Raw genomic sequence first — 55,652 nt, forward strand, 5'->3', positions numbered from 1 at the left:
TCCCGCTCGCTCGCCGAGATCTGGTCCGCCCTGGGCGGCGAGCTGAAGCCGTCTCTGGACCTGGTGGTGACCGCGCCCTTCCCGGCCTTCCCGGAGTACGACGCCGGGCCCCCGGTCACCGAGGGTGCGACGGTCCGGCTGGGCGGTCTGGACGGCGACCCGCCGACGACGGAAGGGCGCTCCCACCGGCCCCACCAGGTGGCGGCGGCCCGGACCGCCCGCGAGGAAGCGGCGGACCGCCGTACGGACAAGCGGTGAACGCCCCCTCCGCGCAGACGCCGGCCGCCACCGGTGCCCCCGCACCCGACCCGCACGGTGCCCCCGCACCCGACCCGTACGGCGACCCCGCCCACGTACTGCTCGCCCGCCTCGCCGCACTGCGGGAGCAGGTGGCCGCGCTGGTCGGGCACCGCTCCGCCGCCGACCCGACGGCCGACGACCCGCTGCGCGGCCTGTACCTGTCCGACGAGGCCGTACACCACCTGCTGCGCGCCTGGCCGTCCGGCGACGCCCCCGAGACCCCCGAGGCCCCCGAGGCGCTCGGCCCCCTCGGCGTCGCCCCGGCGCACGGGCCCGCCGACGGGCCGGCCGGCCCGGGTGACCGGCTGGCGTGGCTGGCCGGGCGCACGGGGCTGACCGAGCTGGACACCGCGCTCCTGCTCATCGCCCTCGCCCCCGACATCGACCGCACCTTCGAGCCGCTCTACGGCTACCTCAACGACGACGTGAGCCGCCGTCGCGCCACCGTGGGCCTCGCCCTCGACCTGTGCGGGGTGCCCCCGCACCTGACGGCGGCCCGCGCCCGGTTCCACCCCTCGGCACCGCTGCGCGCCCTCGGGCTGCTGGACGTGGAGGAGCTCGACCGTCCCTTCCTCACCCGTTCGCTGCGGGTCCCGGACCGGCTGATCGGCCATCTGCTCGGCGACGACAGCCCCGACGCCGCCCTCCTCGACCTGCTGCGGCCGATGCCGGACCCGCTGCCCGCCCCCGGCGCCGACGACTTCGTACGCCGCCTCGCCGCCCGTCTGCACGACGGACCGCTCACCGCCTACCTGCGCGAACCGCGCGAGGGCGACGGTCTGGCCGTCCTCGCCTCCGTCCTGGACGCCGCGGGCGTCGACGCCCTGCGCTGCTCCGGGCCCGGGGACCACGTCCCCGAGCTGCTGCGCGAGGCACGCCTCACCGGCCGGGCCGTCGTGGTGTCGGGGCTGCCCGAGAAGCCGGGCCCGCTGGTGCGGGCGCTGACCGCGGCGACGGACGTGACCGTCCTGCTCACCGACCCCCGCCCGTACGACCCGCACTGGTCCCCGACCGACCCGCTGGTCCTGGACGCGCCGGGCCGCCTGGCGGGCGGCGCGGCCGCCTGGCAGGCCGCGCTGGGACCGGACGCCGACGGCTTCGACCTGGCCGGCGCCGTCGCCCCGTACCGGCTCGGCGGTGACCGCATCCAACGGGCCGCGCACGCCGCCCGCACCCTCGCCGCCTTCGACGGCACCCCGGTCACCGCCGACCACATCCGGCTCGCGGCACGCCGGCAGTCGGCCTCCGGCCTGGAAAGCCATGCCCGGCGGATCCGTCCCGCCGTGGACTGGGGGGACCTGGTCCTGCCCGACAAGCCCCTCGTCCAGCTGCACGAACTCGCCCTGCGCGCCCGCCACCGCGACCGCGTCCTCGGCGAGTGGCGGCTCAGCGCGGGCGGCGGCCGCGGCCGGGGCGTCCTCGGCCTGTTCGCCGGCGAGTCGGGCACCGGCAAGACCCTGTCGGCGGAGGTGGTCGCGGCCGACCTGGGCCTCGACCTCTACGTGGTCCAGCTGTCGTCGGTCGTGGACAAGTACGTCGGCGAGACCGAGAAGAACCTCGAACGGATCTTCACGGAGGCCGACCGCACCGACGCGGTGCTCCTCTTCGACGAGGCCGACGCCGTCTTCGGCAAGCGCTCCGAGGTCAAGGACGCGCACGACAAGTACGCCAACATGGAGAGCGCCTACCTGCTCCAGCGCCTGGAGTCCTTCGACGGCATCGCCCTGCTCACCACCAACCTGCGGGCCAACATCGACGAGGCGTTCACCCGGCGCCTGGACCTGGTGGTCGACTTCCCGTTCCCGGACGCCGGTCAGCGTCTGGCGCTGTGGCGGCACGGTCTGTCGCACGTGCCGTCCGCCGAGGGCATCGACCCGGCCCCGCTGGCCCAGGAGTTCGAGCTGGCCGGCGGTTCGATCCGCAGCGCGGTGGTCACCGCCGCCTACCTCGCCGCCGGACGCGGGGACCTGGTGACGGCGGAGGACCTCCTGGAGGGCGCCCGCCGCGAGTACCGCAAGGCCGGCCGGCTGGTGCCGGGCGAGGCGGTCTGGTAGCGGCCTCCGGGCCCTTCGACGGGATCGCCCTTCCGGCACGGCACGCTCCCTGGAGGAGCCCCGGGCCGACGTCGGGCAGGCGCCGGGCGGTCCTCGGGCGGCCTCGGGCTGCAGACGCCCCCGGTGTCCCTCCCGGCGATCGACGACGCCGTCATCTCCGTACGACGTACGACTTCGTACGGCAGGATCCGGCGTCCGCGGCGGCGGGAAGTCCACCAGATCACGCCACGGCGTGACCGACCGCCCGAAGCGCGCCGTCGCGGACTCTCCGGGGCACGGCTCGTGACCGGACAGGGCGACAGATCCGCCCCGCGACCGTCACCGGGAGGGAATACGCCGCCGCCCGGCCCTGCCCCGCGAGGCGGGGCAGGGCCGGGCGGCGGCCGGTGATCGCGGGGCTCAGTCCTGCTTCGACGGGATGATCTCCCAGTCGGCGTCGTCGGATCCGTCGCAATCGAAGATCACCAGCCTGGCGTCCCTGACACCGACGCTCGAGCCGGCGACGTCCAGGCACGCGTTGTTGCTGGCGAAGTTGCGGATCCAGTAGTTCCCGCTGTCCTGCTTGTCGACCCACCAGAGCTGGTTGTCGCCGGTGGTGCCGTTGCAGGTGAACTCGGAGACCGGCGTCGTGAGGTCGTTCGCCCCGTAACCGGGAAGGTCCATGCAGAGCTGGTCCTTGACGTTCCGGATCTGGAAGAGCGCCGCTCCGCCGGGGCCGCCGTTCGGGTCCTTCACCTCCAGGTCCCAGAGCTGGTTGTCGGCGTCGGTCGGATCGCAGTGGGACTGCCAGACGGGACCGTCGATCTTCCCCATCTCGTGTCCCGGGAGTTCGGCACACATCGTGGTGACGACGTTGCGCAGCAGGACCCTGCTGGCCGGCACCACGCCGGGCTCCTTGGCCGGCTCCTTGGCCGGCTCCTTCTCGCCGCCGCCACCGCCGCCGCCACCGTCGCCGTCATCGCCGCCACCGCCGTCGCCCTTCGGCTCCTCGGAGGAGGGCTGCTCCGGCGCGGGCTGCTGGAGGGGCGCCGACTCGCCCGCACTGGGCAGCGCCTGCGGGCCGGCACTGGCGTTGGGGCTGGGCGCGAGGGCGCTGCCGGCCTGCTCGAGCTGCTCGGTGGCACTGGTGCGGACCTGGGGTTTGTACGCGATCCAGATCATCACGAAGGCGATGGTCAGCGCGAGGGCGATACCGAGGAAGGTCGCCAGCCAGCGGGGCAGGAAACCGCGCTGGACATACGTGCCCTCGACCTCCGTGGGGTCCACCCCGGACCGGCGCACCGCCAGGGTGTACGGCCGTTCCTCCTTGGACCCGAACCAGATGATCTGCCGCGGCTTCAGCGTCGTCTCCACGAACGCCGCACGGCCCGGCTCGATCTGCACGTTCCCCGGGCGGATCTCGTACGACAGGTGGTCCCCGTTGTCGCTGCCGGCGACCGACGCCGTCACCTTCGTGTTGCCGAGGTTGTCCACCGCCAGCCGCGGACGCCCCCGGAACCGCCCCTTCACGGTCGGCGGCACCAGCTCCGCGCGCACCTCGGTGAACGGCGTGACCGTCAGATTGCCCTCCGGAACCGTCACCGCGTCCGGATGCTCCGTCGGGGTGATCCGCACCGCATAGGGATTCGGCCCGGCGACGGCGTCAGGGGTACGGGGCGGAGCGAACGTCAGCTCCACCGTCCCCGTCGTCCCGGGATACAGCCGCAGCGTCTGCGGCTCCACCGTCGTCCAGGGCGCCACGTCCCCCACGGGCTCGAACCGGTACTCATCCACCACATCACCGGTGTTGCGGACCCGCAGGCGCACACGCGTGCTGCTGCCGGGGTCGACCGTGGCGGACGCGGGCTCCAGGGAAGTCCAAAGGCTCACACGAAGACGCTACGGGTTCACCGATGTTTCGTCAGGAGCCGTTGGGGCAGACTGATTTGCCCGAACGCACCGTCCCACCCGGCTGCCGGAGTACTACTCCGCGTCGTCGACGTGGTCAGTGGCCGCCCGCTGGGCGAGGACGGACGGGGCCGTCTGCACCCCCGCGGCGAAGGCGGCGCCGTCGGCAGCCGCGGTCCGCTCGGAATCCTGGCCCGGGTCGGTCACGGTGACTCCGGCGCCGTTGTTGTTGCCGGTTTCGCGGTTGCCTCTGAGGTTCTTGTCGACGTGGCCCAGCTCGTGGCCGATGAGGTCCTTCCGGCCGGCCGCCTGCGGCCCGAGGAAGACGTGGGTGCCGACCGTCATGGCCTGGGCGCCCAGCGCCACGGTCGCGCGCTGGGCCGTCGGGTTGTCGTGGATGCGGGCGGCGGAGAGGTCGTTCTGGTAGAACGACCCCGCCTCGGAGAGCAGCGACCCGGACAGCGGACGGCTCGGAGTGGCCAGGGCCGCGTCCAGGAGCTGGCGCTGGCCCGCCGGGCTGCTGTCCTCGACGCCGCCGTGCCCGCAGCCGGCACCGTGCACGTGCTGGTCCTCGTCGACGAGGCGCGAGACGACCCGGTTGCCGACGGAGCGCTGGAGCGCCAGGGCCGTCGCGGGGGTCATCGGCCCGCCTCGCGCGCCGATGGGCGCGGTCACCGCGCGGCGCGGGGCCGCACCGGTCCTGGCGGCCTTCTCGCCGGCGGCTTCCTCGTACGCGCGCACCATGCTCCCCTCCACACCTGACGGTTGGCCACCCACCCTTACCCGAGCACCCCGTTCCCCGGCAGGTCCGCGCGGGCAACCACGGGGGCAGCACGGCCGGACCGGGCCGCTGCCGGTCCGGCGCGGACAGGCGCGGACCGGCGCCGGACCGGCGTGTCCTCGGCGGGGCGTCGCCGGCCGGTCGCGGCAGTGGCAGTGGCGGTGGCGGTCAGGCCGAGGAGAGCTGGTTGGTGATCTCCTTCTCCCAGGCGCTCTGCAGTTCGGGCTTGTTGAGCGACTCCTCCCACTCCTGCTGCGACAGCCTGTGCTGGACCGGGCCGGCCTTGAGGACCACGAGCAGCGCACGTGCCGGTGTACGGATCTCGGCGGGAACGCTCTTGCCCACGGGGACGTCCGGTCCGGCGGCGAGCGCGTAGAGCTGCTGCGCCATGAAGTGACGCTTGCCCTGCTTGACGGATTTCGTCACCTTGAAGAACTCCTTCAGCGCGTCGCCCCGTGGGGCGCCGTCGGCCGACGGGGTCTCGGGCATCCGCGTCTCGCCCTGGGCCAGGGTGGGCCGGGCCCACCGGTCGGGGTGGCGCGCCTCCTCGTACCGGTTGCTGCCCGCCCTGGATCCCTTGTAGACGGCGTTGCCGAGCAGGAACGCCGCTGCCACGCCGGCCACGGCGGGTGCGGCCGGACCGCTGACCGCCCCGGCTGCGGCCGCGATCGCCAGCCCGCCGCCGGCGGTACGCACCGAGTTGCCCCCCAGGTTGGCGATGCGCTTGCCCACCTTGGTGTGCTGCTTGTGCCGCGCGTACCGGCCCACTTCGGCGAGGTGGGCGTGGAGTTGGTTCGTGAAGCCGTTGACCTGCCGGGCGAACTTCGCCATGTCCTCCTCCCTCGCGGCGGCGAGATGGAGCAGCCGGCGGGGCGGCAGGGCCTTGACCCGGTCCAGTCCCTCCTGCGCCTGCCCCAGCCGGTCGAGCACCTCCTGGAGCCGCCCCGCGGCCTCCGGGGCCTCGCCGGGGGCTTCCTGGACCATTCCCTTGAGTGCGCGGTCCTTGTGGTAGGTCTTCCAGATGGCGGCGGCGTCACGGGTGGCGATCAGCACGGAGAAGACCACGGTGGCACCGCCGGTCATCTCCGCGAGGGCGGTCACCCCGCCCAGCTGGCCGGCGTTCCTCGCCGCGGCGTTGCCCACGCTCCCGACGTCTCCGACGACCATGGCGGTGTTCTGCGCCGCGCCGAGAGGCTTGCCGTTCACGTCCTTCCTGGGCTTGTGGGACTCCGGCCCCGTGCCATTGCGGCCTTTGAACCCGGCCGCCAGGGCGCGCAGGTCGTTGAAGAGCCCCAGGGAGTCGGTCACGAGGTTGATCCCGGAGCCGACCTGTCCCTGGATCGCGGTGTCCTGCACCTGACCGGCGTTCGACGTGGCCAGCCCGTGCGACCGGACACCGCCCTCCGTCGGCCCGTTGATGCGGGTGGCCATCGTGTCGGGCACGTCGAGGACCTTCTTGGACTTGTCGGCTTTGGAGGTGCCGAGGATCTGCGTGAGCTTCCCGGTGGCCTCCTTGAGCTTGTCCCGGGCACCGAACAGGCTCCGTGTCCCGCTGCTCTGCCGGGCCTCCGCCGCAACCTCCGCGCCCGCCGCTTCCGGCTCCCGGCGCTTCTCCGCCGCCGCGGCCGCCAACTCGGCCCGCCGGCGCCGCTCCGCCGCCGCGGCCGCCAGCTCCCGGGGTCCCGCCGCCGCAGCCTCCTGGGCCTGCGGCCGCTGCTGCGCCGCCGCGCCCGCCGCTCCCGGCTGCCGGCGCTTCTCCGCCGCCGCGGCCGCCAGCTCCGCCCGCCGACGCTGCTCCGCCGTCGCGGCCTCCGCCTCCCGGGTGGGAGCACTCGACGCGCGCTGGATCGCTGCGGTGACGGCTCTGTTTCCCGCGCTGGCCTGCAAGGAGGCCAGCGCGGGCTGCGGCCGCTGAGGGCGGCGCCGAGCCGGATCGGCGGCGCGGCGTGTCTGCGTTTCGTGCGAGCGGTCCAACACGGGTGACTCCTCCTAAGGGACCGGCTGAAGGACCGGACCGGCCTGCGGCCTCTCACCAGGCGGCCGGCAGCCGTGGTCCCGGCCGGGCGCCGGATGGCCGGCACCCCGTTGCGGCACCGAGGACGCCGTGGAACCGGCAGCCGCCCCGAGGGCTCCGTGCTCCGGCTGCCGCACGGCTGAGGCCGGCGGACGGCTCCGGCCGGCGCACGCCGCTCGCGCTGACCGCGGCGGCCTGCACCACTGCCCGTGACCGCCGCGCCCGCGCCGGCCCCGGCCCGTCCCGCGATCCGTCCCCGGCCCGTCCCGTGTCGCGCGCCCGCACCCCTGAACGGCGACCACGACCGCGGCCGGTTCCGTCACCGTTCCCTCCCCCGCGGTGCCGCGCCCCGGCGCGGCCGGACGGCTCACCCGGTCCGGTCATGGCCACGAGGTGTCATCCTGGCGAACTGATACCCAACACCCGCTGTTGAACCAGAAACGGCAGCCGTCCACCAGAGAAGGACGAGGAGTCTGCCCCAACGGGCACGACCAGGGGCAACGGACATGCCCCCACTCCGGCACCCGAGGACGTTTCGGCGGCGCGGACGCGCGCGCGAGGCTGAGGGGCGTCCTGTCTCGTACCCCGAGGAGAGCAGAGCATGCCGTCCTACCTGTCGCCCGGCGTCTACGTCGAGGAGGTGGCCAGCGGCTCGCGCCCGATCGAGGGAGTGGGCACCTCGGTGGCGGCCTTCGTCGGGCTCGCGCCCACCGGCCCGCTGAACGAGCCCACGCTGGTGACCAACTGGACGCAGTACGTCGCGGCCTTCGGTGACTTCACCGGCGGGTACTACCTCGCGCACTCCGTCTACGGGTTCTTCAACAACGGGGGCTCCGCCGCCTACGTCGTCCGGGTCGGCGGCTCGCCCGAGGACGCCTCCGGCGACGCCGTGGACACGGGCTCCGCCCCCGCCGCGGTGACGGGTTCCGCCGCCCCGGCCGCCCTCCCCGCCGCCGAGCCCAGGCAGCTCGGCACCTTCGCCGTGACGGCCACCGGCGCCGGCCAGAACGGCCCGCTGACCGTCGAGGTCGCCGACCCCGAGGGCGAGGGCCCCGCCGAGCGCTTCAAGCTGATCGTCAAGGACGGCGACAAGCCGGTCGAGACGTTCGACGTGAGCGCCAAGAAGGGCAACCGCTCCTACGTCGTCACCCAGGTCAAGGAGCGCTCCAAGCTCATCACCGTGACGGAGGCCGCGCCGTCCGCGCAGCTGGCCCGCCCGGAGAACCAGACCCTGACGCTGCCCGCGCCGCCGGCCGCCGCCCCCGCCGTACCGGCCGGGCAGGACCGGAGCGCCGCGCACCCCGGGCCGGCCCAGTACCTCGGCGACTCCGCGGACCGCACCGGTTTCGGCGGCCTGGAGGCCATCGACGAGATCTCCATGGTCGCGGTGCCCGACCTGATGGCCGCCTACCAGCGCGGCGCGATCGACCTGGAGGCCGTCAAGGCCGTCCAGCTCGGTCTCATCGCCCACTGCGAGCTGATGGGCGACCGCGTCGCCATCATCGACCCGCCGCCGAACCAGAACGCCCGTCAGATCCGCGTCTGGCGCCAGGAGACGGCCGGTTACGACTCCAAGTACGCGGCCCTGTACTACCCCTGGGTCAAGTCCTTCGACCCGGCCAGCGGCCAGTCCCGCCTGGTCCCGCCGAGCGGCCACGTCGCCGGCATCTGGGCCCGCAACGACTCCGAGCGCGGCGTGCACAAGGCCCCCGCGAACGAGGTCGTCCGCGGCGCCGTCGACCTCGAACTCCAGATCACCCGCGGCGAGCAGGACCTGCTCAACCCGATCGGCGTGAACTGCATCCGCTCCTTCCCGGGCCGCGGCATCCGCGTCTGGGGCGCCCGCACCCTGTCCTCCGACCCGGCCTGGCGCTACCTGAACATCCGCCGGTACTTCAACTACCTGGAGGAGTCGATCCTGCTCGGCACCCAGTGGGTGGTGTTCGAGCCGAACGACCACAACCTCTGGGCCCGCATCCGGCGCAACGTCTCCGCGTTCCTCGTCAACGAGTGGCGCAGCGGTGCCCTGTTCGGCGCCCGCCCCGAGGAGGCGTACTACGTCAAGTGCGACGAGGAGACCAACCCGCCGGAGTCGGTCGACCTCGGCCGGGTGATCTGCGAGATCGGCATCGCCCCGGTCAAGCCCGCCGAGTTCGTGATCTTCCGGCTGGCCCAGTTCTCCAGCGGCAGCGGGGAGCTGGAGGAGTAGGCCCCGCGCCTGCGCCCGTAGCGCCCGCACGCCTCTTCGTAGGCAACCTCGTACGCAACCGCCAAAACGCCTCAGAAGGACAGAGAACACATGAGTCTCAGCCCCGGTGACTCCCTTACTTCACATAATTTCGGCCTCCAGATCGACGGCGTGATGGTCGAGTACCTCGCGGAGGTCAACGGCCTCAGCATCGAGCAGGACGTCATCAAGAGCTACCAGAACACCCAGGCGGGCAAGCCGGAGGTCAGCCTCCTGCCGGGTACGCAGAAGGACGGGCAGTGCACCGTCGTGCGCGGCATGACCCAGTCCCCGGCGTTCACGTCGTGGATCAACGACTCGATCGCCGGTCAGATGAGCACGGCCCGTAAGAACGCCTCCATCATCATGATGGATTACCAGAACAACCCGGTGAAGCGTTACAACATGCGCAACGCCTGGTGCAGCAAGATCGACGCCAGCGCGCTCAAGGCCGGCGAGGCCTCCCAGCTCTCCGAGACCGTGACCATCGTCTTCGAAGAGCTGGTCATCGAGTAATGCGGCGTTCGGCTGCCGGGGCGTCAGCCCCGGCCCCCCAGACCGCGGCGGCGGGAGCGGACTTCCCCCGTTCGGCTCCCGCCGCCGCTCCGGCGGAGACACCGGCCGGTCCTCCGGCCGGCCCGCCCGTCGACGTGGCACCGCGGCAGCGGCTGCAGACCGAGTTCGCCTTCGAGCTGCCGCGCGGGTACGTCGACGACTCGGGCACGGTCCACCGGGACGGTGTGATGCGCCTGTCGACGGCACGGGACGAGCTGATCCCGCTGCGCGACGTGCGGGTCCAGGAGAACCCGGCGTACCTGTCGGTGGTGCTGCTCGGCCGGGTCATCACCCGGCTGGGCACGCTGGCGATGGTGCACGACGGGATCGTGGAGAACATGTTCGCCTCCGACCTGGCGTTCCTGCAGGACTTCTACCGCCAGATCAACGCGGAGGGCCACACCCGCGCGGCCGTGCAGTGCCCGCACTGCACGGAGCCTTTCGAGGTGGAACTCGGCGGGAGCCGCCTGGGGGAATCGTGACGTACGCGACCGACCGGCTGCACGAGGAGATCGCGTACGTCGCCTACCACTTCCACTGGAGCCTGGAGGCGATCCTGGACCTGGAACACCAGGACCGCCGCCGGTACACGGACCAGATCGCGTCGCTCGTGACGCGAGGCACGGCGGAGGGCTGATCGGTGGGATTCCTGGACCGGCTGCGGGGACGCCATGACGGCACCGGCGGGGGGCGGCAGACGCCCCCGGCCGAGGCCCCGGGCCCGGCGGGGGGCGGGGGCGAAGGTGCGGCACGTACCACGCCCGACCCCGCGCCGCCCGTGGCCGTCGCCGCCTGGGCGGGCCTGCCGCCGATCCAGCGGGCGACGGGCACCTCACCCGCCGGTGTCGCGGACGCCGGGTTCGGAGGACGGCTGCCGACGTGGCAGAACCCGTCGTTCACGGGGACGCCGTCCCCCGCGGTACTGAACCCGGCATCGGGCGACAGCATGCTGTCCGGCGCGCTCGGCACGCCGGCCCGCCCGGCGGGTCCCGAACGTCCCGCGCAGGCGCTGCCGTCGGCGTCCCCGCCCGGCGCCCCCGCGGTACAGCGGATGCCGGTCGCACCACTGCGGGCGATATCCGGGCCGACCCCGTCGCCCACGACCATGCCCACGCCCACGCCCGCGCCCACGGCTTCCGCGCCGGACACGCGGACGGGTCCGGCCGCCACGCCCGCACCGGCGTCCGCCCTCCCGGCGACGCCGGTGCAGCGGTCGTACTCCGCCGGGCCGGCGTCGTCCGCGGCTCCGGCGAGCACACCGGCGCCCCGGGCGTCCCGCGGCGTCCGCGTGACACCGGTGCCGCCCGCCCCGCCCCGCCCCCGGAACCCGCTGACCAAGGCCCCGTCCGGGCCGTCGGCCGTGCAGCGCCGGGCCCTGCCCGCGACCCGCCGGTCCTCGGACGCCGGGCCCGCCTCCTCCCACTCGAACGCCGGGCCCGCCTCCTCGGGTACGGCGCCGTCGTCGTCGGACGGTGACCGCGGGGACCCCGGCTCGGCGCACCCCCGGGGCACCTCCCCGAGCCGCCCGTCCGGTGACGGGGCGGCCGCACCCGCGGCATCCGCCGACGCCCCGGTGCAGCGGGCCGTACGCCCGCACCAGCACCGGCCGACGGCCACCGACGCCCCGGCAGGCCTCCCGGTGCAGCGAGCGGTGCCCGGCCCCGGTGCCACGCCTGCCGCCGGTGCCCGGGGCGGCTCCCCCGCACCGGCCGGCTCCGGCGACGGCGCGGCGACCGGTACGCCGGTCCAGCGCGCCGTGCCCCGGGCCGACGGCCGGACCTCACCCACGGTGAGCAGCGGTACGGCTTCCGGCACGCCGGCCCAGCGAGCGGTGCCGCGACCCGATACCCGGACGACGCCCGCGCCGGGCGGCGCCCCGGCACCCAGCACACCCGTACAGCGCGCCGTACCGCGGACCGGCGGGCGGACGGCTCCCGCGGCGAACGCCGACGCGGCCCCCGCTGCTCCGGCACAACGCGCCGTACCGCAGTCCGGCCCGGCTCCGAGCACCCGCACCGGTCCCGCCCACGGGGCCGCTCCCACCGGCGGACGCCGGGCCACCCCGCCGCAGGCCACGACGCCCGGCGCCCCCGTGCAGCGGGCGGTGCCGCAGCACCCCGGCCCGGATTCCGCCACCCGCGCCAACCCGGGGCCCGCCACCTCCCGGCCCGGCAGCCGGACGGCGTCCGCACCCGGCAGCGACACGACGACCGGCACGCCAGTGCGACGCGCCGTGCCGCAGCCCGGCCCCGCACCGGCCGGTGCGGCGGGCGACCCCCCGGTACAGCGGGCGGAGTCCCGGCCCTCCACCGGCTCCACCCCCGCCGCCCCCGGCACCACCCCCGCCCCGGCACCCACCCCCACGCCCAAGGCCGGCCCCGCCACCGGCCGGACGGCCGCCCCGGCCGCCCCGGCCGACAGCGGCACGACCGGCCTCCCGGTGCAGCGGGCGGCGTCCCGGCCCGCCGGCGGCACCCCGCGCACCGGCAGCACGGCGACACCCTCGGCGTCACCGTCACCGTCGCCGTCGTCAAAGGCCGTACCGCCCGCCGGACAGCCGGCTCCCCCGGTCGGCGACAGCACGGCCGGCGCGCCCGTCCAACGGGCCGTGCCCCCGCGCGACCAGCCCGCCGTTCCCGCCGTGCGAGCGGCGTCCGCACCTGACGGCGGCGCGACGACCGGCGCCCCGGTGCAGCGGGCGACCGCCCGCACCGACCGCGCCGCAGCGGCCTCCGGCGCACGCGACGACAGCCGCGGCAGCGCCTCCGGAACCGGTGCGACACCCGGCACCCCGCCGGTACGACGCGCCGTGGCACGGACCAGCCCCGGGCAGGGATCCGGCAGCGGCAGCGGCGAAGGACGGCCCACCGCGTCCCGGCCGGCCGGCACCGACCTGCCGTCGGGCGGCCCCGCGGGGCAGGGACAGCACGCGGGCGCCCGCGGAAACACTCCCTCCGGCGACGCCGGCGCGGCGACCGGCGTACAGGCGACCGGCGTACAGAGGTCCGCGACACCTCCCCCGTCGGCGAACCGTTCCCCCGCGGCCACCGGCCGTCCCGTCGCCCCACGCGGCGCGCAGTCCCCTGCCCCGAGCGGTACGCAGCCCTCCGCCCACAGCAGTGCGCAGCCCCCCGTCCAGCGGCAGGCGGCAGCCCCCGTCCGACCGAAGGCACCGCAGCCCGCGCATCCCGCGCCGGTCCGCCGCGCCCCCGACGCCGCCGGCCCGACGGCGCCCGGCACGGCACCGCGCTCACCCTCCAGCTCCGCCGGCCCCGTCGGCCCCGCCGCCGTCACCTCGCACACGACGCCGCCGCCGGTACAGCGCGCCACGGACCGGTCCGCCGCTGCGCCGAACACACCCGCGGCCGGGCCGACGCCTGCCGCTCACCACGCCACCCGCGACACCCGCGACACCCACGTCGCCCCCGCCCCCTCCGACCCGCCCGTCACGCCCGCGCCGCCCCTCGTCCAACGGTCCCTCCCGGCGCCCGCCGAACCGGCGGGACCGGCCGGCCCGGTCGGCCCGGCCGCCGTACCCCTCACCAAGAAGGCCGCCACCCCCGCCCCGGCACGTCCGGTGCAGCGCAGCGCCACGGCGCCCCGCGTCGGCCTCGGCGCCCCCGTCTCCAGGCCGGTCACCGCCGTACGCCCGAACACGGGCCCCGAGGCCACCCCGCAGGCATCCCCCGCCGCCGGCCCGGCACCGGCCACCCCGGCCCCTCGCCGTTCCCCGCTCGGCGCTCCCCTGGCCACGGCGCCGGCCGGCACCGCGCCGCTGACGGCCCGGACCCCGGCCCCCGACGCCCCCCGCACCGAGGGACGTACGCCCCCGCCGGTCCAACGGGCCACCGCCCCGGCCGCCGCCCCCTCGGCACCGCCCCTCGCCCCCACACCGCCCTCCCCCGCCGCGGCCTCGTCGCCCCCGGCGTTCCCCGGAGCGGCCGTTCTCGCGCCGTCCCTCGCGCAGGCCTCCCCCACCCCCGGCGGCCCCACTCCCGCGCCCCCTGCACTCCCCGCGCCCTCCGCGCCCTCCGCACCCCCCGTGCAGCGCGCCCACGCCACCCCGCCCGCGTCCACCAGGGCCGCCGTACCTCTGCGCCGGCCCGCGCCCCCCGGCGCCACCGCCACCCGGACCGCGCTCCCGGTGGCTCCCCTCACTCCGCCCCGGCCGGCGCCGCCCGCCCCGCTCCCGGCCGCCGGCGCACCGGCGGCGGCGCCCGCGCAGACGACGCCCGAGCTCCCCGTGCAGCGCGCGTTCGGCCGCGGCCGCACCACCGGTGCCCTCGCCGCGGCGGCGGCGTCCACGGTGGCTGCCGGCCTCAGCCGCTTCCGGCACTCGTCGTCCTCGCAGCACACCCCGCCGGCCGACCCGCCGTCCGGCCCCCCGGCCGACCCGCCGCCCGCGTACAGCGCGTCCCCGCCCGGCGGCCCGCCCCCGTACATGGCCGTGGCCGCCTCCTCGGGCGCGGCGCCTGCCGACCCGCCGCCCGCGTACACGGCGGTCCCGGACGGCGGGTTCGACCCGCGCGAACTGACCGACTTCCAGCTCGACGAGCTGGTGCACCGGATCATCGGCCGCGTCACCCGCCTCGTCCGCACCGACCTGCGGATGGACCGCGAACGGATCGGCAGACTCCGCGATCCCCGCTGACCGGTCCCCTCCCGGCCGGCCACACCCCGACCGGCCCACCGCCACCGCCGCCGACGCCGACGCCGACGCCGACGCAAGCCGAGCCGCCACGGCACACCCGACAGAAAGGCCCACCCCCGATGCCCCGCCAGGACCCGGGCTCCACGATCTGGTTCACCCTCACCATCGACGGCGAGAGCCTCGGCTACTGGAACGGGTGCGACGGCCTGTCGTCCCAGGTGGAGATCGAGCAGCGCCAGGAGGGCGGCAACAACGGGTTCGTGTGGCAGCTGCCCACCCGCGTCTCCTTCTCCAACATCCGGCTGACCCGCCCCCTCACCCCGGACACGGCGAAGGTCGCCAAGTGGATCTCCTCCATCCAGACCGGGATCAACCGGCCCACCGCGCAGATCTCGGCCCTGCGCGCGGACGGGTCGCTGGTCGCCCGCTGGGGACTGATCGACGTACTGCCCGTCAGCTGGCAAGGGCCCAGCCTCGACCCCAACAGCCCGGCCGTGGCCACGGAGGTCCTGGAGATCACCCACCACGGATTCACGGACTGACGGCGCCACAGAGCAGAGAGGAACACCCATGGCCAAAGGCAGCAAGGGCGCCGGCAAGAGCCTCGTACGCGCCAACCTCGCGATCCACGAGCCCCCCACCGGCACGACCACCACACCCGGTGCGCTACTGCGTACGTTCGACTTCGAGTTCAACCCGGCCCAGCTGTCCCTCACCCAGCGGACCCAGTGGAAGGCGACGCCGACGGCGGCCGTGCGCAAGGCCGCGAAGCCGCAGTTCATGGGCGCCGAGCCGCGGGAGATGACCCTGGAGATCTTCCTGGACTCCTCCATGAGGCCCACCGGCAACACGGTGATGAAGAAGGTCGAGTCCCTGCTGACCTGCTGCGAGGTGACCTCCAACAGCCTGTCCGCCAAGCAGCCGTCGCCGCCCTGGGTGGTCTTCGAGTGGGGGTCGTTCTCCACGGCCCGGTTCACCGCCTACGTGGCGTCCGTCGAGGCCTCGTACACGCTCTTCAGCACCACCGGCGTCCCCATCCGCGCCACCTGCCAGGTGCATCTGGTCGAGATCCCCGGCCCGACCCGCGGACAGAACCCGACCTCCGGCGCGCTCACCGCGCGGCGCGTGCACCGGGTCGTCGCCGGCGACTCGCTCGAGTCGCTGGCCTGGCGCGAGTACGGCAGCGCCAACTCCTGGCGGGCGATCGCCGAGGCCAACGGCATCGACGACCCGTCCCGCCTGACGAACGGCACCGAACTCATCCTGCCGGCCGCCGAGGAGGTGCCTCACTGATGGTGCGTCCCGCATTCTCCAGCATCGTCGAGGTGCGGATCGGCTCCGCGAAGCTGCCCGACGACATCGCACCGATGCTCGTCGAGGGCTGGGTCGACCAGGGCGTCGGCGTGCCCGCGGCCTTCCGGCTCACCTTCCGCGACCCCTACCACCTGGTCCTCGACAAGCTGAGCGTGAAGTTCGGCACCAAGGTGGTCATCACGCCGGTCGCCGACGGCCAGGGCGTCGGCAAGCCGCTGCTGACCGGCGAGGTCACCGCGATGGAGGTCGACTACGACGGCACCGGCAGCTTCACCGTGATCCGCGGCTACGACTTCGGGCACCGCCTGATGCGCCAGCGCCGCGTGGCCGCGTACCGCAACCAGAAGGCCTCCGACATCGCGCGCAAACTCGCCGCGATGGACGGCCTGTCCATCGGCAGGATCCAGCCGACGAAGGGCATGTACGGGTTCATCAGCCAGTCCAACGTCACCGACTGGGACTTCCTCTCACGACTCGCCGACGAGAACAACGTGGTGATGTACGTGGACGCCAAGGGGAAGTTCCGGTTCGTCACGGCGAACCCGTCCGCCGGCGCGCCCTCCCCGAAGACCAAGGGCGAGGAGAGCGCCTTCGTGCTCCAGGCCGGCCACGACATCCTGCGGCTGCGGGCCGCGGTGACCGCCGCCGACCAGGTCGGCAAGGTCGAGTCGCGCGGCTGGAACGTCACCACCAAGAAGAAGATCACCGAGATCGCGCCGGCCCAGACCGACCCGGGCATCACCATCGGCTCCACGCCCGGGGAGGCCGCCGGCAAGTTCAAGGCCGCCAAGCTCGTCGAGACCGCCAACCCCTACGACAAGCAGGACGAGGTCCAGCACGCCGCGAAGGCCCTCGCCGCCGACGTCACGTCCTCCTTCGCCGAGCTGGAGGTCGCCGTCTACGGCAGCCCCGACCTGCGGCCCGGCGTGCCGGTCGCGCTCAGCGACGTCGGCAAGCCCTTCGAGGGCAAGTACACCGTCACCTCGGTACGCCACCACTTCGGCGACGGCAAGGCCTACGAGTCCTGGATCAACGTCAGCGGACGCCAGTGGCGTTCCCTGTACGGGCTGGCCTCGGGCGGCAGCGGCGGCACCGACCCGGCGAGCGCCGCCCGGCTGCCCAGCGTCGCCAACGCCATCGTCACCGACGTGCAGGACCCCCTCAAGCAGGGCAGGGTCAAGCTGCAGTTCCCGTGGCTGGACGACACCTACGTCAGCGACTGGGCGCGCAGCGTGCAGATGGGCGGCGTGGGCGGCGGCGGCGTCTTCCCCATGGACGTCGGCGACGAGGTGCTGGTCGCCTTCGACCGGGGCGCCCTCGACCACCCGTTCGTGATCGGCGGGCTCTACAACGGCCGGGACGTGCCGACCAAGGTGAACGACGTGCCCCTGCACGACGGCCTGAAGAAGCAGGCCACCCGGCACACCCTGTCCGACCGTCAGGGCAACCGCGTCGACCTGCTCAGCCAGCGGACCGGCGGGCGCAAGCAGGGCGTCCGGATCGCCAGCGGCAACGACAAGCTGACCATCAACCTCGACCGCACCAAGACCGAGATCACCGTCGACAGCAAGGGCACCGTCAGCATCACCGGCAGCCGTTCGGTGTCCATCGACGCGGGAACGGACCTCAGCCTCAGCGCCGGGCGCAGACTCAGCATCAAGAGCGGCGGGATGCTCGACATCCAGGGCCGCGGCATCGTCAACGTCAAGTCGCTGACCGGCGCCGTCACCGTCGACGCGATGGGCGCGCTCAACCTCAAGGCCCTGGGCGCCACCATGATCTCCTCCGGTGGCACCCTCCAGGTCAACTCCATCGCCAACGTCGGTATCCGCGCGGCGACCCTCATGCTCCAGGGCGTGGTCCTGGTCAACAACAAGCCGTACCCACTGCCATGACAGCGGCACCGAAGACTCTCCACACGACAAGGGCGGTTCTCTGATGGCCGAGCAGTTCGTCGGCTCCGGCTGGGCGTTCCCCATGCGCATCGGGCCCACCGGCGGGATCGCCCTCGTCAGCGGCGAGCAGGAGGTGGAGGAGGCCATGCGGCTCGTCCTCGCCACCGCTCCCGGCGAGCGGCCGATGCGGCCGGAGTTCGGCTGCGCCATCCACGACCTGGTCTTCGCCCCGGTCAACGAGCAGACCGCCGGCCGCATCCAGCACGAGGTGTACGTCAGCCTGGACCGCTGGGAGCCGCGCATCGAGGTCCACGACGTCGAGGTCTCCACCGGCGAAGGCCAGAACGTCCTGTACATCGACGTCCGCTACTCGATCCGCGGCACCAACAACCCGCGCAGCCTCGTCTTCCCGTTCTACGTCATCCCCTCCCACGACGAGCCGGACCTCCCCGACGGTCCCGCCGGCCTCCCGGGCTCTTCCGAAAGCGACCGCTGATGCCCCTGCCCTCCCCCAACCTCGACGACCGGCGCTTCCAGCAGTTCGTCGACGACGCCAAGCGTTACATCCAGCAGCGCGCCCCGGAGTGGACCGACCACAACGTCTCCGACCCCGGCATCACGCTCGTCGAGACGCTCGCCCACATGGCCGACCAGATCGTCTACCGCCTCAACCGGGTGCCGGAGAAGAACCACCTCGCCTTCCTCGACCTGGTCGGGATCACCCTCTTCCCGCCCTCCGCCGCCCGTACGGACGTCACCTTCTGGCTGTCCGCGCCGCAGGAGGACACGATCCTGGTCCCGGTCGGCACCGAGGTCGCCACCCTGCGCACCGAACGCGACGAGGCCGTCGTCTTCGCCACCGAGCGCGACCTGAACATCGTCCCGTGCTCGCTCGGCCACCTGGTCGTGCAGCACCGCGGCGAGCCCGTCACCGACCGCACCACGGACCTCGCCGAGAGCAAGGACGTGATGTGCTTCGCCGAGGCGCCCGGCCCCGGCGACTGCATGCTCATCGGCCTCACCGCCGCCACGCCGCACTGCGCGCTCGCCCTCGAACTCGACAGCCGCGTCGACGGCGTCGGCGTCGACCCCCGCCAGCCGCCGCTGGTCTGGGAGGCCTGGACCGAGGACGGCTGGCAGCCCTGCGAGATCGACCGCGACGGCACCGGTGGCCTCAACCGCCCCGGCGACATCGTGCTGCACGTCCCCGGCGGCCACGTCCTGTCCCGCAACGGCGGCCACGAGGCCGGCTGGATCCGCTGCCGCGTCACCGAACCGCTGCCCGGCCAGCCCTTCTACACCACCTCGCCGACCATCCGCTCCGCCGAGGCCTACACCATCGGCGGCACCACCGGCACCGTCCACGCCGAGACCGTGTACGACGAGGCCCTCGGCGAGTCCACCGGCCTGCCCGGCCAGCGGCTGACGCTCGAACACGCCCCCGTCGTCGCCGACGACCCGCCCGTCATCCTGCAGACCGCCGCCGGTGACGGCGGCTGGCAGGACTGGCAGGTCGTCCCGCACTTCGCGGCCTCCCGCCCCGACGACCACCACATCACCCTGGACGCCGCCACCGGCGAGATCGCCTTCGGCCCCGCCGTCCGCGAACCCGACGGCACCCTGCGCCAGTACGGCACCGTCGCCCCCAAGGGCGCCGTCATCCGCGCCCGCCGCTACCGCACCGGCGGGGGCAGGGCCGGCAACGTGGCCCGCGGCGCCGTACAGGTGCTGCGCACCTCCATCCCGTACGTCTCCGAGGTCGTCAACCGCGAGGCCGCCCGCGGCGGCGTGGACGGCGAGACCGTCGAGGAGGCGAAGCTCCGGGCGCCGATCACGCTGCGCGCCCAGGAACGCGCCGTCACCCTGCGCGACTACGAGGAACTCGCCCGCCGCGCCGCCCCCGAGACCGCCCGCATCACCTGCCTGGAGGGCGAGGAGAACGAATACGGCGCCCACGCCGTCCGCGTCCTCGTCGTCCCCCAGGCCGTCCCCGACCCCGGCGGCCGGCTCCGCTTCGAACAGCTCGTCCCCGGCGACGCCCTCCTGAGCCGCATCACCCGCCACCTCGACGAACGCCGCCTCATCGGCACCCGCCTCGCCGTCGGCCCGCCCTACTACCAGGGCGTCACCGTCGTCGCCACCGTCCACGCCTTCCGCGGCGTCGACGCCGACCGCGTACGCCGCCAGACCCACGACGCCCTCTACCGCCACCTCGACCCGCTCACCGGCGGCGCCGACGGCAAGGGCTGGCCCTTCGGGCGCCCCGTGCAGACCGGTGAGGTCTTCGCCGTGCTCCAGCGCGTGCCCGGCGTCGAACTCGTCGACGAGGTCGTCCTGCACCCCGCCGACCCCCTCACCGGCAAGCGCGGCGACCCCACCGACCGCATCGACCTGCAACCGCCCGCGCTGGTCTTCTCCTTCGACCACCGCGTCCGAGTGATCGGGGACGGCGCGTGACGGCCACGACGTACCGGGGTTCCGTCGACGGACTCGGCTCCTCGCTGCCCATCAGCACCCTGCTCCCGGCCGTCTTCGCCGACGACGACCTGGCCCAGCGGTTCGTCGGCGGACTCGACGACGTCATCGCCCCCATCCTGAGCGTCCTGGACTGCCTGGACACCTACTTCGACCCCGCCCTCACCCCGGCCGACTTCGCCCAGTGGCTCGGCACCTGGGTCGGCGCCGAGACCGACGGCACGGAACCCGAGGACCGGCTGCGCGCCGCCGTGGCCGCCGCCGCCCGGCTGCACCGCGTACGCGGCACCCGGCAGGGCCTGTCCGAGGCCGTACTGCTCGCGTTCGGCGTCGAACCCGACATCACCGAGAGCGGCGGTGCCGAATGGAACGCCCGCCCCCTCGGCCCGTTCCCCGGCAGACCCCGCCCCCGTCTGCACGTCGCCCTCCGGCTGCCCGACCCGACCCCGGCCGACACCCATCGGCTGGACGCCCTCGTCGCCGCCGCCCGCCCCGCTCACATGCCCTACACGGTCGAAGTGACCGCCTCCGAAAGGACCCCGGAGAGATGACCACGCAGAACTGCGCCGAGTGCGGAACCCGCGCGGAACCGGGCCAGTCCTTCTGCGACGCGTGCGGCGCCGTACTCCGCTGGGACCAGTCCGGCGCCCGCACCACGCAGCCCGCGGCCTCCTCGGCCGACCAGAACCCCGGCTGGGACGCCTTCGCCCGCCCCGGCCCCGGCGGCACGGGCGTGCCCCCCGCCCGGCACGACCGCCCGGCGCCCGCCGCCACCGGCGGATCGGACGACGACACCGCGGAGACCCCGTGGGTGCCCAACCCGCGCCACCCGGCGGACGCCTCCGGGCCCGACAGGACGGCCGGGACCGACGCGGCACGTCGCGACACCGACGGCGCGTGGAGTGCCGGGGGCGCCGCCGTAGCCGGGGGTGCCGCGGGAGCCGCGGGAGCCGCCGCGGCATCCGGAACACCCGGGTCTGCCGGGACCAGCGGAGCGGGCGGCGCGGGCAGCGCATCCGCCGCTCCCGCCTCCGCCCCCACCCCTGGCCGCGCTCCGGGCGCCGACGAGACCGCCCCCACCACCCCCATGGCGTCCGCTCCGCCCCCGAACGCCCTCACCGACACGATGTCCGACCGGGCCCGCTCCCTCCTCGTCCCCGTCGCCGAACCGGAGGCCCAGGGCCCGACCCCGCCCCCCGCCGTCGCCCCCGTCCTGCCCGGCCGCCCCGACGCCGACCGGCCGCAGGTCCGCGCCCCCGCCCACCAGCCGGACATCGCCAACGGCCCGCCGTGCCCGTGGTGTTCCACCCCCAACCGTCCCGACCGCCACTACTGCGCGCGCTGTGCGATGCCCCTGGACCGCACCGACGAGCACACCACCGCGCCCGCCCCCTGGTGGCGCCGCCTCTTCGGCGGCCGGCGCAGCGAGACCCCCTGGGCGGGCGACCGCCCCCGCCTGCGCCGCGTCTTCGACCGCATCGGCACCTGGATCACCGTCGTCGTCGTCATCACCCTGGTGGTCCTCGGCTTCGTCTACATCCCCGACGGCATCCAGGCCACCCGCGACCACTTCGCCAAGCGCGCCCCGGTCTCTCCCGACCGGATCACGGCCTCACGCTCCTTCACCGGACACAAGCCCGAGCTCCTCATCGACAAGCGGAGCAACACCTGGTGGGGCCCGGGCATCTCGGAGTCCGGCCGGGGCGAGTGGGTCGAGGTGCACTTCACCGAGCCGACCCGCCTCCTGGACCTGATCATCACCCCGGGCACCTCCACCAAGGCCGACAAGCTCAGCGAATCGGCCCTGCCGCACCGGGTGACGGCGACGATCACGATGAAGGACGGCACGACCAAGACCCGCGACATCACCCTGGACCAGGGCGCGGGCGGACAGCGCCGCCCGTTCCGCGTCGGCGAGGTCACCAAGGTCCGCTTCACCATCGAGTCGGCCCACGCGGCCTCCGCCAACAAGCAGGTCGCCATCGCGGAGATCGAGTTCTTCGGCCGCTCCAGCGCCAACCGCACCTGATTCCCACGCGACCGCGGACGACCCCCTGGCCTCCGGTGGCCTGGGGGTCGTCCGTATCCCACTGCCCGAGCCACGTGACAAGCCACGGGGGGTGGCCCGGCATCTGCACGCTGCGGCCGATGCCGTGCTCGCGAACTGGGACGCACGGGAACGCGGACCGCTCACGCGGCGCTCACGCGAACGGCCCCGGACGAGACGTCCGGGGCCGAACAGAGCCCTGCTCCCGGGACGCCCCCCGGTTCAGAGCCTTACTCACAGAGCCCCCTGTCGGATTCGAACCGACGACCTACGCATTACAAGTGCGTTGCTCTGGCCATCTGAGCTAAGGAGGCACTCGCGCGGCGGCGCGCGCGGAGGCTGCTCCACTGTACACAGAGCCGGTGAACGATGGGGTTCGAAAATTTCGGCGAAGTTCACAGCCTCACAGGTACTGACAGATCAGGTGAACGCCAGGTACCGTCCTGCCCAGCTTCACCTGTGTGGACTACACCACACCACCTTCCTACAACGGATCGTCCGGCACGTTCCTGCCGGTAGAAGGGGGCCCATTCACCATGGCCACAGTTACGTTCGACAAGGCGACCCGCGTCTACCCGGGTTCCACGAAGCCCGCCGTCGACGGTCTCGACATCGACATCGCGGACGGCGAGTTCCTCGTCCTGGTCGGCCCCTCCGGTTGTGGCAAGTCCACCTCGCTCCGCATGCTCGCGGGCCTCGAGGACGTCAACGGCGGCGCCATCCGCATCGGTGACCGCGACGTCACGCACCTGCCGCCGAAGGACCGGGACATCGCCATGGTGTTCCAGAACTACGCGCTCTACCCGCACATGACGGTCGCCGACAACATGGGCTTCGCGCTCAAGATCGCCGGCGTCAACAAGGCGGAGATCCGCAAGAAGGTCGAGGAGGCCGCGAAGATCCTCGACCTCAGCGAGTACCTGGACCGCAAGCCGAAGGCGCTCTCCGGTGGTCAGCGCCAGCGTGTGGCGATGGGCCGCGCGATCGTGCGTGAGCCCCAGGTGTTCCTCATGGACGAGCCGCTGTCCAACCTGGACGCCAAGCTCCGCGTCTCGACGCGTACGCAGATCGCCTCGCTCCAGCGCCGCCTCGGCATCACCACCGTCTACGTCACCCACGACCAGGTCGAGGCCATGACGATGGGCGACCGCGTGGCGGTCCTGAAGGACGGTCTGCTCCAGCAGGTCGACAGCCCGCGCAACATGTACGACAAGCCCGCCAACCTCTTCGTCGCCGGCTTCATCGGCTCCCCGGCCATGAACCTGGTCGAGGTCCCGATCACCGACGGCGGCGTGAAGTTCGGCAACAGCGTCGTGCCGATCAGCCGCGACGCCCTGAAGGCCGCCTCCGACAAGGGCGACCGCACGGTCACCGTCGGCGTCCGCCCCGAGCACTTCGACGTGGTGGAGCTGGGCGGCGGGGCCGCCAAGAGCCTGTCGAAGGACTCCGCGGACGCCCCGGCGGGCCTCGCGGTCTCGGTGAACGTCGTGGAGGAGACCGGCGCCGACGGTTACATCTACGGCAGCGTCGAGGTCGACGGCGGGACGAAGGACCTCGTGGTCCGCGTCAGCAGCCGTGCGGTGCCGGAGAAGGGCGCGACCGTGCACGTCGTGCCGCGGCCGGGCGAGAGCCACGTCTTCTCGTCCTCCACGGGCGAGCGCCTCACCGACTGAGGACCCGCCCGCCGAGGACCCGCGCGCCGGGAGACCGCGCGCTGAGAAACCACGCGGCCGGGTGAAATCACCCGCGTTGACGGAAAGTGCCCCGCAGCCTGCTGCGGGGCACTTTCCGTTGTCGACAAATACCCCGCCACAACGGACGTTTCGAGCAGCGGACGTCAATGCCCTACCCATTTCCCACCCCTCCCCCTTCCCCTGAACGGGTGACTAAATGTCGCCAAATCATTACCAGGCGCTACCCTCACTCGCGTGAAGCACTCCGTGAAGCACTCCACCACCCGACAGACGCGACGCGGCCGGGGCCCCGCCCGCCGGATCGGCCGCTCTCTCGCCTTCGTCCTGCCCGTCGTCCTGGTGCTCTCCGGGACTCTCGCGGTCACCCGAGTCAACTGGTCGGGAGACCCCGCGGACTCGGTGCTCGCCGCGTCGCAGGCCTCGTCCTCGAAGACGTCCACCGGGACCGCCGCCCGTGCACCGCACGAGGTGCTGCGCGACCGGCTGCTGACCGAACTGCAGGAGGAGGACCCGGGCGTCGCCCTCACCCACCTCCAGGAGGCCGTGAACGAGCGTCCGTCGCTGGCCCGCCACTGCGCGTCGGTCGCCCGCTCCCTCGGCCGCGCGGCGGTCAAGGTGTACGGTCCGACGCGCGCCCAGTCGTACGCGCGCCCCGTCTGCGACACCGCCTTCGCCTCGGGCGTCCTGGCCGCCCACGGCTGAGCCGGCCGGGCCGGCCGAACGGAACACCCTGCGGAGGCCGGCGGGGCGCCGCGTACAGTGCGGGCATGACCGATCCGAACGCCGCGTCCCGCCGCCCCGTTCAAGCCGTCGTCCTGGCCGGCGGACAGGGTTCCCGGCTGCGTCCCTACACCGACGACCGGCCCAAGCCGATGGTCGAGATCCCCGGCACGGGGACTCCGATCATCGGCCACCAGCTCGCCTGGCTCGCCGAGGAGGGCGTGACGGACGTCGTGGTCTCCTGCGGCCATCTGGCCGAGGTGCTGCAGAAGTGGCTGGAGACCGCCGACCTGCCGCTCTCCGTCACCACCGTCGTCGAGACGGAACCCCTCGGCCGCGGCGGCGGCCTCAGGTACGCCGCCGCGCACCTGCCGCACCCGGACCGGCCCTGGTACGCCACGAACGGCGACATCTGGACCCGTTTCTCGCTGCGCGACATGGCCGACTTCCATGCCGAGCGGGACGCCGTCGCGACCCTCGCCCTGGCCCGCCCGCGCCTGCCGTGGGGCGCCGTGCAGACGGACGGCTTCGGCCACATCACCGACTTCATCGAGGCACCGCCGTCGACCTTCGAGATCAACGCCGGTGTCTACGTCTTCTCCCCCGCCTTCGCCACGATGCTCCCGGAGCGCGGCGACCACGAGCGGACGACCTTCCCGAGGCTGGCCCGTGAGCGCCGGCTGGCCGGTTTCCCGATCCCTCAGGGCTCCTACTGGCGCGCGATCGACACCGCGAAGGACCTGACGGAGGCGGCACGGGAACTGGCGGCCCTGGCCGGCCGCTGAGGGACCGCTCCCCCTCCGCGATGCGCTGTTCGTCGAGAGCCGGGAAGACACCCTGGCCGCGTAGCTCGGCATCGGCCTGGAGGTGGCGGTGAAGGGCGATCCGGGGCCCTACGGGACCGGCTTGCGCATGCGACAGGTGCTCGGGGTCGCCGTCCGGGCGGAGTGTCCGGCCAGCTCGGCGGCCTTGTGTTCGACGGCGGTCAGGAAGACTGGCGGGGCGGTTCGGGCACCTCGACAACCGCACGGACTCCAGGAACACCGGAGCATGCCCACCGGCCACCGCGACGCACCGGAAAACTCCAAGATCCCCGACAGGGCCGAGCTCAGCCCATGTTGGCGAATGTGAGCTCGGCCATGACCCAAAGGCCGAAGAGCTGGAGCCCCAGAGCGCCGACCGCCACTCCCGACGCGGCGCCGGTGGTCAGTCGGCGCCGCACCAACCTGTACACAGCAAGCGTGACGGCTGCGACAAAGAGGACCAGGATCACGGAAAGGGGCATATCTACCTCTATGGAAGGATCGCAGCTCGACGGTATGAGCGCACCCGGATAACAGCGTCGACGAATCTCAACCGTCTAGACGAAGTCGGTCGTGCATTGGTTCACCGGGTTCTGAGCGCATCGGAACCTGCGGAAGACCCGCCAAGACTTCGGAAGGGCGGGCGCCGTCTTGTCCGACGGGGCGCGTCACACACATGCGCAGCCGGCAACCGCATGAACGCCCAGTACGCCACCACACTTCTACGAGCCCTGCTCGTTCTGGCGAGCCCCCCGTGTCCTGGAGCTTCTGCATCCGGACTTCACCGGGTTCGGGGCTTCTGTGCGCCGCCTCTTCGCTCCCGTCCGCCAGATCGGCGACCGCCGTACGCGGCTCGCAACGCCCCCGACGGAAGACTGAAGGGCGGGGCCGGGAAGATGTCGGCCACTCATCGTCTGTGAGTGGCCACAACTTCCCGGCCCCGGCACCGGCGTCAGCCCAGGAGGCCGCCCACGAGGCCCCTGCCCGGCTCTCCGGTGGAGGAGGAGCCGCCGCCGTCGCCGCCGCTTCCGGTGCCGGAGCCGCCGGTCGAGCCGCCGCTGCTGCCACCGCCGGTCGCGGTGCCGCCGGAGGTGGGTCCCGAGGTGGTGCTCGGCGCCTGGCGGGCCGGGGAGGACTGCCGCGGCGGGGCCTCGCCCGTGGTGCCCTGGGTCTGGCTGGGGGTGCCGCCGCCGGTGGCGGTGCCGCTGTCGCGGGTCGCTCCGGGGGTCGTCGCGGCGCCCGTGGACGGCGTGGGCGCACCGCTGGTCGCGCCCTGGGTGGGTGATGCGGAGGCCTCCGGGGTCGTCGGCTTCCGCGTGCCGGGTTCCCGCGGGATCGGGGAGCCGGGCAGTTCGTTGCGCGGGGACTCGCCGGGCCCGGGGACGATCACGCGGTCGGCGTCCCGGACGGCACCGCCGAGCAGCGAGCCGACGAGGAGGGTGATGCCGGTGACGAGGAAGGTGACGAGGGCGCCGCGGCGCAGGACGTAGCGGCGCAGGTCCCAGATGTCGGCGCGGGGGCCGAGGCGGCGCCAGGCGCTGCCGGCGAGCCGGCCGTCCACCGAGTAGACCGGGGCACCGGCGATGATCAGCGGCGACCAGGCGGCGAGGTAGATGATGTCGGGCGCGTCGTAGACGGGGACGCTCTTCCAGCTGACGGTGACGAGGAGCGCCGCGGACAGGCCCGCGCCGATGACGGCGCCGACGCGCTGCCAGCAGCCCAGGACGGTCAGGACGCCCACGATCACCTGGAGGAAGGCGATGACGAGTCCGGAGCCGACGGGGTGGGCGAGGGCGAACTGGCGCAGCGGCTCGGCGATGTCCCAGGGGTGCAGGGTGTTGAGCCACTTGACCATGGAGCCGCGTTCGCCGCCGTCGAAGTAGACGGGGTCGCAGAGCTTGCCCATGCCGGCGTAGACGGAGATGAAGCCGAGGAAGACGCGCAGCGGCAGCAGCACGACGCCGAGGTTCATGCGGCGGCCGGGGAAGTAGGCGTGCCGCGCCGGGTCGTCGGCGTGGCGCCGGGCGCGCGGTCCGGCCGGTTCCGGGCCGTCGTCGTACTCGTCGTCGTAGTCGTCGTAGTCGTCGTGCCCGGGGGCCGGGTCGAAGTCCTCGCCGGTGTAGGCGGGTTCGTCGTAGGCGCTGCCGACGGTACGCATGGCGGGCAGCAGCCGGGTGCCGTCGGGGGCGGGGCCGCGCTGCGCGCCGACGAGGGGGGTCTCGATGGTCTGGGTGGCGGGGCCGTCGTCGTAGCCGTCGTAGCCCGGGGCGCCCTCGTCGAAGCCGTCCCGGTGGATGACCTGGGTGGCTCCGGCGTCGGCGCCCTGCTCGTCGGTGTGGTGACCGGCTCCGGCCCGCACCGCCTGGAGCAGCCGGTGGGCGCCGGTGTCGTCCGGGTCGGACCGCCCGCTCCAGACGACGGCGCGACGGCGGGCGGGCGCCGGGGCGGCGGGCCCCGCGGTGCCCGCGAGGGGCATGCGGGCGGTGTCCTGGGTGGCGCTCAAGTGCCGCGCGATCCGCGGGGACCGGGTCCGCCGCGCGGAGGCACCGAGCTGCACGCGGAAGCTCGCGTGATTGACGATGACCTGGGCCGGATCGCTCGGCACCTTCACCATGCTCAGCGCGGGAGCGTCGTCGATTCCCGACGAGCGGTCCCCCGTGGGTGTGCGGGGTGTTCTGGTGTCCACACTCATCTAACCGAGTGACGTGTCGTTAGGACACTGCCTTGACCGCCCGGATCTGTCCGGACCGCGTCAAGCTTGTCCGGAGAGCCGGGAAAACCCCGTGTGGGCGACCGCGCCGAACACCCGTTCTCCGTTCGGCGCGCCGCCCCTCACTCGGCGACGCCGGCGCGGCGCCTCGTACGGCACGGTCCCCGCCGCGACACCGGCGGCCCCATCCTTCTGCCCCGCTCGCACAACCGCGCCGCTCGCACGACCGCGCCGCTCGCACGGCCGCGCGGCTTCCCACGGCCGCGCCGGCCTCCGACCGGCGGTCACCGCACCCCGAGCCCGTGTCAGACCCGCCGGCGCGACGCCTCGTACAGCACGATCCCCGCCGCGACACCGGCGTTCAGCGACTCCGCACCGCCGGGCATCGGAATCCGCACCCGGACGTCGCACGTCTCGCCGACCAGCCGCGACAGGCCCTTGCCCTCGCTGCCGACGACGATGACGACCGGACCCGACAGTGCCTCCAGGTCGCCGAGTTCGGCCTCGCCGTCGGCGGCGAGGCCGACGACCGTGATCCCGGCCTTCTGGTAGGTCTCCAGCGCCCGCGTGAGGTTGGTGGCGCGGGCCACCGGCGTGCGGGCGGCCGTGCCGGCGGACGTCTTCCAGGCGCCCGCCGTCATGCCGGCCGCGCGCCGCTCGGGCACGACGACGCCGTGGCCGCCGAAGGCGGAGACGGAGCGGACGACGGCACCGAGGTTGCGCGGGTCGGTGACACCGTCGAGGGCGACGATCAGCGGGTCCGCGCCCTCGTCGTGGGCGGCGGCGACCAGGTCCTCGGGGTGCGCGTACTCGTACGGCGGGACCTGGAGGACAAGCCCCTGGTGGTTGAGCCCGTTGGTCATCCGGTCGAGCTCGGGACGCGGCGCCTCCATGAGGTTGATGCCGCCGCGCTCGGCCGCGAGCTGGAGGGCCTCGCGCACCCGCTCGTCGTTGTCGATGAACTGCTGGACGTAGAGCGTCGAGGCGGGCACGCCTTCGCGCAGCGCCTCGTAGACGGGGTTGCGGCCGACGACGAGTTCGGACGTCGACCGGCCTCCCCCGCGTCGCTGCGGCGTACGTCCCGTGGCGCGGCGTGCCTTCGCGTTGGCGGCACGCTGCTTGGCGTGCCCCTTGCGCATCTCGGCGGGGGGCGTCGGCCCCTTGCCTTCCAGGCCCCGGCGTCGCTTGCCGCCGCTGCCGACCTGCGCGCCCTTCTTGCCGGACATGCGGCGGTTGTTCGCGGCCATGAGTTACCTGTCTCCGCTCTCTACGGGAGTGTGCGTCGTACGTGCGTTGTATGCAGTGTGCCGCCCGGGGGGCCGGGCGGCACAATCGATCTACGGAAACCCGCGGGGTCCACGGGCCCGGACTTCGGTGACCGGGCCCGGGGTCAGCGGGAGCCGAGGCTCCAGCGGGGCCCCTGCGGACCGTCCTCGATGACCAGGCCGGACTGTCCCAGCTGGTCGCGGATGGCGTCCGCGGTGGGCCAGTCCTTACGGGCCCGCGCGGCCTCGCGCTGGTCGAGGACGAGCCGTACGAGGCTGTCGACGACGTGCCTCAGGTCCTCGCCCTGCTCCTGCTCCCCGGCCCAGTGCGGGTCCAGCGGGTCGAGGCCGAGTACCCCGAGCATCGCACGGACCTCGGCGAGGCGGGCGACCGCGGCCTCCTTGTCGTCGGCTGCCAGCGCGCTGTTGCCCTGCCGGACGGTGGTGTGCACGACGGCGAGGGCGCCCGGGACGCCCAGGTCGTCGTCCATCGCCTCGGCGAAGGCGGGCGGCACGTCGGCGGCGGGCTCGCCGGCGTGGCCGGCGAGCTCGGTGACGCGCTGCACGAAGCCCTCGATCCGCGCGTACGCCGACTCGGCCTCGCGCAGGGACTCCTCGCTGTACTCGATGGTGGAGCGGTAGTGCGGGGTGCCCAGGTAGTACCGGAGCACGACCGGGCGCCACTGCTTGACCATCTCGCTCACGAGCACGCTGTTGCCGAGCGACTTGGACATCTTCTCGCCGCTCATGGTGACCCAGGCGTTGTGCACCCAGTACCGGGCGAAGGCGTCGCCGAAGCCGCGGGCCTGGGCGATCTCGTTCTCGTGGTGCGGGAAGATCAGGTCGATCCCGCCGCCGTGGATGTCGAACTCCTCACCCAGGTACTTGTGCGCCATGGCGGAGCACTCCAGGTGCCACCCCGGGCGGCCCCGGCCCCACGGCGTCTCCCAGCTGGGCTCGCCGGGCTTGGCCGCCTTCCACATGGCGAAGTCCCGCGGGTCCCGCTTGCCGCTCTCGCCCTCCCCGGAGGGCTGGCGCAGCTCGTCGAGGTCCTGGTTGGACAGCGACAGGTACCCGGGCAGGGAGCGTACGTCGAAGTAGACGTTGCCGTCGGCCTCGTAGGCGTGGCCGCGCTCGATGAGGCCGCGCATCATCTCGACCATCTCGGTGATGTGGCCGGTGGCGCGGGGCTCGTAGGTGGGCGGCAGGCAGCCGAGGGCGTCGTAGGCGTCGTTGAACGCCCGCTCGTTGTCGTACCCGATGGACCACCAGGGGCGGTTCTGGTCCGCCGCCTTCCTGATGATCTTGTCGTCGATGTCGGTGACGTTGCGGATGAAGGTGACGTCGTAGCCGCGGTACGCGAACCAGCGGCGCATGATGTCGAAGTTCAGCCCCGACCGGATGTGCCCGATGTGCGGGGCGGCCTGCACGGTGGCACCGCACAGGTAGATCGAGACGCAGCCCGGCGTGAGGGGGGCGAAGTCACGGATCTGCCGGGCGCTGGTGTCGTACAGGCGAATAGTCACGGGTCCAGGGTAGTAGGCGCGGGGCAGTGCCAGGGGCGCACTTGCCCGCTTGTTGCCCGACCGAGTCGGTGAGACGGGGGGAGGGAAGGGGACGGGAGGGGACGGGAGGGGGAGTCTCTTGTCCGATGGCCGGCCGAGTCGGCTGGTCGGTGGGTGCGGGGCCGGGGGCCAGGTGACGGGGCGGAGCCCCTGCCGGGTGGGGGGCCGAAGCCCGTACCGGAGCGCGGGGCCGAGCCCCTGCCGGGTGCGGGGACGAAACCCGTACCGGAGCATGGGGCCGGAACCCGAGCCGGGGTACGGGGGCGGAACCCGAGCCGGAGCGCGGGGACGAGCCCCGTACGGCACCACCCCCGCCGCACCGTCACAGGCGGCGCCCTGCACCGCACCCCGCACTCACTCCACCCGCGCCACCAACGCCGTGGCCACCGCCATCAGCCCTTCCCCCCGTCCGGGGAACCCGAGCCCGTCCGTCGTCGCCCCCGATACGGACACCGGCGCCCCCACCGCCTCGGACAGCACCTTCTGCGCTTCCTCGCGGCGCTTGCCGACCTTCGGCCGGTCACCTACCACCTGCACTGCGACGTTCCCGATCCGGAACCCCGCCGCCCGTACGATCCGCGCGGCCTCCGTCAGGAGCGTCACCCCGGACGCCCCGGACCACTCGGGCCGCCCGGTGCCGAAGTGCCGGCCCAGGTCGCCGACCCCCGCGGCGGAGAACAGCGCGTTGCACGCCGCGTGGGCGACGACGTCCGCGTCGGAGTGGCCGGCCAGCCCGGCCCCTTCGCCCTCCCATTTGAGTCCGGCGCACCACAGTTCACGTCCGTCCTCGAACGCGTGGATGTCCGTACCGATCCCGACCTGCGGCAGCACGGGGAGTCCGTCCGTCTCAGAAGCCATCGTTCAGCCTCCTGCGCGCCAGTACGGCCTCCGCCAGCACCAGGTCGAGCGGCCGTGTCACCTTGAACGCCTCTTCGTGTCCCGGCACGACCATCACCGTCAGCCCGAGTTGTTCGACCATGCTCGCGTCGTCGGTGACGTTGTCGCTCACCGTCTCGTGGGCGCGCACCAGCGTCTCCCGGTCGAATCCCTGCGGTGTCTGCACCGCCCGCAGCCGCGCCCGTTCCGGCGTCGCCACCACCGGCTCCGGCTCGCCCGGGACGGCGGCGGGCTCGACCTGCTTGACCGTGTCGGCGAGCGGCAGCGCCGGCACCACGGCGGGCGCGCCCTCCCGTACTGCCTCGATCACGGCGTCCACCGTGTCGACCGGCACCAGCGGCCGGGCCGCGTCGTGCACGAGGACGGTGTCGTAGTCGGCCGGCAGCGCGTCCAGGCCGAGCCGTACGGACTCCTGCCGCGACTCGCCGCCCGGTACGACGAGGAAGTCCGTCCTCTCCGGCAGCGCGTGGGCGTCGAGCAGGCTCTTGACCTCGGTGGCTCCGTCGGGCGGGGCCACGACGACGACCAGGGAGACCGCACGGGAGGCGGCCATCGCCCGGACGGCGTGGATGAGCATGGGAGTACCGCCCAGCGCACGCAGCGCTTTCGGGGCTCCCGGTCCAAGCCGTACGCCCCGGCCGGCGGCGGGAATCACGGCCGCGGTCCGGGTGTTCGCACGGGCGTCGGTGGGCATCTCGGCGGGCGAGGGACGCGATTCGTCAGACATCGGTTCCTGTCAGGTTTGTGTGCTCGACCAAGTTGGGTATGGCCTCACCGTGCCGGGCGCGACGCCTTGACCGGACCCTTCCGTGACCCTGGTCGAGCCAGCAGCCCGGGCCCGGCACGCCAGGACCGGGGGAATTCTCCCGGGACGGGCCTCCGAAGACGAATGAGGGGACGGACCCGGCTCCCGGGTGCGAACATGCCGCAGCGCCCGGCGACAGCAGAAATGTCATCGGGCACCGCGGCATTCAGTGCGCTGAACCGGGCGTGCAGCGGGCTGCGTCTCGCCTCAGGAGGCGAGCACCTCGTCGAGCAGGGCCTCCGCCTTGTCCTCGTTGGTGTTCTCCGCAAGCGCGAGCTCGCTCACCAGGATCTGGCGGGCCTTGGCGAGCATGCGCTTCTCACCGGCGGAGAGTCCGCGCTCGCGCTCGCGCCGCCACAGATCGCGTACGACTTCCGCGACCTTGATGACGTCGCCGGAGGCGAGCTTCTCCAGGTTTGCCTTGTAACGACGCGACCAGTTCGTGGGCTCCTCGGCATACGGCGCGCGCAGCACCTCGAAGACCCGGTCCAGTCCGTCCTGACCGACCACATCACGCACGCCGACGAACTCCGCATTGTCCGCTGGCACACGTACCGTCAGGTCACCCTGGGCGACCTTCAGCACCAAGTAGGTCTTGTCCACGCCTTTGATCTGGCGAGTTTCGATAGCCTCGATCAGCGCGGCCCCGTGATGGGGATAGACCACGGTGTCGCCAACCTTGAACGTCATGTGACAGGTACCCCTTCCGTGGCTATCCAGGGTAACACGGAAACGGCGTCTTCTGAATGGCGTTTTCGCAGGTCAGGGCATATCTCGGGGCTTGACAACAGCGACGGGAACGTGCTGCGCGGAGCGAGCGGAAGAAAGTATTCGCAGGTCGGAGCGGCTCTTCGGGCCGGGCGAAACGTGCACGTCACACACCCCCGGAGGCCCGTTCACCCGCCCGAAGGTTCCCTTATGTCCGGTTCCAGGCGTGCGACTTCCGCTACTCCGTTCGGTGACCTGGGCGGGGTTCCGGACGAATCCGGAATTGATCACGAGGGTCCTCCGGCCGGCCCTCGGATGATCAATTTCCTGGCCGTCCGCGCATTCCTTCACGCAAAATTCGCGCACCGATCGGCGACTCGTATGGCGTGGGGCCTCTTATATGAATGAGGGACGCGCGCAAGCGGCAAAGCGACCGGGACGCGGCCCTGGAGGCACCGGGGAGGGCACCAGGGAGCACCGGGCGGAGGACGGCCGGGGAACCGGGCGGAGGACGGCCGGGGAACCGGGGGGAGACCGGCTGGGGAACCGGGGGGAGACCGGCCGGGGGCCAGGCGGAGACCGGCCGGGGGGCCAGGCGGAGACCGGGAAGAGCGCGGCGCGCACTCCGCGCCTACCGCCTGCCGGGCGAAGCCCGCGGCTCGGGGGAGGGTCGGGTGCGGCGCCCGGGGAACGGCTCGGTAGCCTAAGCCCTGCTGACAGTCACTTAGGGCGGCTTTATCCGTTGCCGCCACCCCGCTCGAGTCCAAGGAGTTGCCGCCGCCGTGAGCAGCAGCCTTCGACGCGGTGCCCTCGCCGCCGCCGCCATCGCGTTCTCGATCGCCTCGCTCGCCGCGTGCGGTGCCGGTCACAACGCCCAGACGCTGGAGATCAAGCCGGACAACGCTGCGACGACCGTCGGTGACATCCAGATCCAGAACGCGATCGTCATCACGCAGCCCGACCCGGAGTCGACCGGCCCGGCCGCGGTCTCCGCCACCCTGTTCAACAACGGCCGCACGGACCAGACCCTCGAGTCCATCACCGTGGACGGCGCCGGCGAGCCCGTCGAGCTGAAGCCCGCCGAGGGCGAGGAGGGCGCCGGCGACGGTCTGACCGTCCCGGCCGGCGGTTCCCTGATCCTCGGCGGCGAGGGCAACGCCTCGGCCGTCCTGACCGGCGGCCGCGAGGCCGTCGAGGACGGCGACGCGCAGAAGGTCACCTTCGCCCTCAGCAAGACCGGCGACGTGAGCCTGGAGGCGTTCGTCGTCCCCGCCGACAGCTACTTCTCCGAGTGGGGCCCGAGCGACGTGCCGGCCGCGCCCGGCGCGTCGTCGCAGCCGTCGCAGGAGACCTCCGGGGAGCCGTCCGACGGCGAGTCCGCGGGCGGCCCGTCGGACGGCGAGACCTCCGGCGCCCCGTCCGACGGCGAGACGTCCGGGACCGAGGACGCCGCCGGAACCGGTGAGTCCGCGGGTACCGGCACGGAGACGGACGCCTCCTCGCAGGAGGAAACGGCCGGCCACTGAGCCCCGTACCACCGCTCGTACCGCGCGAAGGGCGGGACCTCTGCAGAGAGGTCCCGCCCTTCGCCGTACGGGGTTGTCCGTACGTCACGCACGGGCGCGGGGCCGGCGGTACCGACCGCACCGGCCGCGCAGGCCGCTCTACGGCTCGAACTTGTAACCGAGCCCCCGCACCGTCACCAGGTACCGCGGCGCGCCCGGGTCGGGCTCGATCTTGGCGCGCAGCCGCTTGACGTGGACGTCGAGGGTCTTGGTGTCACCGACGTAGTCGGCGCCCCAGACCCGGTCGATCAGCTGCATGCGGGTCAGCACGCGGCCGGCGTTGCGCAGGAGCATCTCCAGCAGGTCGAACTCCTTGAGCGGCAGGTCGACCTTGGTGCCGCCCACGGTCACGACGTGCCGGTCGACGTCCATGCGGACGGGGCCGGCCTCCAGTGCGGCGGGGGCGACCTCCTCCGGCTCGCCGCGGCGGCGCAGCACGGCACGGATGCGGGCGACCAGCTCGCGGGAGGAGAAGGGCTTGGTGACGTAGTCGTCGGCCCCTATCTCCAGGCCCACGACCTTGTCGATCTCACTGTCCTTGGCGGTCACCATGATCACGGGGACGTTCGAGCGGCCGCGCAGCTGGCGGCACACCTCGGTGCCGGGCAGTCCGGGCAGCATCAGGTCGAGGAGGACGAGGTCGGCGCCGTTGCGCTCGAACTCGTCGAGTCCGTCGGGCCCGGTGGTCGCGACGGCGACCTCGAAGCCCTCCTTGCGGAGCATGTACGACAGGACGTCGGAGAAGGACTCCTCGTCCTCGACGACGAGCACACGGGTCACGGAAGGACCTCCGGGGCGGGAAGCGTTTCGTACGGGGAAGTGTGGGGGGATGAAGAAGCGGACCGCCCGTTCTCGGCGATTTCTCCGTGTTCCACGTGTCCCAGGTCCATCTGTTCGACCTGGTCCACGCGGTTCTCGTGGTCATCGCGGGCGGCCCGCCGCGGTGCGCGGTCACGGGCGGCGCTGCCCGACTCCGGCAGTCGCAGGGTGAAAGTGGAGCCCTGGCCTTCGGCGCTCCACACCGTGACCTCCCCGCCGTGCGAGGCGACCACGTGCTTGACGATCGCGAGACCCAGACCGGTGCCTCCGGTGGCCCGGGAGCGGGCCGGGTCGACGCGGTAGAAGCGCTCGAAGACGCGCTCCTTGTCCTTGTCGGAGATGCCGATGCCCTGGTCGGTCACGGCGATCTCGATCAGGTCGCCGCCGGGGGCGCCCACGCGACGGGCTGCTATGCCGACGCGGGTGCGGGCGGGCGAGTAGTTGACGGCGTTCTCGACGAGGTTGCCGAGGGCGGCGGCGAGCTGGCCGCGGTTGCCGCGTACGTGCAGATCCGCCGTTCCTCCGGCGGCCATGGTGATCTGCTTGGTACCGGCTGCCTGCCGGCAGCGGTCGATGGCCTCGGCGACCAGCTCGTCCACCCGGACGGGCTCGGCGTCGTCGAGGGGTGCGTCGTTCTGGACGCGGGACAGGTCGATGAGCTCCTGCACGAGGTTGGTGAGCCGGGTCGCCTCGATCTGCATGCGCCCGGCGAACCGCTCCACCGCCTCCGGGTCGTCCGAGGCGTCCATGACGGCCTCGGAGAGCAGGGAGAGCGCCCCGACCGGCGTCTTCAGTTCGTGGCTCACGTTGGCGACGAAGTCGCGCCGTACGGCCTCGATCCGCCGGGCCTCGGTGAGGTCCTCGACGAGCAGCAGCACCAGCCGCGACCCGAGGGGCGCGACGCGCGCGGAGACGGCGAGCGCCTCCCCCCGACCGTTCCCCCGCCTCGGCAGGTCCAGCTCGACCTGCCGTATCTCCCCGTCCCGCCGGGTGTCCCGGGCCATCTGCAGCATGGGCTCGACGGCGAGCTTGCCGCCCCGGACCAGGCCGAGGGCGTACGCCGCCGAGCTGGCCTTGACCACCGCGTCGGCCTCGTCGAGGACGACCGCGGAGGAACGGAGCACCGACAGGACGGTGTCCACGCCGGGCGGGAGCACGGGATCGGTGTGCAGGGAGGTGCGGGTGGGGCGGCGCTGGTCGCGCTCGCTCCAGCGGAACGCCAGCATGGCGATGACGCCGGTGAGTACTCCGGCGATCGCTGCCACTGCGGCGACCGCCGCGTTCACGTCCATGCGTCCAGGTTAGGCATGCCGAACGGCCCCGCCCCAGCCATCGGACTGCGACCTCGAACACTCGTCGCCCAGAGTTCACCTTGGAGCCAGGGATGGTTCATTTGTGGTGCCGGAAACGGACGCGTACGGGCCGGAACGTGTAAGCGTGGGGGCACGGTGAGGGGTTGCGAGCCGGTGCGAGCCAGTGCGAGCCCCCTAAATGGACGTACGAGAGGGAACCCTGATGCGGGACGCGTACCACGAGGAACTGGATTCGATCGGCGACAGTCTGGTGGAGATGGCCCGGCTGGTCGGATCGGCGATCGGACGCGCCACGACCGCCATCCTCGACTCCGACCTGAAGCTCGCCGAGAACGTGATCGAGGGCGACCAGAAGGTCGACGAGCTCCACCACGAACTGGAGGCCCGGGCGATAGCCCTGCTGGCCCGGCAGCAGCCGGTGGCGACGGACCTGCGCATCGTCGTCACCTCGCTGCGGATGTCGGCCGACCTGGAGCGCTCGGGCGACCTGGCCCAGCACGTGGCCAAGCTGGCCCGGCTGCGCTACCCGGAGCGTGCGGTGCCGCACGACCTGCACGCCACCATCCTGGAGATGGGCCAGCTCGCGCAGCGCCTGATGGCCAAGGCGGCCGAAGTGATCATCACCAAGGACGTCGACCTGGCCCTCCAGCTGGAGCAGGACGACGACGCGATGGACCTCCTCCACCGCACCCTCTTCCAGCACCTGATGGACGACCGCTGGAAGCACGGCATCGAGACGGCCGTGGACGTCACCCTCCTCGGCCGCTACTACGAGCGCTACGCCGACCACGCCGTCGCGGTCGCCAAGCGGGTGGTCTACCTGGTCACCGGCGAACACGCGGACGACTTCCAGCCGGACATCCAGCCGCCGACGCAGGCCGAAGGGGCCTGACGCAGGCCGGGCGGAACCGGCCCGGCGGAAGGGGTCCGGGGGGGGGACGGGTCCGGGGGGGGACGGGTCGAGGGGGACAGGTCGGCAGGACGGATCGGGCCGGTCGGCCCGGTCGGACGGCCCGGTCGGACGGCCCGGTCGGGCGGGCGGGCCGGGCGGGCAGGCCGGGGGCGCGCGCGTTCGCCCCAATGCGCCGTTGCTGCGACTGGCTCCCGGGGCGTGCAATGGGCCCAGGCACCAGCCTCCAGGAGGAACCATGGCCGATTCCCCCAGCACCAGTCCCGACCCCGCACAGGAACGCCCCACCGAACAGCCGCCCGAGACCCGCAGCCTGCCCCTGGTCGCCGCGTGCGGCTGCGGCTCGGGCTGCGGCTGCGGCTGCCAGTCGGGCAATCCCTGCCAGTGCGGCTGACGCGGTAAGCAGCGAAGAGCGGTACGGCGTGGTACGGCGTCCGGGTTCGCCCCGGACGCCGTACGGGCGCACCCTGAAGGAAAGACCCTGAAGGGGGTGCGAGGCCATGGCTCACTTCATGGACGTGCACCACGGAATGCACGGCATCACCGCGGACCAGCTCCACCAGGCCCACCAGGCGGACCTCGCCGTGGAGAAGGACGAGGACGTCCACTTCGAGCACGCGTGGGCGGACCCGGAATCCGGCACGGTCTACTGCCTCTCCGAGGCCCCGTCGGCCGACGCCGTCCAGCGCGTCCACGAGCGCGCGGGCCACAGGGCGGACGAGATCCACGAGGTCCCGCTGACGGTGTAGGCCTTCTCCCTGGCCCAGGTGCCGCGTCGTCGACCTGAGTACGGGTACTCAGGCCCGTCGGCCCGTCCCCGTCCGACCCTGGAGGCAGGACGGGAACACGACGTACGGGGAGACCTGCATCCGATGAAGACCGGGAAGCCCACCGGGAAGACCACCGGGAAGACCAGCCCGATACGCACCTTCACCCGCCTGGCCTTCGCCAACCGCGCCTCGGCGGTCTACCTCGCCCTGGTCGGCGGCGCGTCGGCCGTCGCCGCGCTGGAACCCCTCTTCACGAACAGCCCCGACGCGTCCCTCGTCTGGGTCTGGCCGGCCCTGTCCGCCTTCCCGGCCTTCGGCTTCGTCGCCTGGCTCGGCGAAGCGGGCTGGGGCGGCGACGCGCCGACGTGGTTCTTCGTCGGCGGCATCGCGGTCTCGGCACTGGTCCAGTCACTGGCGGTGGGCGCGGCCTGGCAGGGCCTGCGGGGACGGCGTCGCCGGCGCGGGCGGCTGACGACGGCCGTCTGAGGCGGCGGGGACGGCTGACGACGGCCGTCCGAACCGGACGTCCGGCTCATCGATCGGCCTTCCGACGCTGTACGGCGGCGCCCGCGAAGCGCTGACCGGCACCCGTTCCCGGAACTCCGCGGCCGCCTGGAACACCGTCGCGGCCGCACTGCGGCCCCCCGGTGCGGACGGAGGGCCCGGTGCGGCCGCCGGCGGCCGTGTCATGGGCGTCGAGGCGGCTACCAGGACAGGGCGTCCGCCGCGTTGTCCTGCCAGTAGGTGACGGTGGCGGCGCTGTTGAAGAACACACCGCCCTTCGGCAGCTTCAGGGTCTTCTCCTGGCCGGCCGTGCCGCCGTTCTTGTCGGCGAGGATCACACCCAGGGTCTTCTCGTTGCCGCCGCCCTCGCCGTCGGGGGAGTACGTCAGGATGCCCGCGTAGGCGGACTGACCGGGCTTGAGCGTCACCACGGCCTGCGGGGTGGTCTCCTGGGCCCACGCCAGCGGGGCCTGGGCGTCGGCGCCGGCCCTCAGGTAGGGGGCGCTGTAGGCGTAGCAGGGCTTGGTGCCGGTGTTGGTGGCCTTGAGCAGCAGGTGGTTGACCGGACGGGTCACCTCGGTGACGGTCAGCGCGGTGTTCGCCGCGGTGCAGGTGACGACCGACGGGGCCTGCTTCGGCGCGGCGACGGCGGTCGTCCCGGCGGCCTGGATACCGACGAGGGCGAGGGCGGCGGCGACCACGGAGGAGGCGGCCGAGCGGGAGCGGAAGCGGTTGGCGATACGCATGATGGGTCTGCTTTCTCCGAGTACCAGGAAGACGTTCCTGTGGTGGCGGACGGTGCCGGTCGGTCACGTCCCCGCCGTGCTGCCCGGGGCCCGAGTGGGCGCCGGAACGCGGGTCATGAGGACCGGGTTGAGCGCGGCGGACCACCGTGTCCGGCGAGGTGCCGTGCTGTTGATGACCCAAGCCTGTGCCACCCGGCGTCCCATCCGCCATTCCATCGGCAATTGCGGGACGCTGGAATGCGTAAACCGCCTCTGACCTGGAAGAATGCCGCCTTCCTGGGACGCCGAATGGAATGGACGGCCGGCGCGGAACGCTGGGGCGCGTGCTGACGCGCGGTATTGCGGCGGGAGTTGAGGCAGCGTCGTCCCGGGCCGAGTCGGCCCGAGCCCAGCAGTAAGCCCCCGCGCCGCGAAGCAACCGCAGGGCGAGGGCTCGGTGAAGGTGCAGTCAGGTGTCGGGGCCTCAGCCCTTCGGCTGGGTGAAGCGGATGCGGTTGCCGAAGGGGTCGCGCAGACCGCAGTCGATACCGTACGGCCGCTCGGTGGGTTCCTCGGTGAACTCCACCCCCTTGCCGAGCAGCGTCTCGTAGGTCTTGCGGCAGTCGTCCGTGGTGAGGATGAGCCAGCCGCCCATGGCTCCCTTGGTCACCAGTTCGCGCACCTGCTCCGCCGTCTCCTCCGACATCGCCGGCGCGCCCGGCTTCTCCAGAAGGATCTGCCGCTCGGGGTGGCCGGGAACGCTGACGGTCAGCCAGCGCATGAACCCCATGTCGACGTCTGCGGTGATCTCCAGGCCGAGCTTGCCGACGTAGAAGTCGATGGCCTCGTCCTGGTCGAGGACGTATATCTGTGACTGCGTGATGGCGTTGAACATGACACTGACACTAGTGATCAGCCGGGCCGAGAACTTATCCAAAACTGCTCAGTCGGCAGGGCTCTCCATCGGCCGGTCAGGCATACGGCCGGGCCCACGCCATCGTGAAGCAGGTCGGCACGCCCGCGGCGACCGCTTCCTTGCGGTACGTCCGCGGCGACCGGCCGACGATGTCGCGGAACGTACGGCTGAAGGTGCCCGGGCTGGTGAAGCCGACCTCGAAGCTGATGTCTGTCACGCTGTGGTCGGTCTCCCGGAGCAGGAACATCGCCCGTTCCACGCGGCGACGCTGCAGGTAGCGGTGTGGTGTCTCACCGAACGTGGCCCGGAAGGTACGCGTGAAATGCGCCTGCGACACGTGCGCGATGCGGGCGAGGGCGGGGACGTCCAGCGGCTGCGCGTAGTCGCGGTCCATCACGTCACGCGCTCGGAGCATACGGCGATTGGTCTCTTCTGCGGCGCGGCTCACGACCCCATCTCATCACGGTCCGCCGGGACAGCCCCTGCGCGGCAGATCGGCAAGTGGTTCGGCAGGATGCTCGGACGCGGATACTTCGGGGAGGAAACCCATGCACGCTGAGGATGGCGCCATCGATCTGATCCATCTGGCCGACAGACCCGGCACCAGTGGCCACAGTGTCTCCGTGCGCGTCCTGGGCCGTTATCAACCCGGAGTTCTGACCGGTCACGACCTCCTCGAGTGCGAGATCGTCATCGTGGCAGAGGAGTCCCTCAACGCCTCCTTCGTGGTGACCCTCTTCCCCGAGGACCTGGAGGACTGGGAGGAGGTTCTGGGAAGGCTGGAGGCCGGACGGTTCGCCACGTGGCTCGTCTCCGGGCGGACTCCTTCCCTGAGGTTCAAGCCCCAGGAGAACGGCGGGCTCTTGGTGTCCGTGCACGACGGGCCGTCGACCGGAATCACAGCCACCCTCCCGTTGTCCGTGCTGCCGCCGACGTGGACCGCCGATCAGCGTGACCTCCTCACCCGGGCGCGTGGGGTCTACCCCCGTGAGGTGGTCGAGACGTCACCCGGTACGCACGCGTGGCGGCGTGATCGCCATGTCTGACGGCCCGGAGACGGCCCCAAGACAGCGACAAGCCCCCTGCCCGCGGGAGAAGCGCAGGCAGGGGGCTTGATCGTGGGTGCTTACTTCTTCTTGCCCTGGTTCTTGACCGCCTCGATCGCGGCGGCGGCCGCGTCCGGGTCCAGGTAGGTGCCGCCCGGGTTCAGCGGCTTGAACTCGGCGTCCAGTTCGTAGGAGAGCGGAATGCCGGTCGGGATGTTCAGGCCCGCGATGTCGGCGTCGGAGACGCCGTCCAGGTGCTTCACCAGGGCGCGCAGGCTGTTGCCGTGGGCGGCGACGAGGACCGTGCGGCCGGTGAGGAGGTCGGGGACGATCGCGTCGAACCAGTACGGGAGCATGCGGACGACGACGTCCTTCAGGCACTCCGTCTGCGGGCGCAGCTCCGGCGGGAGCATCGCGTAGCGGGCGTCGGAGAACTGGGAGTACTCGGCGTCGCGGTCCAGCGGCGGCGGCGGGGTGTCGTAGGAGCGGCGCCACAGCATGAACTGCTCCTCGCCGAACTCGGCGAGGGTCTGGGCCTTGTCCTTGCCCTGGAGGGCGCCGTAGTGGCGCTCGTTCAGGCGCCAGTGGCGGTGGACGGGGATCCAGTGGCGGTCGGCGGCCTCCAGCGCGAGCTGGGCCGTGCGGATCGCGCGCTTCTGGACGGACGTGTGGACCACGTCGGGCAGGAGGCCGGCGTCCTTGAGCAGCTCACCGCCGCGCGTCGCCTCCTTCTCGCCCTTCGGGGTGAGGTTGACGTCCACCCAGCCGGTGAACAGGTTCTTCTCGTTCCACTCGCTCTCGCCGTGGCGGAGGAGGATCAGCTTGTACGGTGCGTCGGCCATGGCTCCGAGCGTAATCGAACCGTCTGACCGCCCGCGCGCCGCGCCCGCAGGGCGGACGGTTGACGGGAATTGTTAATCGGGTGGCTCCCGGGGATCGCCCGTTTGTAAGTTCTGCTTGCCGCACCAGGCACTTACATCTGTTCTGCCATCTGCTTACGGGGGTCCCATGTCAGTCGCCGGACTGAGACGTGCCGCGCGCGAGACCGTCTCCGGGCTCCCCCGCGAGTTCTGGTGGCTGTGGACCAGCACCCTGGTCAACCGGCTCGGTGCCTTCGTCGCCACCTTCATGGCGCTGTACCTGACCATCGACCGCGGCTACTCCGCCTCGTACGCCGGTCTGGTCGCCGCGCTGCACGGGCTCGGCGGGGTCCTGTCCTCGCTGGGCGCCGGGGTGATGACCGACCGGCTCGGGCGGCGGCCCACGCTGCTCGTCGCGCAGGCCTCCACCGCGGTGTCCGTCGCACTGCTCGGCTTCGTGCGGGACCCGGTCGCCATCGCGGCCGTCGCCTTCCTGGTCGGCATGGCGAGCAACGCCTCCCGGCCGGCCGTGCAGGCGATGATGGCGGACATCGTGCGGCCCGAGGACCGTATCCGGGCCTTCTCGCTCAACTACTGGGCCATCAACCTCGGCTTCGCGATCTCCTCCATGGCGGCCGGGTTCATCGCCGAGGTCAGCTACCTCGCCGGGTTCCTGGTCGAGGCGGGCATGACCATGGCCTGCGCCGTCCTCATCTTCGTGAAGCTGCCCGAGTCCCGGCCGAAGGAGGACGCCGGCGAGGCGTCCGGCGCGGGGGACGCGACGCCCGTCTCCCTCGGTACCGTGCTGCGCGACGGGCGGTACATGGGTGTGGTCGGGCTGTCCTTCCTCATCGCCCTGATCTTCCAGCAGGCGTACGTCGGGCTGCCGGTGGCCATGGGTGAGGCGGGGTTCACTCCGGCCGACTTCGGCATGGCCATCGCCGTCAACGGTGTGCTGATCGTCGTGCTCCAGATTCCCGTCACGCGGTTCATCGAGCACCGCGATCCCCGGCTGCTGCTCGTCGGCTCGGCGCTGCTGGCCGGGTACGGCTTCGGGCTCACCGCCTTCGCCGGGTCGGTCGGCGTCTTCGCCCTCACCGTGTGCGTGTGGACGCTGGCCGAGATCGTCAACGCGCCGACCCAGACCGGGCTCGTCGTCCGGCTGTCGCCCGTGCACGGACGCGGCCGGTACCAGGGGATGTACACGATGTCCTGGGCGGTCGCCTCCCTCGTGGCCCCGCTGATGTCCGGGTTCGTCATCGACCGCTGGGGCGCCGAGTGGCTGTGGGGCGTGTGCGCCGTCGTCGGGACGGTGGCGGCGGCCGGGTACTGGGCGCTCATGCGCCGGCTGCCGGAGGAGGACCCCACGGTCTCGAAGACGGTCCCCGAGGCGGCCCCCGAGGCGGTCTCCGAGGCGAGTTCGGATGCGGGTTCGGAGGCGGGTTCGGAGGCGGTCCCCGGGGCGGTCCCCGGCACGTCCGAGTCCGCGAAGGCCGAGGTCACCAACGCCTGACGGCCACCGTCGGGCGCCGGGCCGCTCACGGGTGCATCCGCGCCCCCTTCAGCACCTTGTCCACCGCGTTCTTCGGGCCGTAGACCGCGAGGCCGACCAGGTCCAGCCCGGCCGTGGGCACGGCCCGTACCGCCGCACGGTTGTCGCGGTCGTTGCTCGTGGCGAAGAGGTCGGACGTGAACAGCGCGCGGGGCAGGGCGCGCGACAGCACGCGCGCGTGGGCGTTCACCAGCGTCTCCTTGGTGCCCTCGAAAACCAGCACCGGCTGCCGGAACATCGGCAGGTAGCCGACCGCGTCGGCGTCCTCGTAGGGCTCCCCGATCACCTCGGGGACCTGTGAGCCCAGGCCGCTGACCAGGAAGGCGGTGACGTTGAGGCGCTGCCAGGTCTCCAGGTCCTCGCGCAGCAGGACGGCGATCTTGGTGTCGAAGCGGATGGGGTCGTCTGCGTCGTGCGTGCTCATGGGGTGAGACTGCCGGTCGGCGTACGGCCCGGTCTTGTACGTTTTTTGCATGGCCGCCGACCGGGACACGCGGAACGTCGCCGCCTGGCGCCCACGAGTCCCGGGCGTCGTCGAGGTCTTCCACGCCCACTACACCGAGTACGCCTATCCGATGCACGTCCACGAGGCGTGGACGCTGCTCATCGTCGACGACGGGGCCGTGCGGTACGACCTGGACCGGCACGAGCACGGCACCCCGCACGACACGGTGTCGCTGCTGCCTCCGCACGTGCCGCACAACGGCTCCCCCGCCACCCCGGACGGCTTCCGCAAACGCGTCCTGTACCTGGACGCATCACGGCTCGGCGACGACCTGATCGGCCCGGCCGTCGACGCCCCCGACCTGCGCGATCCGGTGCTGCGGCGGCGGGTCGGGCAGTTGCACGCGGCGCTCGCCCTGCCCGGTGACGAGCTGGAGGCGGAGAGCCGGCTGACGCTGATCGGCGAGCGGCTCCACGCCCATCTGCGGCCCCGGGGGGACGGGAGTCCGGCGCGCCGGGATCCCGTCCTCGCCCGCCGGCTGCGGGAACTGCTCGACGAACGGGTCGTCGAGGGGATCGGCCTGGACGACGCGGCCGCGCTCGTGCACGCCCATCCGGCCCACCTGGTACGGGCGTTCAGCGGCGCCTACGGCATCGCGCCGCACCAGTACCTGATGTCCCGCCGTGTCGACCGGGCCCGGCGGCTGCTGCTCGCGGGGCGCACCCCGGGCGACGTGGCCGCCGCGACCGGCTTCTACGACCAGGCCCATCTGACCCGGCACTTCAAGAGGCTCGTGGGCGTCACGCCCGGCCGCTACCGCACCAGCGGCCGGCACTGAAGGGGCGTCAGGCACCTGAGGGGAACCGTCTGAGGGGCGTCGGACTCCTGTCGGACGCCGGGCTCCGAGCCGGACCTCCGGCTCCCGACAGACGTCAGTCCCCCGCGCGCTCGATCAGGTGCTGGAACGCCTCCAGGTTCCGCGTCGACTCCCCGCGCGCGGTCCGCCACTCGTACTCCTTGCGGATGGCGGACGCGAAGCCCAGCTCCAGCAGGGTGTTGAAGGCGCCGTCGGCGGCCTCCAGCACCTGGCCGAGGAGGCGGTCGATCTCGTCGGCGGTGACAGCGGCGAGGGGCAGCTTCGCGGTGACGTAGACGTCGCCGAGGCGGTCCACGGCGTAACAGACGCCGTACAGCTTGAGGTTGCGCTCCAGCAGCCAGCGGTGGACGGCGGGTTCGTTCTCGTCGGGGTGGCGGATGACGAAGGCGTTGAGGGAGAGGGAGTGCCGGCCGAGGAGGAGGGAGACCGTGGTCGAGAGCTTGCGGGTGCCGGGGAGCTTGACGACGTAGTTGCCGGGCTCGGGGCTCTCCCACTCCAGCCCGGCGTCCTTGAGCGCCGCCTCGAGCACCTGTGCCGTCTTCTGTGCCGCCTCAGCCATGGTGGGAGCGTACGCGACGGCGGTGGGAGTGGATCGCGGCCGTGTAGGCGTCGGCCGTCGCGGCGGCGGCGCTGTCCCAGCCGAACGACTGGGCGTGCCGGGCGGCGGCGTCGCCCATCCGGGGCGTCAGCTCCGGGTTGTCGGCGAAATCGCGCAGCACGCGCGCGTACGCGGCGGGGTCGTGGCCCTCGACGAGGCGGCCGGTGTGCCCGTCGCGCACGGCGACCGGGAGGCCGCCGACCGCGGCGGCGAGGACCGGTGTACCGGCCGCCTGGGCCTCTATGGCGACCAGGCCGAAGGACTCGCTGTAGGACGGCATCACCAGCACGGAGGCGGCCCGGAACCAGTCGGCGAGCTGTTCCTGCCCGACGGGCGGGCGGAACCGTACGACGTCGGCGATGCCGAGCCGCGCGGCGAGTTTCTGCAGGCCCTCCGGCTTGGCGAGGCCGCTGCCGCTGGGGCCGCCCACGACGGGGACGACGATGCGGGAGCGCAGGTCGGGGCGTTCGTCGAGCAGGACGGCGACGGCGCGGAGGAGCACGTCGGGGGCTTTGAGGGGCTGGATGCGGCCGGCGAAGAGCGGGATCAGCGCGTCCTGCGGCAGGCCGAGGCGGGCGCGGGCGGCGGCGCGGGCGTTCGCGGTCTCCCCGGGGCCGGGTTCGGAGCCCTTGGGGAAGGGACGGAACCGTTCGAGGTTCACGCCGGGGTGGACGACGGCGACCTTGGCCGGGTCGGCGGCGTAGTGCCGGACGAGTTCGTCGGCCTCCTCCGCCGTGTTGGCGATCAGGCGGTCGGAGGCGGCGACGATCTGCGTCTCGCCGATGACGCGGGCGGCCGGCTCGGGAGTGTCGCCCTCCGCGAGGTTGGCGTTCTTGACCTTGGCCATGGTGTGCATGGCGTGCACCAGAGGGGCGCCCCAGCGCTGGGCGGCGAGCCAGCCGACGTGGCCGGAGAGCCAGTAGTGGGAGTGGACCAGGTCGTAGTAGCCGGGACGGTGTCCGGCCCAGGCCTGCATCACGCCGTGGGTGAAGGCGCACAGCTGGGCCGGCAGCTCCTCCTTGGCCAGGCCCTCGTACGGTCCGGCGTCGACGTGGCGCACGAGGACGCCGGGCGCCAGCTCGACGGTGGGCGGGAGCGTGGCGGTGGTCGCGCGCGTGAAGATCTCGACCTCGATGTTGATCGCGGCGAGGCGCTGCGCGAGTTCGACGATGTAGACGTTCATGCCGCCGGCGTCGCCGGTGCCCGGCTGGTGGAGCGGTGACGTGTGTACGGAGAGCATGGCGACGCGGCGGGGCCTGCGCAGCAGCCGGAGCCGCGGGGAAGCCGCCGGTGAGCGACGCCCGAGCCTGCTGACGTACTGGCTCACGAGCCGTTCCTCCTCGCTGCGGACATGCCGTGCGGAGGACACGCGCCGCCCTCCAAGAGGTGCGAACACCGGATGGCGGTGCTCCATTTCCGGTTTCCCGACCTTTGCCGAATCATTACCGCTGATCGCTCAACCGTTCGAAGCGGGATTGCGTCAAGACGGGGAGGAACCGGGAGACGCTCCGAAGGGAGCGGACCCGGCTCGGCCGCATACCCTCGTACGCATGCCCTCCCGCGCCACCGCCCTCCCCCACGCCCGGCTCCGCTCGCGCGGCGGGACCCCTATGAGCGGGGAGACCCCCATGAGCGGGGGGCACTCGTCGTGAGCACGGTCACGCGCGTCGTGGGCACGGTCACGCGCGGGACGACGAATCCGAACCGGCTGCGCCGCATGGACCGCTGGATCGCGGCCACGCACGGTGCCGAGCTGCGCCGCGCCGCCGATCCCGTCGCCGTCGACCTCGGCTACGGCGCGGCCCCCTGGACCGCTGTCGAGCTGCTGCACCGCCTGCGTACGGTCGCGCCGCACGCGCGCGTGGTGGGCGTCGAGATCGACCCCGCGCGGGTGGCCGCGGCCGAGCCGTACGCGCGCGCGGGGCTCGTCTTCCGCCACGGCGGCTTCGAGGTCCCCCTCTCCCCCGGCTCCCGCCGGCCCGTCCTCATCCGGGCGGCGAACGTGCTGCGCCAGTACCACGAGGACGAGGTCGCCGCGGTCTGGCGGCGGCTGTGCGCGCGGCTCGCGCCCGCGTCGGAGCACTCCGGCGGCGGGCTCCTGGTCGAGGGGACCTGCGACGAGATCGGGCGCCGGCACGTATGGGTGGCGCTCGGACCCGAGGGGCCTCGCACGGTCACCTTCGCGACCCGGCTGGGCTCCCTGGACCGCCCCTCCGACCTGGCGGAACGGCTCCCGAAGGCGCTCATCCACCGCAACGTCCCCGGCGAGCCTGTGCACACCTTCCTGCGCGACTTCGACCGCGCCTGGGCCGCCGCCGCGCCCTACGCCTCCTACGGCGCCCGCCAGCGCTGGATGCGTGCGGTGCGGGACCTGACCGCCGACTGGCCGGTGACGGACGGGCCGGTGCGCTGGCGCCAGGGTGAAGTGACGGTGCGGTGGGAGGCGTTGGCGCCGCGCGCGTGAACCGGCGGCGGGACGGCAGGCGGAGGGCGGGAGGGCGAGAGGGCCGGAGCGCGCGAAGGCCGGGAACACGCGGAGGCTGGGAACGATCTCCGTGCGGCGTTCGTCACACAGCGGGGGAGCTACGAGGGACAGCAGGGCGCAGCGCGAGGGACAGCGCAGGACGGCAAGGGGCGGCGGCAGGGCAGCGGAGCAATCGCCGTACGGCGACGAGACAGACGGGGCGAAAGGGGAGGGAGCAGGAGACGGGCGCGGCCTCTGTCACTTTCCGCGCCGGCATGGCACGATCCCCCCGGACGACTTATGTTACTGACGGTTAATCAGCTTGGGGGCGAGGTATGCGTACGGGGAAGCATGGCTGGATGACCGCTGCCGTGACCGTGGTCTGCGCGGTCACCGTGCTCGCGGCACCGGGCACGGCGTTCGCGGACCCCGGGCCCGCACCCTCCCCGCGCGCCCCCGGCGCCTCTCCCACCGCCTCCCCCTCCGCCTCCGCGCCGGCCGCCACTCCCGGCAAGGACCTCGAGGCCGTACGCAAGAAGCTCGACGAGCTCTACCGCACGGCGGCCTCCGCCACGGAGGAGTACAACGCCGCCGAGGAGAAGACGCAGAAGCAGTCGGCCGAGATCGTCGAGCTGGCCAAGAAGATCGTCAAGGGCCAGGAGAAGCTCGACGGCCTGAAGGACCGCGCGGGTGCGGCCGCCCGCTCCCAGTACCGCACCGGTGGCCTGCCCGACGAGGCCAGGCTGGTGCTGAGCGACGACCCCGAGGACTTCCTCGACGGCACCGACCGGGTGATCCAGGGCCAGCGCGCGACCAAGGGCCTGCTCGGCGAGCTGACCCGCGCGCAGGAGGACCTGAAGGCCTACACGGCGGACGCCTCCGCCCAGTTCAAGGAGCTGGAGGCCAACCGCAAGGCCAAGGCCACCGCACAGAAGAAGATCGAGAAGCAGATCGCGGCGGCCGAGAAGCTGGAGTCCGAGCTGGAGCAGGAGGAGAAGGAGCGGCTCGCCCGGCTGGAGCGGGAGGCCCAGGCCAGGGCACAGACCGCCTGGCTCGGCTCCGGCATCCTCGAGGATCTGGACACCGAGGCGACGGAGCGGGGCCGGAAGGCCGTCGCGTACGCCACCGCCCAGGTCGGAAAGCCGTACCAGTGGGGCGCCGAGGGCCCGAAGGCCTACGACTGCTCCGGTCTGACCTCGCAGGCCTGGGTGTCGGCCGGGCAGGCCATCCCGCGCACCTCGCAGGAGCAGTGGAAGCAGCTGAAGCGCGTCGACATCGAGGACATGCGGCCCGGCGACCTGATCATCTACTTCGACGACGCCAGTCACGTGGGCATGTACGTCGGCGACGGCTCCGTCGTGCACGCCCCGCGCCCGGGACGCTCGATCACGATCGCGGGAGCGGGCTCGATGCCGATCCTCGGGGTCGTGCGCCCGGACACGGGCACGGACACGGGCACGGCGCCCTCGGAGTGACCCCGGGCGCGGGCGCACCCGCGGACCTCCGACGCCGGGCCCGGCCCACCGGGCGACACGGGCCACGCGCCCGGCGCGGGCACGTGAAGCGGGGGACGGCAAACGGCTGACGACAAACGGCTGACGACAAACGGCTGACGTGAAGCGGCTGACGTGAAGCGGGCCACGTGACCCAGTCCACGCCCGGAGCCCCGCCCCGCGTGACGTTCGTCATCCCCGGGCCCCGGCCGACGTGTCCAACTGCGGTACGTAACGCGGCATATGACAGTGGCCGATGGCCGCCCGACGTGTTCTGGACCATTCCGCAGCGGTGCCGTCACCCGCTATGGTCCCCGTCGGTGGGTCGAGGTCCCTCGCCCCGCCATGCCCTCGGGGGGAGGGAAGGAAAACCAAGACGATGCCCGTACCCGTACCGCGGCAGAGGGCGATCCCGGCCGTGGAGTGTGGTCAGGCGCCCGCCGCGTCCCTGGACAGCGGCCCTTCCAAGGAACAGGCCCCGGCCAGGGCGACGAACCCGGCCGAGAACCCCACCACCCGGCGAGAGCACCCCACGGAGAAGCGCGAGAAGACCACGAACGCGACCACGAACCAGCTCGAGAGCACCGGCCCCGGCAATCTGACGCTGCTGCTGATCGAGGACGATCCCGGCGGCTCGCCGATCGTGCCCGACCTGCTCGACCAGACCGGCAAGCCGATCCGCGTCCGCACCGCCCGCAACCTCACCGAGGCCGAGCGGCTGCTGACCGACGACGTCCACTGCATCCTGCTGGACCTCGCCCTGCCGGCCCCCGCCCCGGCCCGCAATAGCGCCGAGGGCAACGGGAGCGGCAACGGAAACGGGGACGCACGCGGTGACGACGAGCTGACGGTGCTCAGGCACGTGCTGGAGCTCGCGCCCCGGCACGCCGTACTCGCGCTGACCTCCTCCAGCGACGCCGAGCGCGGCGCGGAGGCCGTGGCGGTCGGCGCCCAGGACTACCTGTTCCGCGACGAGCTCGACGGCCGGCTGCTGAGCCGGGCGATCCGCTACGCCGTCGAGCGCAAGCGCTCCGACTCGGCGGAGCGGCGCCTGGCCGAGGGCCGGCTGCGCGCCCAGGAGAACCGCCGCCTGGAGCGCGGCCTGCTGCCGACCCCGCTGCTGGCCGGCTCCCCGCTGCGCTTCGCCGCCCGCTACCGCCCCGGCCGCTCGCGTGCCCTGCTCGGTGGTGACTTCTACGACGTCGTCCGCACCCCGGACGGCACCGTGCACGCCATGATCGGCGACGTCTGCGGGCACGGCCCGGACGAGGCGGCCCTCGGTGTGGAGCTGCGGATCGCCTGGCGCGCGCTGACCCTGGCGGGGCTCTGCGGCGACGAGCTGCTGGGCACGCTCCAGCAGGTGCTGGAACACGAGCGCTCGGACGACGAGATCTTCGCGACCCTGTGCGCCGTGGACATAGCCCCCGACGGCCGCCGCGCCGGCCTGTGCCTGGCCGGGCACCCGGCACCCCTGGTCGCCGGCCCGGGCACGCCCGCCCGGCTGCTGCCCTACGACAACAACGGCCCGGCGCTCGGGCTGCTGCCGGGCGCGCGCTGGCCGCGCATGCAGGTGGAGCTGGGCGCCGAGTGGAGCCTGATGCTGTACACCGACGGCCTGATCGAGGGCCACGTCGGCGGGGGCCGGGAGCGGCTCGGCCAGGACGGCATGGTGGAGATGGTCCGCCGCCAGCTCTCCGAGGGGCTGCGGGGCGAGCAGTTGCTGCGGGCGACCGTCAACGAGGTCCGCGAGCTCAACGGCGGCGAGCTGACGGACGACGTGGCCGTGGTGTTGCTGGACCGAACGGGCTGAACGGGCCGGACGGGCTGAACGGGCTGAACGGGCTGAACGGGCCGAACGGAATCGAACCACTCGAGCCGAGCCGCACGGCCTGAACGGCCCGCACGATCCGGACGCCCCGCACGGCCTGAACGGCCCGCACGATCCGGACACCCCGCACGGCTGTGCACCATCCACATGGCCTGCGCGGCCGGCACGCTCCGCACGCCCCCGCACCGACGACCGCCGTGCGGATCACCGTCGTACTACGTCGGCCACGACCACGGGCCCGCTTCGGCGCGGGTCGTGCCCACGCGGCGGAGCCGCATGAGGTCAGCGCTCCCGGCCCCCGAGGGGCGTGCCTCAGCGTCCGCCGTTGTACGGGCCGTAGGGGCCGTCGCTGCTGGAGCCGCGGCGGGTGCTGCGGCCGCCGCCCGACAGGCCGCGCAGCGCGGGCCGTACGTCGACCATGTACACGATCGTCGCGATGAGCCCGATGATCGGCAGGAACGACAGGATGTTGAAGATCAGGTTCACCACGAAGGCGAGCCCGAGAATGATCAGCCAGAACGGCTTGGTCTTCTTGTCGGCCGCGCGGTAGGCGTCCTCACGGCGCATGGCGGCGTCGATCAACGCGAAGCCGCTGAAAAGGATCAGGGCGATGCTCAGCAGCCACATGAAGCCTGCGAACCCCTGCATCAGCACAACGTCCACCACCAGACTCGGATCGTCTCTACGCCGTCACCGTACCCGGAGAACGGGCCGGACACCCCAAGGGTGCCCGGCCCGTGCCGTGCTCTCGGTATCCGTCGCCCCGGTTACTTGGCGGGCGGCGTCGTCTTCTTCGCGGTGGCGTTGGTGCTCTTCCTGGCCGGAGCCTTGCGCGGCGCGGGGGCCTTCTTCGCCGCGGCGGGCTTGTCCTCCGTGACCTCGACCGGCTCGGACTTGGCCGGCTTGGACGGCTCGACGGCCACGGCGAGCTCCTCCACCTCCTCGGCGAGGTCCTCGATGCCTTCGGCGGCCTCGCCGCGCCAGGTGCGCACCGCGTGCTCGCCGCGCTCGGCGACCTTCTCGTAGGTCTCCCGGGCCTTGATGGCGTACTCGGCGGCGACGCCGACCGAGCGCAGCGCGAGGTCCTGGGCGGTCTCGCCGAGCTTCCTGAAGTCGGCGTCGAGGGAGCCGAAGAGCTCGTTGGCCTTGGCCTGGAGGGTTCCCTGCGTCTCCTTGACGCGGGCCGTCGCCTTCTCCTGGACGGCCTTCGGGTCGGTGTTGCGCACGGCCTCGATACGGGAGGGCGCCTCGGCGCGCAGCTGCTCCACCAGCACCGGCACCTTCTTGGCCTGCTGGAAGGCCAGGTCGGCGGTGCCCGCGGCGAAGTAGAGCGGGGTGGGGTCGCTGAGGGTCTTGCGCAGGTCGTCGGTGATGGCCATGGTGATGGTCCTCCGGGAATACGTTCGGCTGAGGGTTTGTGGTGGTCCCGCGTCCCGGGCGGCCGGCCGCTCGCTCCGGCTCACCCGGCCGTCTGCTGCGGGCCGGCGTCACTGCCGCCGGTCGTACGGGGGCGGTGTCCGGGTATGGAGGCACCGCCGTCGAGGGTGTCGTCCGCCGGTCCGTCCTGGTCCGCCGTCGCGGCGCTGCCGGATCTGCCGGGTCTGCCCCGGGCCGCCGCCTCGTCGTCGTCCGTGTCGGCCACGAACCCGTTCTCCTTGCGGAAGGACTCGTAGATCTGGAGCAGCACCTGCTTCTGCCGCTCGGTCAGCGAGGGATCGGCGAGGACGACCGCACGCGTCTCCACCTCGTCCCGGTCCCGCTCGGCGTCGAGGATCCCGGCGCGCACGTACAGCGTCTCGGCGGAGATCCGCAGCGCCTTGGCGACCTGCTGGAGCACCTCAGCGCTCGGCTTGCGCAGCCCGCGCTCGATCTGGCTCAGGTACGGATTGGACACGCCCGCGGCATCGGCGAGCTGCCGCAGTGACAGCTGCGCGGTGCGCCGCTGTTCGCGCAGGTACTCACCGAGATTGCCGACGTTGAGCGATGCCATGCCTCCACGATGCCCCAAGCTGCTAACTATTGCAAGCACGCGCTTGCAATAGTGCGCCTCCGCGCCACCCGCGCCTCCTGCGGCCGGTGTCCGTTCCCAGTGAAGGTGAGCGCTTCCCGCGCTATCTGATCGGTGAAGTGATCGGGCCCGGTTGTTCTGATCAGCGGGACCCGGTCGGCGTCTCAGCCGGTCGGTGCGCCGACATAGGTGTGGGTGCGGGTGTACGCGGTGAAGCCCAAGGACTCGTACAGCCGCTTGGGGATGGGGTATGCGGCGTCGCCGCGCGAGTAGACGATGGCACGGTGGCCACCGGCGTCGGCGAAGGCGTGCAGCACCGCGATGCAGGCGGCTCGGGCGAGGCCCAGGCGACGGTGATCGGGGTGGGTGCCGACGGGTTCGAACTCACCGATTCCATTGGTCGGGTCGTACCAGCCTTGGCAGTAGGCGACGACTTCCCCGGTGGGCGAGGTCACGATGAGGTCGTGTTCGGGCCGGTAGGGCCAGGTGTCTCTCATGCGGGCGTGTCGTTCGGTGGTGATCCGGGTCGATCCGAAGGCGGCGCGGTGTGCTGCTGCCCGGCCTGCCATGTCGGCATGGTCGCGCAGGGGGTGGATCGAGTAGCCGTCCGGCAGGTGCGGGATGTCCGGCAGGTCGGTGAGGGGGCGGCCAAGGCACGTCATGAACGGTCCGTCGGTGGTCCGTGCGTATCCGCGCTGTTCCAGTGCCTTGATCAGGTGTGGTTCGGTCTCGGTGACGTCGATGCTCAGCGGGCCTGATGCCGTGTGTTCGGCCCAGGCGAGGACCTCGTGAGCCAGTTCCGGGTGCTCCGGGTCGACCTGGAGCATCAAGGTGTCGGGCAGTTCTAACCAGCCCCAGGCCAGCGTCTGTTCGTCCTGGGTCCAGACGGCTGTCGGGCACTGGCCGGCGCGGTCGAGGGCCAGGCACCAGTTCCATGTGAGGTCGCCGATGTGGTGGTAGCCGGTTGCCGGAAAGGTGCGGGTGGCCAGGCTCTGCATAGCGCGCAGTGCTGCGGGTCCGGCGTGCTCATGTCGTCGCATGGCGCCATGCTGTCGAACCGGTTTTTGATCAAGCAACGGAGTATCGGTGCTCTGGCGCGTGGGCGCCGGTCACTCACATGAGGGGTTTGTGTCCCGTTCTTCCTGCTCAGTCCCGTCGGAACTGCACAGTGGCATACATGGGGCTGCGTGAGCTGGAGGGGTCGGCGCCGTCACAGGTGGACGGCTTCGAAGTGGGCTGGCGGGATGCCGCGGGCGAGCACCGGCGGCTTCTGTCCGAGGCCGTCTCGGTGGCGTTCGAGGAAGGCGGACCGGTGCGGGGGTTCCCGTCCTACCGGGGGCAGCGGCATTTCCCTGGGCTGTACTGGTCGGCGACGACCGGTGGGCATGTGGGGTTCGAGTCCTGGCTGGAGCGGGATCATGTGATGCTGCTGGACTTCACGCCGGAGGTCACCGGACTATGGGACCGTCCCAGCTCGCGCTCAAGCAGGCGCAACACCGTGCAGATCCACTGGGCCGCCCGGCTTCGAACCCGTCCCAGCGGAACTGACAAGGCCCAGCTCAGAGACACCTCCTCGATCCAGATCTTCTGGG

The 55,652-nt window shown here is 72.8% G+C and carries 52 protein-coding genes and 1 tRNA gene (2 of these 53 cut by a window edge); 29 read left to right on the forward strand and 24 right to left on the reverse strand.

Annotation, left to right across the window (positions count from 1 at the left end; all coding sequences use genetic code 11):
• Together ACP4J0_RS02055 and ACP4J0_RS02060 are read left to right on the forward strand one after the other, a co-directional pair.
• Positions 1-258 carry the 3' end of a DUF4255 domain-containing protein gene (locus ACP4J0_RS02055; RefSeq protein WP_426596847.1) on the forward strand. Its footprint begins 420 nt before the window's first position, so only the last 258 of its 678 coding nucleotides appear in the window; its start codon lies off the left edge, out of view; it ends in the stop codon at positions 256-258.
• Positions 255-2,354: an AAA family ATPase gene (locus ACP4J0_RS02060; protein ID WP_426596848.1), complete on the forward strand. Its 2,100-nt coding sequence runs from the start codon at positions 255-257 to the stop codon at positions 2,352-2,354. The genes ACP4J0_RS02055 and ACP4J0_RS02060 overlap by 4 nt, the downstream gene beginning before the upstream one ends.
• Before the next feature lie 399 nt (positions 2,355-2,753).
• On the opposite strand, the gene ACP4J0_RS02065 is transcribed toward ACP4J0_RS02060, so the two are convergent.
• The 3 genes from ACP4J0_RS02065 to ACP4J0_RS02075 form a co-directional block, all read right to left on the reverse strand.
• Positions 2,754-4,223: an RICIN domain-containing protein gene (locus ACP4J0_RS02065; RefSeq protein ID WP_426596849.1), complete on the reverse strand. Its 1,470-nt coding sequence runs from the start codon at positions 4,221-4,223 to the stop codon at positions 2,754-2,756.
• A 93-nt stretch (positions 4,224-4,316) separates the two neighbouring features.
• Positions 4,317-4,985 (reverse strand): DUF4157 domain-containing protein, encoded by a 669-nt coding sequence (locus ACP4J0_RS02070; RefSeq protein ID WP_426596850.1) that lies wholly within the window; start codon positions 4,983-4,985, stop codon positions 4,317-4,319.
• Positions 4,986-5,190: 205 nt separating this feature from the next.
• Positions 5,191-6,999, reverse strand: a complete 1,809-nt coding sequence (locus tag ACP4J0_RS02075; protein WP_426596851.1) for a hypothetical protein — start codon at positions 6,997-6,999, stop codon at positions 5,191-5,193.
• 638 nt (positions 7,000-7,637) lie between these two features.
• Between ACP4J0_RS02075 and ACP4J0_RS02080 the strand changes: the two genes are divergently transcribed.
• The 12 genes from ACP4J0_RS02080 to ACP4J0_RS02135 all read left to right on the forward strand — a co-directional run bounded on the left by ACP4J0_RS02080 (position 7,638) and on the right by ACP4J0_RS02135 (position 22,182).
• Complete coding sequence (locus ACP4J0_RS02080; protein ID WP_426596852.1) at positions 7,638-9,245, forward strand: phage tail sheath subtilisin-like domain-containing protein; 1,608 nt, start codon at positions 7,638-7,640, stop codon at positions 9,243-9,245.
• Between the two features lie 90 nt (positions 9,246-9,335).
• Positions 9,336-9,779: a phage tail protein gene (locus ACP4J0_RS02085; RefSeq protein WP_426596853.1), complete on the forward strand. Its 444-nt coding sequence runs from the start codon at positions 9,336-9,338 to the stop codon at positions 9,777-9,779.
• The gene (locus ACP4J0_RS02090; protein WP_426596854.1) at positions 9,779-10,300 is read left to right on the forward strand and encodes a hypothetical protein; all 522 of its coding nucleotides are present in this window, start codon (positions 9,779-9,781) and stop codon (positions 10,298-10,300) included. The genes ACP4J0_RS02085 and ACP4J0_RS02090 overlap by 1 nt, the downstream gene beginning before the upstream one ends.
• Entirely contained in the window at positions 10,297-10,455 is a 159-nt protein-coding gene (locus tag ACP4J0_RS02095; RefSeq protein ID WP_007450918.1) for a DUF6760 family protein, read from the forward strand. Before ACP4J0_RS02090 ends, ACP4J0_RS02095 begins: the two co-directional genes overlap by 4 nt.
• Positions 10,456-10,458: 3 nt before the next feature.
• Positions 10,459-14,469, forward strand: a complete 4,011-nt coding sequence (locus ACP4J0_RS02100; RefSeq protein WP_426596855.1) for a hypothetical protein — start codon at positions 10,459-10,461, stop codon at positions 14,467-14,469.
• A 119-nt stretch (positions 14,470-14,588) separates the two neighbouring features.
• Positions 14,589-15,011 (forward strand): phage tail protein, encoded by a 423-nt coding sequence (locus tag ACP4J0_RS02105; protein WP_426596856.1) that lies wholly within the window; start codon positions 14,589-14,591, stop codon positions 15,009-15,011.
• Between the two features lie 28 nt (positions 15,012-15,039).
• Positions 15,040-15,762: a LysM peptidoglycan-binding domain-containing protein gene (locus ACP4J0_RS02110; protein ID WP_426596857.1), complete on the forward strand. Its 723-nt coding sequence runs from the start codon at positions 15,040-15,042 to the stop codon at positions 15,760-15,762.
• Positions 15,762-17,678 carry a VgrG-related protein gene (locus tag ACP4J0_RS02115; RefSeq protein WP_426596858.1) on the forward strand — a complete coding sequence of 639 codons (1,917 nt, stop codon included), beginning with the start codon at positions 15,762-15,764 and terminating at the stop codon, positions 17,676-17,678. Before ACP4J0_RS02110 ends, ACP4J0_RS02115 begins: the two co-directional genes overlap by 1 nt.
• 43 nt (positions 17,679-17,721) lie before the next feature.
• The gene (locus ACP4J0_RS02120) at positions 17,722-18,174 is read left to right on the forward strand and encodes a GPW/gp25 family protein (RefSeq protein ID WP_426596859.1); all 453 of its coding nucleotides are present in this window, start codon (positions 17,722-17,724) and stop codon (positions 18,172-18,174) included.
• Entirely contained in the window at positions 18,174-20,135 is a 1,962-nt protein-coding gene (locus ACP4J0_RS02125) for a putative baseplate assembly protein (protein ID WP_426596860.1), read from the forward strand. The genes ACP4J0_RS02120 and ACP4J0_RS02125 overlap by 1 nt, the downstream gene beginning before the upstream one ends.
• A complete protein-coding gene (locus ACP4J0_RS02130; protein WP_426596861.1) occupies positions 20,132-20,704 on the forward strand; it encodes a phage tail protein in 573 nt (190 codons plus the stop codon). Before ACP4J0_RS02125 ends, ACP4J0_RS02130 begins: the two co-directional genes overlap by 4 nt.
• A complete protein-coding gene (locus ACP4J0_RS02135) occupies positions 20,701-22,182 on the forward strand; it encodes an NADase-type glycan-binding domain-containing protein (RefSeq protein ID WP_426596862.1) in 1,482 nt (493 codons plus the stop codon). Before ACP4J0_RS02130 ends, ACP4J0_RS02135 begins: the two co-directional genes overlap by 4 nt.
• 258 nt (positions 22,183-22,440) lie before the next feature.
• Here ACP4J0_RS02135 and ACP4J0_RS02140 read toward each other — a convergent pair.
• Positions 22,441-22,514: transfer RNA gene (locus ACP4J0_RS02140), tRNA-Thr, on the reverse strand.
• Between the two features lie 222 nt (positions 22,515-22,736).
• Here ACP4J0_RS02140 and msiK point away from each other — a divergent pair.
• From msiK to ACP4J0_RS02155, 3 genes are all read left to right on the forward strand, one after another.
• The gene (gene msiK / locus ACP4J0_RS02145) at positions 22,737-23,873 is read left to right on the forward strand and encodes a diacetylchitobiose ABC transporter ATP-binding protein MsiK (RefSeq protein WP_426596863.1); all 1,137 of its coding nucleotides are present in this window, start codon (positions 22,737-22,739) and stop codon (positions 23,871-23,873) included.
• Between the two features lie 267 nt (positions 23,874-24,140).
• A complete protein-coding gene (locus ACP4J0_RS02150; RefSeq protein ID WP_426596918.1) occupies positions 24,141-24,596 on the forward strand; it encodes a hypothetical protein in 456 nt (151 codons plus the stop codon).
• A gap of 65 nt (positions 24,597-24,661) precedes the next feature.
• Positions 24,662-25,399 (forward strand): nucleotidyltransferase family protein, encoded by a 738-nt coding sequence (locus ACP4J0_RS02155; RefSeq protein ID WP_426555613.1) that lies wholly within the window; start codon positions 24,662-24,664, stop codon positions 25,397-25,399.
• Between the two features lie 323 nt (positions 25,400-25,722).
• Here the strand turns inward: ACP4J0_RS02155 and ACP4J0_RS02160 are convergent, their stop codons facing one another.
• The 7 genes from ACP4J0_RS02160 to ACP4J0_RS02190 form a co-directional block, all read right to left on the reverse strand.
• On the reverse strand, positions 25,723-25,887 hold the full coding sequence (locus ACP4J0_RS02160) for a hypothetical protein (protein ID WP_426596864.1): 165 nt from the start codon (positions 25,885-25,887) through the stop codon (positions 25,723-25,725).
• Positions 25,888-26,369: 482 nt separating this feature from the next.
• Positions 26,370-28,109 carry a DoxX family membrane protein gene (locus ACP4J0_RS02165; protein ID WP_426596865.1) on the reverse strand — a complete coding sequence of 580 codons (1,740 nt, stop codon included), beginning with the start codon at positions 28,107-28,109 and terminating at the stop codon, positions 26,370-26,372.
• Positions 28,110-28,432: 323 nt separating this feature from the next.
• Positions 28,433-29,374 carry a 23S rRNA (guanosine(2251)-2'-O)-methyltransferase RlmB gene (gene rlmB / locus ACP4J0_RS02170; RefSeq protein ID WP_426596866.1) on the reverse strand — a complete coding sequence of 314 codons (942 nt, stop codon included), beginning with the start codon at positions 29,372-29,374 and terminating at the stop codon, positions 28,433-28,435.
• A gap of 143 nt (positions 29,375-29,517) precedes the next feature.
• Entirely contained in the window at positions 29,518-30,918 is a 1,401-nt protein-coding gene (gene cysS, locus ACP4J0_RS02175) for a cysteine--tRNA ligase (protein WP_426596867.1), read from the reverse strand.
• 393 nt (positions 30,919-31,311) lie between these two features.
• Positions 31,312-31,815 (reverse strand): 2-C-methyl-D-erythritol 2,4-cyclodiphosphate synthase, encoded by a 504-nt coding sequence (ispF, locus tag ACP4J0_RS02180; RefSeq protein WP_426596868.1) that lies wholly within the window; start codon positions 31,813-31,815, stop codon positions 31,312-31,314.
• Positions 31,805-32,581 (reverse strand): 2-C-methyl-D-erythritol 4-phosphate cytidylyltransferase, encoded by a 777-nt coding sequence (ispD, locus tag ACP4J0_RS02185; protein WP_426596869.1) that lies wholly within the window; start codon positions 32,579-32,581, stop codon positions 31,805-31,807. The genes ispF and ispD overlap by 11 nt, the downstream gene beginning before the upstream one ends.
• A 285-nt stretch (positions 32,582-32,866) precedes the next feature.
• Positions 32,867-33,349 (reverse strand): CarD family transcriptional regulator, encoded by a 483-nt coding sequence (locus tag ACP4J0_RS02190; RefSeq protein WP_003953493.1) that lies wholly within the window; start codon positions 33,347-33,349, stop codon positions 32,867-32,869.
• Positions 33,350-34,149: 800 nt separating this feature from the next.
• Here ACP4J0_RS02190 and ACP4J0_RS02195 point away from each other — a divergent pair.
• Positions 34,150-34,893 carry a copper chaperone PCu(A)C gene (locus ACP4J0_RS02195; RefSeq protein WP_426596870.1) on the forward strand — a complete coding sequence of 248 codons (744 nt, stop codon included), beginning with the start codon at positions 34,150-34,152 and terminating at the stop codon, positions 34,891-34,893.
• 138 nt (positions 34,894-35,031) lie between these two features.
• Here the strand turns inward: ACP4J0_RS02195 and ACP4J0_RS02200 are convergent, their stop codons facing one another.
• A complete protein-coding gene (locus ACP4J0_RS02200) occupies positions 35,032-35,712 on the reverse strand; it encodes a response regulator transcription factor (protein ID WP_043381903.1) in 681 nt (226 codons plus the stop codon).
• Positions 35,709-37,043: a sensor histidine kinase gene (locus ACP4J0_RS02205; RefSeq protein WP_426596871.1), complete on the reverse strand. Its 1,335-nt coding sequence runs from the start codon at positions 37,041-37,043 to the stop codon at positions 35,709-35,711. The genes ACP4J0_RS02200 and ACP4J0_RS02205 overlap by 4 nt, the downstream gene beginning before the upstream one ends.
• Before the next feature lie 223 nt (positions 37,044-37,266).
• Between ACP4J0_RS02205 and phoU the strand changes: the two genes are divergently transcribed.
• From phoU to ACP4J0_RS02225, 4 genes are all read left to right on the forward strand, one after another.
• Positions 37,267-37,956 carry a phosphate signaling complex protein PhoU gene (phoU, locus tag ACP4J0_RS02210; protein WP_426596872.1) on the forward strand — a complete coding sequence of 230 codons (690 nt, stop codon included), beginning with the start codon at positions 37,267-37,269 and terminating at the stop codon, positions 37,954-37,956.
• A gap of 256 nt (positions 37,957-38,212) precedes the next feature.
• Positions 38,213-38,368, forward strand: coding sequence for a hypothetical protein (locus ACP4J0_RS02215; protein ID WP_426596873.1), 156 nt, complete (start codon positions 38,213-38,215; stop codon positions 38,366-38,368).
• Positions 38,369-38,474: 106 nt separating this feature from the next.
• Positions 38,475-38,723, forward strand: coding sequence for an SCO4226 family nickel-binding protein (locus ACP4J0_RS02220; RefSeq protein ID WP_426596874.1), 249 nt, complete (start codon positions 38,475-38,477; stop codon positions 38,721-38,723).
• A gap of 123 nt (positions 38,724-38,846) precedes the next feature.
• Positions 38,847-39,230 (forward strand): SCO4225 family membrane protein, encoded by a 384-nt coding sequence (locus ACP4J0_RS02225; RefSeq protein ID WP_426596875.1) that lies wholly within the window; start codon positions 38,847-38,849, stop codon positions 39,228-39,230.
• 218 nt (positions 39,231-39,448) lie between these two features.
• Here ACP4J0_RS02225 and ACP4J0_RS02230 read toward each other — a convergent pair whose 3' ends face one another.
• The 3 genes from ACP4J0_RS02230 to ACP4J0_RS02240 form a co-directional block, all read right to left on the reverse strand.
• On the reverse strand, positions 39,449-39,994 hold the full coding sequence (locus ACP4J0_RS02230) for a DUF4232 domain-containing protein (protein ID WP_426596876.1): 546 nt from the start codon (positions 39,992-39,994) through the stop codon (positions 39,449-39,451).
• Positions 39,995-40,457: 463 nt separating this feature from the next.
• Positions 40,458-40,868, reverse strand: coding sequence for a VOC family protein (locus ACP4J0_RS02235; protein WP_426596877.1), 411 nt, complete (start codon positions 40,866-40,868; stop codon positions 40,458-40,460).
• Between the two features lie 76 nt (positions 40,869-40,944).
• The gene (locus tag ACP4J0_RS02240; protein WP_426596878.1) at positions 40,945-41,304 is read right to left on the reverse strand and encodes a helix-turn-helix domain-containing protein; all 360 of its coding nucleotides are present in this window, start codon (positions 41,302-41,304) and stop codon (positions 40,945-40,947) included.
• Positions 41,305-41,437: 133 nt separating this feature from the next.
• Here ACP4J0_RS02240 and ACP4J0_RS02245 point away from each other — a divergent pair, with 133 nt between their 5' ends.
• Positions 41,438-41,935, forward strand: coding sequence for a DUF5959 family protein (locus ACP4J0_RS02245; protein WP_426596879.1), 498 nt, complete (start codon positions 41,438-41,440; stop codon positions 41,933-41,935).
• A gap of 80 nt (positions 41,936-42,015) precedes the next feature.
• Here the strand turns inward: ACP4J0_RS02245 and ACP4J0_RS02250 are convergent, their stop codons facing one another.
• Positions 42,016-42,777, reverse strand: coding sequence for a phosphoglyceromutase (locus ACP4J0_RS02250; protein ID WP_426520693.1), 762 nt, complete (start codon positions 42,775-42,777; stop codon positions 42,016-42,018).
• A gap of 166 nt (positions 42,778-42,943) precedes the next feature.
• On the opposite strand from ACP4J0_RS02250, the gene ACP4J0_RS02255 reads away from it, so the two are divergent.
• The gene (locus ACP4J0_RS02255) at positions 42,944-44,308 is read left to right on the forward strand and encodes an MDR family MFS transporter (protein WP_426596880.1); all 1,365 of its coding nucleotides are present in this window, start codon (positions 42,944-42,946) and stop codon (positions 44,306-44,308) included.
• A 25-nt stretch (positions 44,309-44,333) separates the two neighbouring features.
• Here ACP4J0_RS02255 and ACP4J0_RS02260 read toward each other — a convergent pair whose 3' ends face one another.
• A complete protein-coding gene (locus tag ACP4J0_RS02260) occupies positions 44,334-44,771 on the reverse strand; it encodes a DUF2000 family protein (protein WP_426596881.1) in 438 nt (145 codons plus the stop codon).
• Between the two features lie 49 nt (positions 44,772-44,820).
• On the opposite strand from ACP4J0_RS02260, the gene ACP4J0_RS02265 reads away from it, so the two are divergent.
• On the forward strand, positions 44,821-45,630 hold the full coding sequence (locus ACP4J0_RS02265; protein WP_426596882.1) for an AraC family transcriptional regulator: 810 nt from the start codon (positions 44,821-44,823) through the stop codon (positions 45,628-45,630).
• Positions 45,631-45,724: 94 nt separating this feature from the next.
• On the opposite strand, the gene ACP4J0_RS02270 is transcribed toward ACP4J0_RS02265, so the two are convergent.
• Positions 45,725-46,228, reverse strand: coding sequence for a YbjN domain-containing protein (locus ACP4J0_RS02270; protein ID WP_426596883.1), 504 nt, complete (start codon positions 46,226-46,228; stop codon positions 45,725-45,727).
• Positions 46,221-47,594, reverse strand: coding sequence for a D-inositol-3-phosphate glycosyltransferase (gene mshA / locus ACP4J0_RS02275; RefSeq protein ID WP_426520703.1), 1,374 nt, complete (start codon positions 47,592-47,594; stop codon positions 46,221-46,223). Before mshA ends, ACP4J0_RS02270 begins: the two co-directional genes overlap by 8 nt.
• 342 nt (positions 47,595-47,936) lie before the next feature.
• On the opposite strand from mshA, the gene ACP4J0_RS02280 reads away from it, so the two are divergent.
• From ACP4J0_RS02280 to ACP4J0_RS02290, 3 genes are all read left to right on the forward strand, one after another.
• Positions 47,937-48,731, forward strand: a complete 795-nt coding sequence (locus tag ACP4J0_RS02280; RefSeq protein WP_426596919.1) for a class I SAM-dependent methyltransferase — start codon at positions 47,937-47,939, stop codon at positions 48,729-48,731.
• A 335-nt stretch (positions 48,732-49,066) separates the two neighbouring features.
• Positions 49,067-50,206 carry an NlpC/P60 family protein gene (locus ACP4J0_RS02285; RefSeq protein ID WP_426596884.1) on the forward strand — a complete coding sequence of 380 codons (1,140 nt, stop codon included), beginning with the start codon at positions 49,067-49,069 and terminating at the stop codon, positions 50,204-50,206.
• 397 nt (positions 50,207-50,603) lie between these two features.
• Complete coding sequence (locus ACP4J0_RS02290; protein ID WP_426596885.1) at positions 50,604-52,034, forward strand: PP2C family protein-serine/threonine phosphatase; 1,431 nt, start codon at positions 50,604-50,606, stop codon at positions 52,032-52,034.
• A 330-nt stretch (positions 52,035-52,364) separates the two neighbouring features.
• Here ACP4J0_RS02290 and ACP4J0_RS02295 read toward each other — a convergent pair whose 3' ends face one another.
• The 4 genes from ACP4J0_RS02295 to ACP4J0_RS02310 all read right to left on the reverse strand — a co-directional run bounded on the left by ACP4J0_RS02295 (position 52,365) and on the right by ACP4J0_RS02310 (position 55,100).
• Positions 52,365-52,700 carry a DUF2516 family protein gene (locus ACP4J0_RS02295; RefSeq protein ID WP_426596886.1) on the reverse strand — a complete coding sequence of 112 codons (336 nt, stop codon included), beginning with the start codon at positions 52,698-52,700 and terminating at the stop codon, positions 52,365-52,367.
• Between the two features lie 119 nt (positions 52,701-52,819).
• Positions 52,820-53,431, reverse strand: coding sequence for a hypothetical protein (locus tag ACP4J0_RS02300; protein WP_426596887.1), 612 nt, complete (start codon positions 53,429-53,431; stop codon positions 52,820-52,822).
• Positions 53,432-53,511: 80 nt separating this feature from the next.
• On the reverse strand, positions 53,512-54,042 hold the full coding sequence (locus ACP4J0_RS02305; protein WP_426596888.1) for a helix-turn-helix domain-containing protein: 531 nt from the start codon (positions 54,040-54,042) through the stop codon (positions 53,512-53,514).
• Between the two features lie 182 nt (positions 54,043-54,224).
• A complete protein-coding gene (locus tag ACP4J0_RS02310; RefSeq protein ID WP_426596889.1) occupies positions 54,225-55,100 on the reverse strand; it encodes a GNAT family N-acetyltransferase in 876 nt (291 codons plus the stop codon).
• A gap of 137 nt (positions 55,101-55,237) precedes the next feature.
• Between ACP4J0_RS02310 and ACP4J0_RS02315 the strand changes: the two genes are divergently transcribed.
• Positions 55,238-55,652 carry the 5' portion of a hypothetical protein gene (locus ACP4J0_RS02315; protein ID WP_426596890.1) on the forward strand. Its footprint extends 83 nt past the window's final position, so the window shows 415 of its 498 coding nt (coding positions 1-415); the start codon lies at positions 55,238-55,240; the stop codon falls past the right edge of the window.

The organism is Streptomyces sp. WG7 (assembly GCF_049975785.1).
GTDB lineage: Bacteria > Actinomycetota > Actinomycetes > Streptomycetales > Streptomycetaceae > Streptomyces.

Bases quoted from the DNA above. Each gene is read 5' to 3' on its own strand.
- ACP4J0_RS02135 (WP_426596862.1), top strand. From the start codon at position 20,701: ATGACCACGCAGAACTGCGCCGAGTGCGGAACCCGCGCGGAACCGGGC.
- ACP4J0_RS02265 (WP_426596882.1), top strand. From the start codon at position 44,821: ATGGCCGCCGACCGGGACACGCGGAACGTCGCCGCCTGGCGCCCACGA.
- ACP4J0_RS02235 (WP_426596877.1), bottom strand. From the start codon at position 40,868: ATGTTCAACGCCATCACGCAGTCACAGATATACGTCCTCGACCAGGAC.
- ACP4J0_RS02190 (WP_003953493.1), bottom strand. From the start codon at position 33,349: ATGACGTTCAAGGTTGGCGACACCGTGGTCTATCCCCATCACGGGGCC.
- ACP4J0_RS02285 (WP_426596884.1), top strand. From the start codon at position 49,067: ATGCGTACGGGGAAGCATGGCTGGATGACCGCTGCCGTGACCGTGGTC.
- ACP4J0_RS02105 (WP_426596856.1), top strand. From the start codon at position 14,589: ATGCCCCGCCAGGACCCGGGCTCCACGATCTGGTTCACCCTCACCATC.
- ACP4J0_RS02070 (WP_426596850.1), bottom strand. From the start codon at position 4,985: ATGGTGCGCGCGTACGAGGAAGCCGCCGGCGAGAAGGCCGCCAGGACC.
- ACP4J0_RS02225 (WP_426596875.1), top strand. From the start codon at position 38,847: ATGAAGACCGGGAAGCCCACCGGGAAGACCACCGGGAAGACCAGCCCG.
- ACP4J0_RS02270 (WP_426596883.1), bottom strand. From the start codon at position 46,228: ATGGCTGAGGCGGCACAGAAGACGGCACAGGTGCTCGAGGCGGCGCTC.
- ACP4J0_RS02120 (WP_426596859.1), top strand. From the start codon at position 17,722: ATGGCCGAGCAGTTCGTCGGCTCCGGCTGGGCGTTCCCCATGCGCATC.
- ACP4J0_RS02205 (WP_426596871.1), bottom strand. From the start codon at position 37,043: ATGGACGTGAACGCGGCGGTCGCCGCAGTGGCAGCGATCGCCGGAGTA.
- ispF (WP_426596868.1), bottom strand. From the start codon at position 31,815: ATGGCTTCTGAGACGGACGGACTCCCCGTGCTGCCGCAGGTCGGGATC.
- ACP4J0_RS02295 (WP_426596886.1), bottom strand. From the start codon at position 52,700: ATGCAGGGGTTCGCAGGCTTCATGTGGCTGCTGAGCATCGCCCTGATC.
- ACP4J0_RS02085 (WP_426596853.1), top strand. From the start codon at position 9,336: ATGAGTCTCAGCCCCGGTGACTCCCTTACTTCACATAATTTCGGCCTC.
- phoU (WP_426596872.1), top strand. From the start codon at position 37,267: ATGCGGGACGCGTACCACGAGGAACTGGATTCGATCGGCGACAGTCTG.
- ACP4J0_RS02230 (WP_426596876.1), bottom strand. From the start codon at position 39,994: ATGCGTATCGCCAACCGCTTCCGCTCCCGCTCGGCCGCCTCCTCCGTG.
- ACP4J0_RS02300 (WP_426596887.1), bottom strand. From the start codon at position 53,431: ATGGCCATCACCGACGACCTGCGCAAGACCCTCAGCGACCCCACCCCG.
- ACP4J0_RS02240 (WP_426596878.1), bottom strand. From the start codon at position 41,304: ATGCTCCGAGCGCGTGACGTGATGGACCGCGACTACGCGCAGCCGCTG.
- ACP4J0_RS02090 (WP_426596854.1), top strand. From the start codon at position 9,779: ATGCGGCGTTCGGCTGCCGGGGCGTCAGCCCCGGCCCCCCAGACCGCG.
- msiK (WP_426596863.1), top strand. From the start codon at position 22,737: ATGGCCACAGTTACGTTCGACAAGGCGACCCGCGTCTACCCGGGTTCC.
- ACP4J0_RS02305 (WP_426596888.1), bottom strand. From the start codon at position 54,042: ATGGCATCGCTCAACGTCGGCAATCTCGGTGAGTACCTGCGCGAACAG.
- ACP4J0_RS02110 (WP_426596857.1), top strand. From the start codon at position 15,040: ATGGCCAAAGGCAGCAAGGGCGCCGGCAAGAGCCTCGTACGCGCCAAC.
- ACP4J0_RS02310 (WP_426596889.1), bottom strand. From the start codon at position 55,100: ATGCGACGACATGAGCACGCCGGACCCGCAGCACTGCGCGCTATGCAG.
- rlmB (WP_426596866.1), bottom strand. From the start codon at position 29,374: ATGGCCGCGAACAACCGCCGCATGTCCGGCAAGAAGGGCGCGCAGGTC.
- ACP4J0_RS02080 (WP_426596852.1), top strand. From the start codon at position 7,638: ATGCCGTCCTACCTGTCGCCCGGCGTCTACGTCGAGGAGGTGGCCAGC.
- ACP4J0_RS02255 (WP_426596880.1), top strand. From the start codon at position 42,944: ATGTCAGTCGCCGGACTGAGACGTGCCGCGCGCGAGACCGTCTCCGGG.
- ACP4J0_RS02115 (WP_426596858.1), top strand. From the start codon at position 15,762: ATGGTGCGTCCCGCATTCTCCAGCATCGTCGAGGTGCGGATCGGCTCC.
- ACP4J0_RS02245 (WP_426596879.1), top strand. From the start codon at position 41,438: ATGCACGCTGAGGATGGCGCCATCGATCTGATCCATCTGGCCGACAGA.
- ACP4J0_RS02220 (WP_426596874.1), top strand. From the start codon at position 38,475: ATGGCTCACTTCATGGACGTGCACCACGGAATGCACGGCATCACCGCG.
- ACP4J0_RS02125 (WP_426596860.1), top strand. From the start codon at position 18,174: ATGCCCCTGCCCTCCCCCAACCTCGACGACCGGCGCTTCCAGCAGTTC.
- ACP4J0_RS02165 (WP_426596865.1), bottom strand. From the start codon at position 28,109: ATGAGTGTGGACACCAGAACACCCCGCACACCCACGGGGGACCGCTCG.
- ACP4J0_RS02290 (WP_426596885.1), top strand. From the start codon at position 50,604: ATGCCCGTACCCGTACCGCGGCAGAGGGCGATCCCGGCCGTGGAGTGT.
- ACP4J0_RS02155 (WP_426555613.1), top strand. From the start codon at position 24,662: ATGACCGATCCGAACGCCGCGTCCCGCCGCCCCGTTCAAGCCGTCGTC.
- ACP4J0_RS02250 (WP_426520693.1), bottom strand. From the start codon at position 42,777: ATGGCCGACGCACCGTACAAGCTGATCCTCCTCCGCCACGGCGAGAGC.
- ACP4J0_RS02215 (WP_426596873.1), top strand. From the start codon at position 38,213: ATGGCCGATTCCCCCAGCACCAGTCCCGACCCCGCACAGGAACGCCCC.
- ACP4J0_RS02260 (WP_426596881.1), bottom strand. From the start codon at position 44,771: ATGAGCACGCACGACGCAGACGACCCCATCCGCTTCGACACCAAGATC.
- ispD (WP_426596869.1), bottom strand. From the start codon at position 32,581: ATGTCTGACGAATCGCGTCCCTCGCCCGCCGAGATGCCCACCGACGCC.